55 protein-coding genes and 1 riboswitch (2 of these 56 only partly in view) are annotated in these 57,362 nt (G+C 62.1%); of the genes, 23 read left to right on the top strand and 32 right to left on the bottom strand.

What is annotated here, in order from left to right; all coding sequences use genetic code 11:
* The 7 genes from Q1A85_RS16945 to Q1A85_RS16915 form a co-directional block, all read right to left on the bottom strand.
* A protein-coding gene (locus Q1A85_RS16945) for a bifunctional protein tyrosine phosphatase family protein/NAD(P)/FAD-dependent oxidoreductase (protein ID WP_299692088.1) crosses the window boundary here: on the bottom strand, positions 1-1,264 show its 5' portion. Its footprint begins 410 nt before the window's first position; 1,264 of the gene's 1,674 nt are visible here — the first part of the coding sequence; the start codon lies at positions 1,262-1,264; its stop codon lies beyond the left edge, outside the window.
* Positions 1,265-1,300: 36 nt separating this feature from the next.
* Entirely contained in the window at positions 1,301-2,185 is an 885-nt protein-coding gene (locus Q1A85_RS16940; RefSeq protein WP_299692085.1) for an MBL fold metallo-hydrolase, read from the bottom strand.
* A gap of 127 nt (positions 2,186-2,312) precedes the next feature.
* Positions 2,313-3,155, bottom strand: coding sequence for a DUF6544 family protein (locus tag Q1A85_RS16935; RefSeq protein WP_299692082.1), 843 nt, complete (start codon positions 3,153-3,155; stop codon positions 2,313-2,315).
* 359 nt (positions 3,156-3,514) lie between these two features.
* Positions 3,515-4,705: an amino acid permease gene (locus tag Q1A85_RS16930; protein WP_299692079.1), complete on the bottom strand. Its 1,191-nt coding sequence runs from the start codon at positions 4,703-4,705 to the stop codon at positions 3,515-3,517.
* A 533-nt stretch (positions 4,706-5,238) separates the two neighbouring features.
* Positions 5,239-7,110 carry a serine hydrolase gene (locus Q1A85_RS16925; RefSeq protein WP_299692076.1) on the bottom strand — a complete coding sequence of 624 codons (1,872 nt, stop codon included), beginning with the start codon at positions 7,108-7,110 and terminating at the stop codon, positions 5,239-5,241.
* A 249-nt stretch (positions 7,111-7,359) separates the two neighbouring features.
* Entirely contained in the window at positions 7,360-7,983 is a 624-nt protein-coding gene (locus Q1A85_RS16920) for an isochorismatase family cysteine hydrolase (RefSeq protein ID WP_299692073.1), read from the bottom strand.
* Positions 7,980-8,414, bottom strand: a complete 435-nt coding sequence (locus tag Q1A85_RS16915; RefSeq protein ID WP_299692070.1) for a MarR family transcriptional regulator — start codon at positions 8,412-8,414, stop codon at positions 7,980-7,982. Before Q1A85_RS16915 ends, Q1A85_RS16920 begins: the two co-directional genes overlap by 4 nt.
* Before the next feature lie 208 nt (positions 8,415-8,622).
* On the opposite strand from Q1A85_RS16915, the gene Q1A85_RS16910 reads away from it, so the two are divergent.
* Together Q1A85_RS16910 and Q1A85_RS16905 are read left to right on the top strand one after the other, a co-directional pair.
* Positions 8,623-9,837, top strand: coding sequence for an AraC family transcriptional regulator (locus Q1A85_RS16910; RefSeq protein WP_299692067.1), 1,215 nt, complete (start codon positions 8,623-8,625; stop codon positions 9,835-9,837).
* A 50-nt stretch (positions 9,838-9,887) separates the two neighbouring features.
* A complete protein-coding gene (locus Q1A85_RS16905) occupies positions 9,888-10,733 on the top strand; it encodes a penicillin-binding transpeptidase domain-containing protein (protein WP_299692064.1) in 846 nt (281 codons plus the stop codon).
* Between the two features lie 59 nt (positions 10,734-10,792).
* Here Q1A85_RS16905 and Q1A85_RS16900 read toward each other — a convergent pair whose 3' ends face one another.
* From Q1A85_RS16900 to Q1A85_RS16845, 12 genes are read right to left on the bottom strand one after another with little or no spacing between them, the layout of a single operon-like run.
* Positions 10,793-12,559 (bottom strand): FAD-dependent monooxygenase, encoded by a 1,767-nt coding sequence (locus Q1A85_RS16900; protein WP_299692061.1) that lies wholly within the window; start codon positions 12,557-12,559, stop codon positions 10,793-10,795.
* 24 nt (positions 12,560-12,583) lie between these two features.
* Positions 12,584-14,197, bottom strand: coding sequence for an alkaline phosphatase family protein (locus tag Q1A85_RS16895; protein WP_299692058.1), 1,614 nt, complete (start codon positions 14,195-14,197; stop codon positions 12,584-12,586).
* Between the two features lie 2 nt (positions 14,198-14,199).
* On the bottom strand, positions 14,200-15,132 hold the full coding sequence (locus Q1A85_RS16890; RefSeq protein ID WP_299692054.1) for a 3-keto-5-aminohexanoate cleavage protein: 933 nt from the start codon (positions 15,130-15,132) through the stop codon (positions 14,200-14,202).
* A gap of 1 nt (position 15,133) precedes the next feature.
* A complete protein-coding gene (locus Q1A85_RS16885; RefSeq protein WP_299692051.1) occupies positions 15,134-16,144 on the bottom strand; it encodes a branched-chain amino acid ABC transporter permease in 1,011 nt (336 codons plus the stop codon).
* On the bottom strand, positions 16,141-17,007 hold the full coding sequence (locus Q1A85_RS16880) for a branched-chain amino acid ABC transporter permease (protein ID WP_299692048.1): 867 nt from the start codon (positions 17,005-17,007) through the stop codon (positions 16,141-16,143). The genes Q1A85_RS16885 and Q1A85_RS16880 overlap by 4 nt, the downstream gene beginning before the upstream one ends.
* Positions 17,004-17,711, bottom strand: coding sequence for an ABC transporter ATP-binding protein (locus tag Q1A85_RS16875; protein WP_299692045.1), 708 nt, complete (start codon positions 17,709-17,711; stop codon positions 17,004-17,006). The genes Q1A85_RS16880 and Q1A85_RS16875 overlap by 4 nt, the downstream gene beginning before the upstream one ends.
* Complete coding sequence (locus tag Q1A85_RS16870) at positions 17,704-18,432, bottom strand: ATP-binding cassette domain-containing protein (RefSeq protein WP_299692041.1); 729 nt, start codon at positions 18,430-18,432, stop codon at positions 17,704-17,706. The genes Q1A85_RS16875 and Q1A85_RS16870 overlap by 8 nt, the downstream gene beginning before the upstream one ends.
* Positions 18,433-18,438: 6 nt before the next feature.
* On the bottom strand, positions 18,439-19,707 hold the full coding sequence (locus tag Q1A85_RS16865; RefSeq protein WP_299692038.1) for an ABC transporter substrate-binding protein: 1,269 nt from the start codon (positions 19,705-19,707) through the stop codon (positions 18,439-18,441).
* 25 nt (positions 19,708-19,732) lie between these two features.
* Positions 19,733-20,650, bottom strand: a complete 918-nt coding sequence (locus Q1A85_RS16860) for a 3-hydroxyacyl-CoA dehydrogenase family protein (protein ID WP_299692035.1) — start codon at positions 20,648-20,650, stop codon at positions 19,733-19,735.
* Positions 20,647-21,432 carry an SDR family oxidoreductase gene (locus Q1A85_RS16855; RefSeq protein WP_299692032.1) on the bottom strand — a complete coding sequence of 262 codons (786 nt, stop codon included), beginning with the start codon at positions 21,430-21,432 and terminating at the stop codon, positions 20,647-20,649. Before Q1A85_RS16855 ends, Q1A85_RS16860 begins: the two co-directional genes overlap by 4 nt.
* Positions 21,429-21,782 carry a cupin domain-containing protein gene (locus tag Q1A85_RS16850; protein WP_299692029.1) on the bottom strand — a complete coding sequence of 118 codons (354 nt, stop codon included), beginning with the start codon at positions 21,780-21,782 and terminating at the stop codon, positions 21,429-21,431. The genes Q1A85_RS16855 and Q1A85_RS16850 overlap by 4 nt, the downstream gene beginning before the upstream one ends.
* A gap of 4 nt (positions 21,783-21,786) precedes the next feature.
* On the bottom strand, positions 21,787-22,626 hold the full coding sequence (locus Q1A85_RS16845) for a cyclase family protein (protein ID WP_299692026.1): 840 nt from the start codon (positions 22,624-22,626) through the stop codon (positions 21,787-21,789).
* Positions 22,627-22,767: 141 nt separating this feature from the next.
* Here Q1A85_RS16845 and Q1A85_RS16840 point away from each other — a divergent pair, with 141 nt between their 5' ends.
* Positions 22,768-23,544, top strand: a complete 777-nt coding sequence (locus Q1A85_RS16840; RefSeq protein ID WP_299692024.1) for an IclR family transcriptional regulator — start codon at positions 22,768-22,770, stop codon at positions 23,542-23,544.
* Between the two features lie 3 nt (positions 23,545-23,547).
* Here the strand turns inward: Q1A85_RS16840 and Q1A85_RS16835 are convergent, their stop codons facing one another.
* Entirely contained in the window at positions 23,548-24,429 is an 882-nt protein-coding gene (locus tag Q1A85_RS16835; RefSeq protein ID WP_299692021.1) for a bile acid:sodium symporter, read from the bottom strand.
* A gap of 6 nt (positions 24,430-24,435) precedes the next feature.
* The gene (locus Q1A85_RS16830; RefSeq protein ID WP_299692018.1) at positions 24,436-26,160 is read right to left on the bottom strand and encodes an AMP-binding protein; all 1,725 of its coding nucleotides are present in this window, start codon (positions 26,158-26,160) and stop codon (positions 24,436-24,438) included.
* Positions 26,161-26,355: 195 nt separating this feature from the next.
* On the opposite strand from Q1A85_RS16830, the gene Q1A85_RS16825 reads away from it, so the two are divergent.
* From Q1A85_RS16825 to Q1A85_RS16750, 16 genes are all read left to right on the top strand, one after another.
* Entirely contained in the window at positions 26,356-27,468 is a 1,113-nt protein-coding gene (locus tag Q1A85_RS16825; protein WP_299692015.1) for a mandelate racemase/muconate lactonizing enzyme family protein, read from the top strand.
* The gene (locus tag Q1A85_RS16820) at positions 27,461-28,498 is read left to right on the top strand and encodes an alcohol dehydrogenase catalytic domain-containing protein (protein WP_299692012.1); all 1,038 of its coding nucleotides are present in this window, start codon (positions 27,461-27,463) and stop codon (positions 28,496-28,498) included. The genes Q1A85_RS16825 and Q1A85_RS16820 overlap by 8 nt, the downstream gene beginning before the upstream one ends.
* The gene (locus Q1A85_RS16815) at positions 28,495-29,247 is read left to right on the top strand and encodes an SDR family oxidoreductase (RefSeq protein ID WP_299692009.1); all 753 of its coding nucleotides are present in this window, start codon (positions 28,495-28,497) and stop codon (positions 29,245-29,247) included. Before Q1A85_RS16820 ends, Q1A85_RS16815 begins: the two co-directional genes overlap by 4 nt.
* 55 nt (positions 29,248-29,302) lie before the next feature.
* A riboswitch (cobalamin riboswitch) is annotated at positions 29,303-29,490 on the top strand.
* Positions 29,491-29,539: 49 nt separating this feature from the next.
* Positions 29,540-30,217: an energy-coupling factor ABC transporter permease gene (locus Q1A85_RS16810; protein WP_299692007.1), complete on the top strand. Its 678-nt coding sequence runs from the start codon at positions 29,540-29,542 to the stop codon at positions 30,215-30,217.
* A 61-nt stretch (positions 30,218-30,278) separates the two neighbouring features.
* The gene (gene cobF / locus Q1A85_RS16805) at positions 30,279-31,028 is read left to right on the top strand and encodes a precorrin-6A synthase (deacetylating) (RefSeq protein ID WP_299692004.1); all 750 of its coding nucleotides are present in this window, start codon (positions 30,279-30,281) and stop codon (positions 31,026-31,028) included.
* 26 nt (positions 31,029-31,054) lie between these two features.
* Positions 31,055-31,936: an urease accessory protein UreD gene (locus Q1A85_RS16800; protein ID WP_299692002.1), complete on the top strand. Its 882-nt coding sequence runs from the start codon at positions 31,055-31,057 to the stop codon at positions 31,934-31,936.
* A 3-nt stretch (positions 31,937-31,939) separates the two neighbouring features.
* Positions 31,940-32,242 carry an urease subunit gamma gene (locus tag Q1A85_RS16795; RefSeq protein ID WP_299692000.1) on the top strand — a complete coding sequence of 101 codons (303 nt, stop codon included), beginning with the start codon at positions 31,940-31,942 and terminating at the stop codon, positions 32,240-32,242.
* Between the two features lie 29 nt (positions 32,243-32,271).
* A complete protein-coding gene (locus Q1A85_RS16790; RefSeq protein WP_299691998.1) occupies positions 32,272-32,577 on the top strand; it encodes an urease subunit beta in 306 nt (101 codons plus the stop codon).
* Positions 32,578-32,607: 30 nt separating this feature from the next.
* Positions 32,608-33,429, top strand: coding sequence for a cyclase family protein (locus tag Q1A85_RS16785; RefSeq protein WP_299691996.1), 822 nt, complete (start codon positions 32,608-32,610; stop codon positions 33,427-33,429).
* On the top strand, positions 33,429-33,824 hold the full coding sequence (locus tag Q1A85_RS16780) for a carboxymuconolactone decarboxylase family protein (protein WP_299691994.1): 396 nt from the start codon (positions 33,429-33,431) through the stop codon (positions 33,822-33,824). Before Q1A85_RS16785 ends, Q1A85_RS16780 begins: the two co-directional genes overlap by 1 nt.
* 150 nt (positions 33,825-33,974) lie before the next feature.
* Positions 33,975-34,109 carry a hypothetical protein gene (locus Q1A85_RS16775; protein WP_299691992.1) on the top strand — a complete coding sequence of 45 codons (135 nt, stop codon included), beginning with the start codon at positions 33,975-33,977 and terminating at the stop codon, positions 34,107-34,109.
* Positions 34,110-34,118: 9 nt separating this feature from the next.
* The gene (ureC, locus tag Q1A85_RS16770; RefSeq protein WP_299691990.1) at positions 34,119-35,879 is read left to right on the top strand and encodes an urease subunit alpha; all 1,761 of its coding nucleotides are present in this window, start codon (positions 34,119-34,121) and stop codon (positions 35,877-35,879) included.
* Between the two features lie 225 nt (positions 35,880-36,104).
* A complete protein-coding gene (ureE, locus tag Q1A85_RS16765; protein WP_299691987.1) occupies positions 36,105-36,560 on the top strand; it encodes an urease accessory protein UreE in 456 nt (151 codons plus the stop codon).
* On the top strand, positions 36,557-37,186 hold the full coding sequence (locus Q1A85_RS16760) for an urease accessory UreF family protein (RefSeq protein WP_299691984.1): 630 nt from the start codon (positions 36,557-36,559) through the stop codon (positions 37,184-37,186). Before ureE ends, Q1A85_RS16760 begins: the two co-directional genes overlap by 4 nt.
* Complete coding sequence (gene ureG, locus Q1A85_RS16755) at positions 37,183-37,809, top strand: urease accessory protein UreG (RefSeq protein ID WP_299691981.1); 627 nt, start codon at positions 37,183-37,185, stop codon at positions 37,807-37,809. The genes Q1A85_RS16760 and ureG overlap by 4 nt, the downstream gene beginning before the upstream one ends.
* A gap of 87 nt (positions 37,810-37,896) precedes the next feature.
* Complete coding sequence (locus tag Q1A85_RS16750) at positions 37,897-39,441, top strand: trimethylamine methyltransferase family protein (protein ID WP_299691978.1); 1,545 nt, start codon at positions 37,897-37,899, stop codon at positions 39,439-39,441.
* 120 nt (positions 39,442-39,561) lie between these two features.
* Here the strand turns inward: Q1A85_RS16750 and Q1A85_RS16745 are convergent, their stop codons facing one another.
* The 8 genes from Q1A85_RS16745 to Q1A85_RS16710 form a co-directional block, all read right to left on the bottom strand.
* Positions 39,562-40,896: an FAD-binding oxidoreductase gene (locus Q1A85_RS16745; protein WP_299691975.1), complete on the bottom strand. Its 1,335-nt coding sequence runs from the start codon at positions 40,894-40,896 to the stop codon at positions 39,562-39,564.
* Complete coding sequence (locus Q1A85_RS16740) at positions 40,893-42,380, bottom strand: aldehyde dehydrogenase (protein ID WP_299691972.1); 1,488 nt, start codon at positions 42,378-42,380, stop codon at positions 40,893-40,895. The genes Q1A85_RS16745 and Q1A85_RS16740 overlap by 4 nt, the downstream gene beginning before the upstream one ends.
* 4 nt (positions 42,381-42,384) lie before the next feature.
* Complete coding sequence (locus tag Q1A85_RS16735) at positions 42,385-43,302, bottom strand: dihydrodipicolinate synthase family protein (protein WP_299691969.1); 918 nt, start codon at positions 43,300-43,302, stop codon at positions 42,385-42,387.
* On the bottom strand, positions 43,299-44,003 hold the full coding sequence (locus tag Q1A85_RS16730) for a GntR family transcriptional regulator (RefSeq protein ID WP_299691967.1): 705 nt from the start codon (positions 44,001-44,003) through the stop codon (positions 43,299-43,301). Before Q1A85_RS16730 ends, Q1A85_RS16735 begins: the two co-directional genes overlap by 4 nt.
* Before the next feature lie 87 nt (positions 44,004-44,090).
* On the bottom strand, positions 44,091-46,334 hold the full coding sequence (locus Q1A85_RS16725; protein ID WP_299691964.1) for a molybdopterin cofactor-binding domain-containing protein: 2,244 nt from the start codon (positions 46,332-46,334) through the stop codon (positions 44,091-44,093).
* A 3-nt stretch (positions 46,335-46,337) separates the two neighbouring features.
* Positions 46,338-46,796, bottom strand: coding sequence for a (2Fe-2S)-binding protein (locus Q1A85_RS16720; RefSeq protein WP_299691961.1), 459 nt, complete (start codon positions 46,794-46,796; stop codon positions 46,338-46,340).
* Positions 46,797-46,973: 177 nt separating this feature from the next.
* Positions 46,974-48,086 (bottom strand): S-(hydroxymethyl)glutathione dehydrogenase/class III alcohol dehydrogenase, encoded by a 1,113-nt coding sequence (locus Q1A85_RS16715; protein ID WP_299692296.1) that lies wholly within the window; start codon positions 48,084-48,086, stop codon positions 46,974-46,976.
* A gap of 138 nt (positions 48,087-48,224) precedes the next feature.
* Positions 48,225-48,605: a DUF3307 domain-containing protein gene (locus Q1A85_RS16710; protein WP_299691958.1), complete on the bottom strand. Its 381-nt coding sequence runs from the start codon at positions 48,603-48,605 to the stop codon at positions 48,225-48,227.
* Between the two features lie 223 nt (positions 48,606-48,828).
* On the opposite strand from Q1A85_RS16710, the gene Q1A85_RS16705 reads away from it, so the two are divergent.
* On the top strand, positions 48,829-51,771 hold the full coding sequence (locus tag Q1A85_RS16705; RefSeq protein WP_299691956.1) for an ABC transporter transmembrane domain-containing protein: 2,943 nt from the start codon (positions 48,829-48,831) through the stop codon (positions 51,769-51,771).
* Here the strand turns inward: Q1A85_RS16705 and tcuA are convergent.
* Positions 51,768-53,237 carry an FAD-dependent tricarballylate dehydrogenase TcuA gene (gene tcuA, locus Q1A85_RS16700; protein ID WP_299691953.1) on the bottom strand — a complete coding sequence of 490 codons (1,470 nt, stop codon included), beginning with the start codon at positions 53,235-53,237 and terminating at the stop codon, positions 51,768-51,770. The genes Q1A85_RS16705 and tcuA overlap by 4 nt on opposite strands.
* Positions 53,238-53,314: 77 nt before the next feature.
* On the opposite strand from tcuA, the gene Q1A85_RS16695 reads away from it, so the two are divergent.
* Both Q1A85_RS16695 and Q1A85_RS16690 read left to right on the top strand, forming a co-directional pair.
* Entirely contained in the window at positions 53,315-53,935 is a 621-nt protein-coding gene (locus Q1A85_RS16695) for a GntR family transcriptional regulator (protein WP_299691950.1), read from the top strand.
* Complete coding sequence (locus Q1A85_RS16690) at positions 53,932-54,957, top strand: AbrB family transcriptional regulator (protein WP_299691947.1); 1,026 nt, start codon at positions 53,932-53,934, stop codon at positions 54,955-54,957. The genes Q1A85_RS16695 and Q1A85_RS16690 overlap by 4 nt, the downstream gene beginning before the upstream one ends.
* On the opposite strand, the gene Q1A85_RS16685 is transcribed toward Q1A85_RS16690, so the two are convergent.
* Both Q1A85_RS16685 and Q1A85_RS16680 read right to left on the bottom strand, forming a co-directional pair.
* Positions 54,938-55,903, bottom strand: coding sequence for a D-2-hydroxyacid dehydrogenase family protein (locus Q1A85_RS16685; protein WP_299691945.1), 966 nt, complete (start codon positions 55,901-55,903; stop codon positions 54,938-54,940). The two genes, Q1A85_RS16690 and Q1A85_RS16685, sit on opposite strands and share 20 nt — an antisense overlap.
* Positions 55,900-56,139, bottom strand: a complete 240-nt coding sequence (locus Q1A85_RS16680) for a hypothetical protein (protein WP_299691944.1) — start codon at positions 56,137-56,139, stop codon at positions 55,900-55,902. The genes Q1A85_RS16685 and Q1A85_RS16680 overlap by 4 nt, the downstream gene beginning before the upstream one ends.
* A gap of 178 nt (positions 56,140-56,317) precedes the next feature.
* Between Q1A85_RS16680 and Q1A85_RS16675 the strand changes: the two genes are divergently transcribed.
* On the top strand, positions 56,318-57,362 hold the 5' portion of the coding sequence (locus Q1A85_RS16675) for an ABC transporter substrate-binding protein (protein ID WP_299691942.1). Its footprint extends 533 nt past the window's final position; only the first 1,045 of its 1,578 coding nucleotides appear in the window; its start codon is at positions 56,318-56,320; the stop codon falls past the right edge of the window.

The raw sequence follows: 57,362 nt of genomic DNA, 5'->3' as shown, positions 1-57,362 counted from the left end.
CCGTGGCGTCGGCAAGCGGAGAGACCGCGATAAAATCCGGTGCGCATTGTGGCGGTGTGACGTGGATCATGTCGAAATCGACTTCGACCCGTTCAATTTGCGTATCCGGTTTGGAAACGTCGAACCAAGCCTTTCTGGCGGGGCCATCAATCGCGACAAGGTTGTGAAAAAAGTTCAGACCGATCCGATACTTATCCACGTAGCTTTGCAGCGCAGGCACGTAATCTTTCACACCGAACAGCACGCCGCCCGCGTTGTGAAACCTGATGTCGATGTCCTTGATCACACCCTTGCGGGTCCAATGGTCAGCCGACAGGTAAATCGCCTTTTGCGGCGCGCCGGCGCATTTGATCGGCATAGGTGGCTGCGTAAAGATCGCGCGCCCGGACGTCATGCCCGACACCAGATCCCATGTGTAGGGGGCCAAGTCGTAACGGTAATTCGACGTCACACCATTGCGCCCGAGCGTTTCGACAAGCCCTTCGACGCGATGCCAGTCGAGTTTGAGGCCCGGACAGACCACCAGCCGCCCATATTTCACCACCCGGCACCCATCAAGGATCACGGCGTCCTTGTCAGGTTCAAATGCGGCCACGGCAGATTTCAGCCAATGCACCCCCTTCGGGATCAGTGATCCCATGGTGCGAACCGTGTCCTCGGCGTTGAATACGCCGCCGCCCACCATGGTCCATCCGGGCTGGTAGTAATGCGCGTCGGCGGGATCAATCACAGCGATCTCAAGGCCCGGTTTGCGTGCCATCAGCCCCGCCGCGACCGCAATACCAGAGGCCCCTCCCCCCACAATCACCACATCATACGTGGCATCCGCCTGATCCGCCGGGGTCTTGCCGCCATTTGCAATGCGCCGCACGACGCCTTTCATGTCGTACCCGGCGGCTTTGGTCGCGCTCAGGATGTCGGTCAGCGGCATGTCCTTGGATTGCGCCAAGGACCAAAGCGTGGCGGAACGCGTTCCGGTACGGCAGTAGGCGAGGACCGGTTTGGGCAACGCGTTGAATTCGGATGCGAAATTGTGCGCATCTGCGTCGTGAACCAAACCGCCGGAAACCGGGATGTATCGCATCTCCAAGCCCAGCTTGCCCGCGGTCTGGGCCAGCTCTTCGAACACCGGTTGGTCCGCACCTTCGCCGTCAGGACGGTTGCAGATGACGGATTTGATGCCCCGTTCCTTGATTGCCGCCAAATCCGTTTCCGAGATCTGCGGGGCAACAAAAAACTGGTCCGATATTTTGCGAATGTCCATGTCGTGTCTCCTGAATGCGATCTGGATCGGTCCGTCTCAGATTGCGTTGACCGGCACCTTGAGCATCGGCTTGCCGTCTTCGGTCGTGGGCACGTCACCTGCACGCATGTTGACCTGCAACGACGGCAGGATCAGCTTTGGCACATCAAGCGTTGCGTCCCGCGCCTCCCGGAACTGGATGAACGCCTCGCGGCTCTTGCCCTTGCCGACATGGATGTTTTCGGCCTTTTCCTCAGCCACCGTGGTTTCCCACATAATGTCGCGCCCATCGGGGCCATAGTCATGGCACATGAACAGGCGCATATCGTCCGGCAGCGCGAGCACCTTCTGGATAGAATCGTAAAGCTCGCCCGCATCACCACCGGGAAAGTCGGCACGCGCTGATCCGCCATCGGGCATGAACAGCGTGTCCCCGACAAAGGCCGCGTCGCCAATCACATGCACCATACAGGCCGGCGTATGTCCCGGCGTGTGCATCGCAAAGGCGGTCATGCCCCCGATTTGATAGGTATCGCCATCCTTGAACAATCTGTCGAACTGTGAGCCGTCCCGTTGAAATTCCGTCCCTTCGTTAAAGACCTTGCCAAAGGTTTCCTGCACGGTCGTAATCTGGTCACCGATGCCGATTTTGCCGCCAAGTTTGCTTTGGATATACGGGGCCGCAGACAGGTGGTCCGCGTGGACATGCGTCTCGATCAGCCATTCCAGATTGAGATCGTGCTTTTTGATATATGCGATGATCTCGTCGGCGTGCTCGTAGGTGATACGCCCTGCGGCATAGTCGATGTCCATCACGGAATCGATCACGGCGCAGGACGCCGTATCTGGATCCGTCACGACATAACTGATCGTGTTGGTCTCCAGATCGAGGAAGGGCTCGATAACCGGTTGGACGTGCATGTTAATCGGATACTGCGCCATGTGTGTCTCCATTCTCAGCTTGGTTAGAAGTGTGTCGCGGAAAACTGCGGGCTTCAGTGACAAGGTCACATTTGCCAGCTCATGCTGGTGAAGCGTTGAGACAGATCAAAACTCAGCGCGCGTTGCCTTAGCGGTCTGGCGTCGGAAAAGAGATCGCAGTGACATCCACGCGGTAGAACGGAAAATACGCGTCTGTGCCAAAGTGATTGCCCGCCTCGACACGTGTGGGCAGGCGATACCCCTGCACATCCTGAAAATCCGACAGATACCCGCCAAAGGGCTGCAATCGGAACACCTTGTCAGCGTTCGCGTCGCTCCACCTTTGGAACACCACTTCGGTCGGCTGCCCGTTTGCCGCAACGGTCAAATCGATACTCTGGACCAGCCCTTCATGCGAAACGGTCACACGCGCAGTGTCCTGATCCACATGTTCCCAAACGACATTGGCCGATGGCAAGACAGCCGCAGGTGACCAGAATACCGCCTCTGCCACACTGCGCCCAAAGGCGGAACGCGCATGATCGGGATCACCCCCCGCACGGACCACGGGCAGCAACCCACCCATCCAAAACCGTGTCCACCTGCCGCTGTCTGAACCCGAAAGCCGCAGATGACCGGACTGGGCACGCATTTTCCAGACGAACCCGTAGGGTGCGGCCAACACTTGCGTGGCGTGCATGGCCATGTCTCTTGGATCCTTCTTGTCCCCCAGACTGAACTGGCCGGCCATCTGGATGTCCACCACGGGTCGCAGCGTCGTGCCTTCGGCAATAGAAAATCTGAAAAACCGTTGGGCCGGGTCCGGCAAGCCCGAGATCATGTCGTACCCAAAGCGCTGCGGGCTTTCCGGCTGTAAATGCCGCAATCGCACCATTTCCGCGCGATCCGCCACGTGGTCAAAAATGCGCCAGCCGACCAGAGCCAACAGAATTACGCCAATCGCGATACCGATCACCAAAAACCGCGTCATTTGCGCCGTATTCCATATCTCATCCGATCAAGCCCGGAGAACACCGCCGCTAGATCGGAAAATTCCCTTCGTCCAAGGGATCAGGTTCTGGGTCGGCATCGGAGTCTTGCGTCTCCGGCACTTCTGGCCAAGCTGGATCAGGCATGGGATCGACGGGTTGCGGGGCCTCTTCCGGGGTGGGTCCCGGTTTCGGATCAACTGGCATCGGCGCTTCTTGAGGCGGCCGGTCGGGAATGTCTGATGCAGGCATGTTCTTGTCCGTTGCTCATTCGAACAGCAGGCTAACGCATCACACGCAGCGGGGATTGATCAGCGTCAATGGCAGGCCAGTCGGCTGGCGTTCCACCTGCGCGCATCTTTCACAAGAACGACGTGCCAAGCAGCAGAAGGCTGGTGATCACGCCCAAAACGGGCACAATCATGGGCACATGAAAATGAGCGCTTGCGGTCTGCTGTGCCAACTTGAGTTTGATGAGCGCCACATTCACAACAACGAAAACAAGCAAAACGATCTGAGACGTATGCTCGGCCAAATCCGTGATGGGCAGCGAGAGGGCCAGCACACCAATGATCGCCACAACCGCGAGCGTTGCGACGACCGGTGTCCGCGTACGATGCGACACCTTTGCGAAGGCCACAGGCAAATGGCCCCGATCAGCCAGCCCATAGATCACCCGTGATGCCATGATGGTTTGGATCAGAACGCCGTTCAGCGTTGCAACAATAGCAACAAAGGAAAACGCAGCCTTGACGGTCGCCGGGGCCATTTCAAAGACCAAGGCAAGCGGCGCCGAAGACCGCGCCAGTTTTTCTATGGGAACCGCGAACAGCACCGCAGATGTGGTGCATACATAGAGGATCGTGGCCAGCGCGAGCGTCCACAGAATGGCTTTGGGCATTGTCCGGACCGGATCTTTCACCTCTTCCGCGACATTTGCCATGTCTTCGAACCCGACAAAGGCAAAGAACGCCAAAAGCGACGCCGCGCCGATACCGACCCAATGGGGTCCTGATGGCGCCGGGACCATATTCGAAAGCGGAACACCATTTGGGTCAGCGACAAAGAACCCCCAAACAATGACGAAAACCAACCCGGAGATTTCGATGACAGTGATGATCGCGGCCACCGTCACGGACTGCGCAATGCCCCACAACGCAACAAGCCCCACAACCACCACAATGGCTGCAATCAGCACCTCGGGTGGCGTCAGCGTCAGTACACTCAGATAGGAGGCCGCTCCAATCGCAACCGCCGCAGCGGAAACCATCCCGGACAAGGCCACGGCCAACCCAGTCAACGTCGCCGCACTGCCAGAGCGGAACCCCGCTTCGGCATAGGCGGCCTCGCCCGCGCTGACCGGATACCGGGTGGACAGTTCGGCGTAGGAAAAGGCCGTGAATGCCACAACGATTGCAGCGATCAAAAAGGAGAAGGGTGCAAACGGCCCGGCTTCTGCTGCGGTCGCGCCGACCAAGACATAAATCCCGGCCCCGACCGTCACCCCAAGACCGTAAAGTGTCAAAAGCGGCGTCGTGAGAACACGTCGCAATCGTTCGGGATTTTGCAATTCTTGGTTCAACGAATGTCGCCTGCGATTTGGTCTTTCGATCTTGTAGTGCGCATTGGCAAAAGGGATGTGATATGGGTCAATTTGATCGGTTCAGATTACATCTGGCATGCGCCTTTCGTCGAATACGATTGCTTTGGACGCCTTTGGTTCGGTTGCGCCAGATAGGTGACCGAACCGGCTCAGCAAGTTAGCAAAGACGATCCGCGCCGCTCACAAGCGCGGCGCTCCTAACCTATTGGATCGGCGGCCCGTACGCGCTGGTGTTCTGCCGAAAGCCCCAATGTTGACGCCGTTAAATCTGGTAAACCGGCCACTCGGGCAATGCATCCTGACGGTGTGTCCCTCCACTTGCGGGTGTGCGGCGCGCGTTGATCCCTACGATTGCCAAAACAAGTGAACTGCACCCCAAACGGCTGCTGGTAAATCGGTCGCGGCGGCTTGATGTCGGCGGCCCTCCTCGTTCACGTCATGTGGGGCGCACGCTCACAACGCCTGCGCCCCCGGTTCGATTTCTAAAACACAAAGTTTTCAGTCGTCAGAAGCTCGGGCAAGTCACCGAAAACCCAGACATCCAAATCGCCGCAGATGATTGACGCATACCCATCGCCTGCGATGATCTGCAAATCGTCAAAACTGTCGACCAATTGAGAAAAATCCAACACATCCTCTTTGATGTTGAAATCGTGGATGCGATCCCGACCGGCCATGACGTCGAACACAAAGGTGTCCGCACCAGCGCCGCCCCAGAGGTGGTCGTGCCCCGCGCCGCCTGCAAGCGTGTCGTCCCCGGCACCGGCGCGCAGTACATCCGCACCACTGCCACCCGACAGCATGTCATCACCGTTGCCCCCCAGCAGGCGGTCACGCCCGGCACCGCCGTTCAACGCATCGTCGCCGTGATCCCCGCGCAAGGTGTCCCGCCCTTGCCCACCGTCGAGACGGTCATCCCCCGCGCGCCCGACAAGGTGATCCCGCCCCGCGCCCCCCACAAGCCGGTCATCGCCATGCCCGCCGCGCAGCAGATCGTTGCCGTCGAGGCCAATCAATTGGTTGTCGCTGTGCGCGGCATCCGGGGTCCGGCGCAAAACGTCGAACCGGTCGGCACCCGCCGAACCGACCCAGAGGACAGAGCCATCGGAAAAGCTGAAACGCCCGGTATCGAGATCACCAAGCCGCCCGCCGAAACTCAGGCTGACATCATCCACCTCCAGCACGGTCTTGCACCCTCCGACCGTATCCACACCCTCGGACACATCAATGTCGGCCGCCGTTCCTGCGATAGAAATGTTGTCCGCAGTGGGATCGAAACTGGCCCATGCATCGTCCCCCGTTACGGCAGCGATTGCACGGACCAAAAGGTCAATCGGCTCCGCCCCCGAATGCGTGGCGGCGATGCTGAAAATCGTGCCAGACTCCACGTGCAGGAACGTCGCGGTGTTGGTCCCCAGCGTACCACCCGCAAAGCCGATGACTTGCTGGCCAGATATCACGCCCGATGACAGGCCAAGGCTCTCTCCGTTAAGTCCGGAGGTGCCATCCGGCGCACGGAAATCCAACATGTCGGTCAGTTGGTCGGCAGACAGCAACGTTCGCGACACCAGCAACGCGTCAAAAAAGCGGATCATGTCGGCAGTGGTCGACAGCACACCACCCGCTGCGCCCAAATCCAGTGGCGCATCGGTCACATCAACCAATTGTCCAGGGATCAACGCGCTGTAAGAGCGGAGCAGCGGACCCGTCGCACCGTCCGCCCGCAATCCACTGTCGCCCATCCCGATGGCATCGAAAATCCGGTCCGACAAGACATCGGCAAACCTGTCGCCGGTCACCTGTTCGATCAGTTTCTGCAAGAGAAGAAAGTTGGTGTTCGAGTACGCATAAGCCGTGCCGGGCGCAAAGGCGGCGGGTTCGCCAGAGGCGAAGGCCAACAGGTCGTCAGGCCCAAGCGGTTGATCCGGGTTGGACACCAGATGCTCAATATACGCCGGCAGACCGGTCTCACCGGGCACCGCATCGAAATCCGGGATGCCTGACCGGTTGGCCAGCAATTCCCGCACAGTGACAGTGTCGATGTTGGCGATACCTTCCAACTCCGTCAGATCCATCTGACCGGATAGCGGGGCGTCAAAGTCGATCATGCCCTCGCCCGCCAGTTGCTGCACGATGACCGACGTCATCATCTTGGTCTGTGATCCGATCTCGAACGGGTTATCTGTACTGGCGGCTTGACCGCCACCGGATTCGACTGTGCCCCACGCATTGCGGACAGACAGTCCCCCGCGGGCAATTTCAATCAGGACTGCGGGTGCGGGACCGCCATCGGCAAAGTCCTGCAACGCGCCAGCGGGCGCTTCTTTCAGGGCGGTTGGATCAAAGACGGACATGGTTGGGTTCCTTCAAAATGAGCAAAACGGGACGGCGTTACGCGCCCGTCAGGTTGCATGTGGCATCTGAAGGTCTGCGGCACGTCCGCGTCAGTCGGGGCGGACAGCCCGGCGCGGCGGATTGGTTTCGCCCTATAGGCGGCGGGTCAAAAGACCGACGTCTCATCGCGCGACAGAGGTTGGGTCGACATGGTTCGACGACAGGAGATCACAGAGATTGGCCGCAGCCGGACGCGCAGGCGTCGCCTGTCACCTCAGAACCACGCCCGCATCCGCGATCTTTTGCAGCGTTGCCAGTGGGCCGACGGGATCTGCGGACAATACGCCGCCGGTCACCACCTCAACCGCATAGCCGCGTCGTCGCGCCGCTTTGGTCGTTGTGGCAACGCAGTACCTTGCATCCAGTCCCACGATGCGGAGCGTGCCAACGTCCAGCTTGGCCAAAAGAGCATCCAGAGCGCCCGTCTCGAACGCGTCTTGCACCCGTTTGACCAGAACGTGATCGGGCAGGTCCGCAAAAGGTGCGGCCAATTCAGTGCCGGGCGTCCCGGCAATGGCCCGCCCACCCATTGTCAGGCGCGCAAGGCATCTGGTTGCGGGAATGGACCATTCCTGCCGCACTGCGATGATCGCGATGCCCTCTTGTCGTGCGCGTGCTGCCTCTGCGGCAATTGCTGCTTCTGCGGTGGATCGGTCGTGGGCGCGATATGGCCCGTCGTCCCAGAACACGGACTGCAAGTCGATCATCAGCAGCGCCGTGTTGCCGCGTGCGCCGACGGGACGCCCCCGGCTTACGGCGCCGATTTGCCTGATCCCATTGCCCAGCCACAGCAAAACAGCAAGGACCGGAACCAGCAGAACCAGGTAGATCATGGATCAGGCCTTTGGACCTGCGATTTGAGCCCCCGCAGGAGCCGTGTCACCACGCGGTGCGCCGTCTCAACCTCGTCTGTGGTCAGATCATCGCCAAGTGCGTGGACCAGTTCCATTTCTCGCCGCACAACCCCTTCGATCAGCGCGCGGCCCCGTTCCGTCAACGAGATCAAAGTCGACCTTTTGTGCCGTGGGTTTGCGATCTTGCGCACCAGACCGTCGGCCAGCGTGTCGTTCACCATAAGTTGCACATATTGCCGCTTGATCTCGAGCGCGTGGGCGATCTCTGGCACTGTGGCATCGCCCTGCGCATGAAGAATTTCCAGAACGGCGCGCATACGAACCGTCACCCCCGTGCCTCGCAAACCCTGTTCAACATTGGCTTCGGCCGCCTGCATCAAAGGGCGGGACATCCAGATCAATTCGTACATTTTCGCGGATTTCAACATGACATTTACGATGTCATTATGACAATTAGATTGTCAATATGGCATACTGCCCACCGCCCGCCGATAGCACCGAAGAAACTGTCCGACCCGAACGGGCCGGACAGACAATTTCGGGCGACGCGTTGAGATGCAGCCGACTTCGCGATACGCACGTGGTCATATTCGCCCCCTAGCGCAGGCCGAAACCATTATGTCTTTTGACCCCTTAAACCTTTTGATTGCGTCGGTGGTCGCAACCTTTGCGGTTGCCAGTCTCGCCGCGATGGTGTGCTGGTCGCAAAGGCGCAGCATTCCGTCGAGAACCACGCTCGCCCTGTTCTTTGCCGCATTCGCGCTGAGCGAGGTCGACAGCCTCGCCTTTGTTCTGACCGCCCAGATGCCGCAGGGGCTGCGCGATGGAACAGGTTTTCTGAACCTCGTCGTCAACTTCTGCATTATGCCGCTGTTCCTTCTTTATGTTCGTGAATTGCTGGACGCGCGTGGAACATCGGACAGCGGCCCTGCCTCTGCGTTCCACGTTGCCCTTCCTGCAACGGCCGCCTTTGTATCGGTTATTGGCATGGCAATGCCTGCCGCAACGCGCGAGGCGTGGTACACCGGTGCCACCACAGATACGCCAGGCCTGGTGTTCCTGCAGGTCAGCCTCACGCTGTTGACCATCGCATTGGTTTTGCAGTGGGCGGTCTACGTGATCTGGATTGCACAGACGCAGTCCCGGCACATTGCACGTCTCAAGCAGCATTTCGCCAGCACCGAAGGGATGGAGCAGCGATGGATTGCCGTGCTGGCCTTTGCGATGGGCTTTTACATCTTACAGACGATGGCCGGGGAAACGCTGGTTCTGTTGGGTGGGCAAGACCCTGTAGGCCCATTGCTGGACAGTTTTCTGGTCTTGGTGGTGGTTGTGGTGGTGGCCCTCTGGGGTCTGCGCCCCTCACCCGAGCTGGATCATGCCACGCAAACCCTCGATGCGGCGGAACCGCATTGCGACAAGAAGTACGAAAAAAGTGCGCTTGGAGCGGACCAAGCAGGCCGCATCGCGCGCAAGTTGATCCGCGCGATGCAACAGGACCAGTTATACCGTGATCCCAACCTGACACTCAGCACGCTGTCGTCCCATGTCGGCGTGTCGCTCAACTATGTTTCGCAGACCCTGAACCAACATCTGCACCAGTCGTTCTTTGAGTTTGTGAACGATTGGCGGGTCAAGGAAGCCATCCCGATGGTCAAGGCAGGCGAGACCACTGTTCTGGCCATCGCCTATGAGGTTGGGTTCAACTCGCGGTCATCGTTTTATTCCGCCTTCAAACGGGTCACCGGGGTGACACCCACCGCTTACAAAAACGCGCGGCACGATCCCGCACGGTTTCCTAGGGCACACCCAGTTGCCGCGGATGCGGAATGACCGTTGGCACAACCGGCATTGACCAGCAACCGAATGACAGGACACGTTCCATGGCTCACCTGACAGCACCACAATTGATGCGGCGCGCGTGTCTGGCCCTGTGCTTGGCTTTCCCGTTAGCCGGTGCATCTGTCGCGGATACAGTTCTTGATCGTGCAGTCTTTGCCGATCAGATCGGCCAGAGGCAGTCCAGCTTTCTCGCGCGTGACCTCACCACCGGGGCGCAATGCATCTTGGCCGACAGTGATCTTGAGACGCGCCACGCGCCTTGGTCGACATTCAAAATCCCCAACACGCTTATCGCGCTCGAAACCGGAGTGGCGGGTGGCCTTGAGGCGTGGCGTGACTGGGATCGCGCCCGGCGCCCTGCCGCAGCCTATTGGCCGCGCGAATGGCGGCAGGGGCAGACGCTGCAATCTGCATTCCGCCGCTCGGCCCTGTGGTACTATCAGGATATTGCAATCGAGGTGGGTGCGCAGACCTATCGCGATATTCTGTCGAATTGGGACTACGGCAACGCCGACGCTCCGGATGGCTCCGACGGCTTTTGGTTGGGTGGGCCATTGGCCCTGTCGATCACCGAACAGGTGCGTTTTCTTGAGCGCCTTCTGACCGGGCAACTGGCGGTCAGCGACAGCGCACTGTCCGGGTTGATCCGTGCGGCAGAAACAGGACGCTTCGGCACCCAAACCCTCTATGGCAAGACCGGCGCGGGACGGGTGCAAAGCGTCCAGTACACCGCAGAATTCGAAGGATGGTATGTCGGCTGGCTGGGATCAGACGATGCGGCCCGCGTCGTTTTTGCCCACCATTCCAAAGGCCCCAACTTTTCCGCCATTCGCACCTTCCGTCAGGACTTTGCCACGGTGCTGCTGCGGGCCTGCGGATACAACTGAAGTCCATTGGCACAACTGCGGCACAGTCCTGCACACACACCCCGCGCAGGTCAGCGCAATCACCCCGCGCCGCGCGCCAACACCTGATCCATCACCTGCCTCAATGCCGCAGCGGGATCGTCCGCCATGTTGTGCGCACGCCAAACAACGTGGTGATCGGGGCGGACCAGAACGCAGCCCGTATCCGACACCTCTGACACCTGCGCCCAGTCGCCGCCATGATCCACGTAGGCCTTGCGCGGACCGATCACGTGGCATCGCAGCGCGACCCCGATCTCATCTGCCAAGTCGGTTGCCGCGGTGCACCACGCCTCTCCGCCGATACCGGTCAGCAATGCAAAAGCCCCGCGTCCACACAGGTCCAGCGTCGACACCTGCGCGCCCGTGTCCCGGTCAAACACCCACGCATGAGGCAAACGCGCGCCGGGCGACGTTGTAGGCTGATAGAACAGCTCGACATCGCGATCAAAGGTCGGCACAGGCTGGCCGTCCGCCACCACGGCCCCGGACACGTAACGCTGGTTCATCTCAACCCCGTGGGCGTCGAATTCGTACTTTTTGAATGCAATCGCAGCACGCAAGGCGGCGCGCTGCGCCTCTCCTTCTGGTGACGCATCACAGCGGGCATCCATGTTGGCCTGAATCTTGTCGATATCCGTACCCCCGGTCATGCCAAGCGCTTCGAAGATCGGACCGAATTCACCGATGGACTGGTTGGCGCGGGTGACGATCTGTTTGGCAATGGGCGCGCGTTCGGCAGTGTAGCTGTCAAGAAGGGCCGCCCCCGCGTGCCCCTTGATCACCGCCGCCAGTTTCCACGCGAGATTAAAGCCGTCCTGAATAGACGTGTTCGACCCCAGCCCATTCGACGGCGGGTGCCGGTGGGCGGCGTCGCCCATGATGAACACGCGGTCCTTTTGCAGATAGGTGGCGTAGGCGTCGTTGACCGTCCACGTATTGGCCGAAATCAGCTCGATCTCAAGCTCGGGATCGCCCACCAGTTGCCGTGCAACACCGGTGGCAAAGGCTTCGTCCACCTGCGGCGCTGGTTCGGTGATGTCATAGCCCCAAACGATCAGCCATTCGTTCCAAGGCCGGATCATGCGGACAAGGCCCATGCCGATTCCGCCCACATCCGCGCCCGGTTGCATCACCCAATAAAGGACCGAGGGGCGGTGCGCGACGTATTTGCTAAGATCGGCGCGAAACAAGATGTTCATGGACCCGCCCACACCCATCTTGCCCTCAATGGGCGTATCGATGTGTTCGGCCACCAGCGAATTGCCCCCGTCCGCGCCGACGAGGTACTTGGACCGCACTTCGAATTCGCGCCCTGACAAACGGTCCAGCAGCGTTGTTGTCACGCCGTCTTCGTCCTGCACATGCGACAGGTATTCGGTCGACAGGCGTCCCTGCGCGCCGCGTTTGCAGGCGGTGGAGAACAGGATCGGCTCCATAAAGGTTTGGGGCAGATCGTTCATGTGGCAGGGACTGGCGAGTTGATGGGCAGCACGCGACATGGGGTGTTTGCCCCAGCTTTTCATCCGCCCAATTTCTTCACCGGCAAGGCTCTCGCAAAAGACATTCTCGCCCATCAGGTCCTGTTCGGTTGCGTGCATATACGCCTCTGCCTCGACCTCAGGTCCCAGATCGCGCAGCACCTCCATAGTGCGCTGGTTGGTGATGTGCGCGCGCGGTGTGTTGGCCAGCCAGCGATAGCGGTTCACGACCATCGTTTCGATCCCGTAGCTGGCCAGCAGGGCCGCCGTGGACGCGCCTGCCGGTCCGGTGCCGATGATCAGCACGTCCGTCGTGATTTCTGCCATGGTCTTCTCCTCCCCAAAAAGTCGCTAGGCATCCCTGATATGCGCGGGCATCGGCCTGCCGTCGCGGGCCAGATCGTCCTCATCCCAGTACGCGATGATGATGCCCGGCGGTTCGCGATTGTCTGTCATCCGCTCGATTGTTGCGGCGTCGCGTGTGGTGCGGTTGTGGTGTTGCCGCGCCCAGTCGAAATGCAGATCGCGCAGGCGCGCGACATGATCCGCATGGTCGGGGTCGGCGCCCAGATCGTGCAACTCGTCCGGGTCCGTTTCGAGGTCGAACAGCATGGGGCGCATCGTCTCGACGTGCACATATTTCCATCGTCCGTCAAAGACCATCACCATGCGCGCGTCGTTCTGATCCACGCCGACTGCACGGCGGGCGTCGCGGGTGGCATAGTCGTATTCCGAGATGCAGTGATCGCGCCATTCGACATCCTGCCCGTGCAGGAGTGGTGTCAGCTCACGGCCTTCCATGACATGCGGCTGCGCCGTGCCACCAAAGAAATCAACAAAGGTCGGGGCGAGGTCGATCCCTTCGACCAATGCATCACTGACAGTGCCGCGCGTCGCGTCCGCCTGCGCCCGCGGGTCGTAGACAATCAGCGGAATGCGGGCGGAACAATCGTAGAAGAGGTCCTTTTCACCCAGATCATGGTCCCCCATGTTGTCGCCGTGATCCGAGCAGAATACGACCATCGTGTCGTCCATCCGCCCGCTGGTTTCGAGGTAATCAAACAGCCGCCCGAGGTTGTCGTCCAGTTCCTTGATCAGCCCCATGTAAACAGGTGCAACGACGTCGCGCACGTCCTTGCGGGCAAAACTGCGGCAGATGCGCGTGTCGGCCCAAGCCTGCATCAAGGGGTGTTTATGTTCGCCATCGCGCCGGTTCACCGGCGGCAAGTCCCCGGCGCTGTACATGTCGTTGTAGGGCGCGGGGGCGAGGTAGGGCCAATGCGGCTTGATATAGCTGAGGTGGCACAGCCACGGCGCATCGCCTTGCGCCTCGATATACTCGATGCCACGCGTGGTGAGCCATGCAGTTTCTGAGTGTTCCTTTGGCACCCGCGCGGGCAATGGTGCCGTTTCCAGCAGCCACCCGGATTTCAGCGACCCATCAGGAGCTTCCGCCGTGTTCGCCCACTCTTCCCACGGGTTGTCCCCATCCATGCCGTGCGATCGCAGATAGGCATCGTAGTCCGCGCCGTGCCGGTTGGGATAGTCGGAGTGGTTGGTGCCATCGTCCCGCACAAACACATCGAACCCGCATTCCGCGACACGCGCGCCAATCTCGGTGTCGGGTGACAGGCCCAGCCGGGCCATCCCCTCGCGATCCGGGGTCATGTGCGTCTTGCCCACCAGCCCACAGGTGACGCCCAGTGGACGCAGGTGATCGCCCAGCGTCGCTTCGCCCACGCGCAAGGGAAAGCCGTTCCACGTCGCGCCATGGCTGCGCACGTAGCGCCCGGTGTAAAAACTCATCCGGCTGGGCCCGCAAATGGGCGACTGCACGTAGGTCTTGTTGAACCGCACGCCACGGGCGGCCAGCCGGTCGAGGTTGGGCGTGTCGATGTGGCTTGCACCGTAACAGCTCAGGTAATCCCAGCGCAGCTGGTCGGCCATGATCCACAGAACGTTCATCGTCAGAAGTTGACCCGGTCACCGCCCTTGAGGTCAAGGATTTCCCGCGCCTCATCCGGGGTGGCGACCTGAGACCCGAGGTCTTCGACGATGCGCTTGATCTTGGCCACCTGCTGGGCGTTGGACGTCGCCAGTTCTCCGCGCCGGATGAACAGGCTGTCTTCCATACCGACGCGTACGTTGCCGCCCATCTGGCTCGCTGTTGTGGCCAGCGGCATTTGTGCATTGCCTGCCCCCAGCACGGACCAGCGGTAATCGTCGCCAAAGAGCCGGTCTGCCGTGCGCTTCATGAAGATGAGGTTGTCGATGTCCGCCCCAATCCCGCCAAGGATACCGAACACGAATTGCAGGAACACCGGTGCCTTGAACATGCCCGCATCCATGCAGAATTTCAGATTGTAGAGATGGCCGACATCGTAGCATTCATGCTCGAACTTGATACCCAGCGGCCCCAGCGTTTCCGCCGCCTGCCGGATATCGGCAAAGGTGTTGCGAAAGATGTTGGCCTCGGACCCTTCGATGTAAGCCTTTTCCCAGTCATGTTTGAAACTGTCATAGCGCCCCGCCAGCGGGTGAAAGGCAAAGTTGAGCGACCCCATGTTCAGCGAACACATCTCGGGCGCGAACCGTTCAGCGGCCTTGATCCGGTCGGCGATCAGCATAGTGGGCGCGCCGCCCGTGGTGATGTTGATCACGGCGTCGGTGGATTGCTTCACCCGGCCCAAGATCGGCGTGTAGTGATCGGGATCGACCGAAGGGCGTCCATCCTCAGGATCGCGCGTATGGATATGCAGGATCGACGCGCCCGCCTCTGCCGCCTCGATGGATTGGCGCGCAATCTCGTCCTGCGTGACCGGCAGGTGATCGGACATCGTGGGCGTGTGGATCGACCCGGTGACGGCGCAGGTGATAATCGTTTTGTTCTGTTTGGCCATGTCAGTCGTCCTTTGTGCGTACACGGTAGCTGAGGGGGAACAGTTCCAGATCAAAGCGTTCGCGGATCAGCCCCCAGACGCCCTTGGGCGCCTTGAGCATCACGACGATGGCCACAGCACCCAGCACCATCAGGTAGATCGTTCCGAAATCCGCCAGCACTTCGCGCAGGGCAAAGAAGAGCAGCGTGCCGATGATAGGCCCTTCGAGCGTGCCAATGCCGCCGATCACCACGATAAAGATCACAAAAGCCGTCCAATCGTTGACGGAAAAGGCGGCGTCGGGTGAGATGCGCAGCTTTTGCAGAAAGATCAGTCCGCCGATGATCGCGGTAAAGGCGGAGGTGACCACGTAAACTTCCAGCTTGGTCCGCCAGATGTCGATGCCAAGCCCGGAGGCGGCGACCTCGCTGTCCCGGATCGCGGTCAGGGCAAGCCCACGGCGCGAGCGGAGCAGCAGGTAGACCGCCAGCAGCACAGCCACCGCCGCACCCAGCGCCAGCCAATAGCTGGTCGCCTCGCGCGCGGCTTTCTTGGCACCCAGTTCCTTGACGATGGCGACAGGCAGCGATGTGCCCGACCCGCCACCAAGCGGCTGGATTTGCGCGAAACTCAGGCGGAACACCTCGGCCATGACCCAGGTGCCAATGGCGAAATAGGCCCCTTTGAGGCGGAACATCAGGGCGGCGACGGGGACCGAGATGATCGCGGCAAGCACCCCGCCCAGCAAGATGGCGACCACCGGGTTGAGCCCGCCAAAGATGCTGAGCGCAAAGAGCATGTAGCCGCCAAAGCCCACATAGGCCTGTTGGCCCACCGACACGAGGCCAGCGTAACCCGCCATCAGGTTCCACAGGCACGCGAGAGAGAGATACAGGTAGATCTCGCCCATCAGGCGCAGATCGGCACGGCCCGCCCACCACGGTGCTGCGATCAACACAATCAGACCCACAAAGCCAATGATCATGGCCACGCGGCTGGCGCGGGTAGAGCGGCTGACGGTCGGCCCGCTCAATGCGCGACCCTCGGGAACAGGCCATTGGGACGCACGGCCAGAACGACGAGAAAGGCAATATGCCCGGCGAGGATCTGGAACCCCGGGTCGATCTTGGCCCCGATGGTCTGCGCGACCCCGAGGATCACACCCCCCGCAAGCGTGCCCCAAAGGTTGCCAAGCCCTCCGATGATCACCGCCTCGAACCCAAAGATCAAACGTCCCCCACCGATGGCGGGATCAAAGCTGGTCCGCATCCCCAAGAGCACCCCGGCAATGGCCACAACCGCCAGCGCCAGCGCCATGGCGACGCCAAAGACATGCGCCTTGTTCAGTCCCATCAGTTGCGCGATGTCCTGATTGTCGCTCACCGCGCGGAACCCGCGGCCCAGCGCCGTGCGGTAGAACACGAACTGCAAGCCAGCAATCACAGCCACTGCGATGCCAAAGGTCACCAGCGGCAGCACACCAACCGTGATGCCCCCCAGATCAAGGCTCGCTGTATCAATCGCCCCGCCCGACAGCTTGCGCGGATCGGCGGTGTAGGTCTCCAAAAGAGCGTTCTGAATGATGACGGACAAGCCAAAGGTGACCAGAAGCGGCGGCAGAATGTCCGGCCCAAGCGTTCGGTTCAGCACACCCCGTTGCAGCACATAGCCAATGCCAGCCATCACCGGCATGACGATCAGCAGCGCCACAAACGGATGCACACCCAGCATCACCGTGGTGCTGAGGCCCAGATAGGCGGCAAGGATGATCAGGTCGCCATGGGCAATGTTGACCAGACGCATCACGCCAAAGATCAGCGACAGACCGGCGGCAAAAAGCGCGTAGAGCCCGCCCAGCAGCACGCCTTGGACGATGGCTCCGCTCCACTCGATCATGCTTCCACCCCGAAATAGGCGGCCGTGATCTGGTCGTGTGTCACGTCGTCCGTGCGCCCCTCCAGCGCCACGCGCCCTTCCTGCAAACAGTAGACGCGCGACGAGACCGACAGCGCCTTGGTGATGTCCTGTTCCACGATCATCGCCGTCATCCCCTGCCCCACGATCCCCGGCAACGCCTCGTAAATCTGGCGGATGATCACCGGGGCGAGACCAAGGCTGATTTCGTCAAACAGGATCAGGTCCGGGTTCGCCATGAGCGCCCGGCCAATCGCCACCATCTGCTGTTGCCCGCCCGACAGCGAGGTCGAGGCCTGCGTGCGACGTTCCTGCAATATCGGGAACAGGTCATAGACCGCGCCCAGCGACCACGGCCCCTTTCGCCCCGTTTTGCCTCCGATCAGCAGGTTTTCCTCGACCGACAGCGACGGGAACAGTTGCCGCCCCTCGGGCACCAGCGCGATGCCAAGGGCTGCGACCTGATCCGCGCGCATCGCACCAATGGGCTGGCCGCGATAGTGCACCGCCTCCGCACGGTTCTTCAGCAGGCCAGAGATTGAGCGCATCAATGTCGTCTTGCCCGCTCCGTTTGCCCCGATGATAGCGATCACCTCGCCCTCGGACACCGACAGATCAAGGCCGTAAAGCGCTTGAAAGTCGCCGTAATGCGCATCCAGAGACGTAAGCGTCAGCAGGTCAGACATCCGGGTCCACCCCCAGGTAGATCTCCTTGACCTCGGCGCTTTCCATGATCGGCTTCGGCGCGCCTTCGGCGATCTTTTTGCCAAAGTCGATAACGATCAGCCGTTCCACCACCGCCATCAGCGCATGAACGACATGTTCGATCCAGATGATCGTAGTGCCGCCCGCGTGGATGTCCTTGATCGTTGCGATCAGGGATTGGCATTCGGCCTCGGTCAAGCCACCGGCGATCTCATCGAGCAGCAGCAGCTTGGGTTTGGCAGCCAGCGCGCGGGTCAGTTCCAGCCGCTTGCGCTCCAGCAGGGTCAGCGTGCCCGCCCGTGTGTTGGCGCGGGCCAAAAGACCCGTCTGATCCAGCACGTCCATGGCGTATTGCTCCGCCTCGTGCCCCGACAGCCCTGCCCCTTGTGTCGCCCCCACCAGTGCGTTTTCAAACACGGTCATCCCGCCAAAGGGTTGCGGAATCTGGAACGACCGCGCGATGCCCATCTTGCACCGCGCAGCCGCAGAGCTTGCCGTGATGTCCGCCCCGTCAAAGGTGATCCGCCCGCCCGAAGGCTTCAGCGCGCCGGTGATCAGGTTGAACAGTGACGTCTTGCCCGCCCCGTTGGGGCCGAGGATGCCCACGGCCTCACCCGACGCGACATCAAATGACGTCGCATCGGCCACGACCACGGCCCCAAAGGACTTTTGCAGCCCCGAAACGGACAAGAGTGCCGACATCCGTGCTTAGCCAAGCAACTGCAATTCGCCGCCGACCGGAATCTCCGGCGCGTGCGCGTTGTTGGTGATCACGAGTTCAACCCCGTCACCCGCCTTCTGCCATTGGCCCGAGACCAGCGGCGTCTTGGACACGTTGGGCACCGGTCCATTGGACCAGTTCACGCCGCCCACAATGGTGGAGATGTTCGTGCCCCCGATGGCTGCCGCAATTGCGTCGGCATCGTCGAGGTCCTCGGCACGGGCAATGACATCCGCGACCACTTCGAACAGTGCGTGCTTGAACCCAATGGGTTGCGTCCACGGACGGCCCGTTGCGGTGGAATACCCGCCAGCCAGATCGCCCGCCGATGTGCCCGTCAGGGACGAGCTGAACGGATGGTTCGGCGACCACCAGATTTCGGAGGTGAGGCCGATGCCACGATCCCCAAGTGCTTCGATGGCCGACGGGAACAGCAGCGCTTTGCCAATGGTTGCAACCTTGGGATTGAACCCCTGTTGCGCGGCCTGCGCCCAAAAGGTGCCAAAGTCGGGCGGGATCATCACACCGGTCACAATCTCGCAGCCTGCGTCCTTGAACGCACTGATATAGTTCGAAAAATCATCTGACAGCGGTTGGTAGCGCCCCGGATCGGTCAGCTCAAACCCTTGGGCGGCAAGCGCGGGCGGCAGTCCCAGCTTCGCATCCCCCCATGCGTTGCCATCGGCGTCGTTCGGGAACAGCCCGCCGACCTTCTTGGCCACGCCGCTGCCGTTCCAGAGACCGGTGAAGTTCGCGATCACGTCCTCTAGGCCCCAGAAGAAGTGGTAGGTATAGGCGAAGCCTTCGGCCGGATTGCCGCCACGACCAAAGAAATAGGGCTGCCATGGCGCGTCCGTGGTGATGCAGGGGATCTCGTTGATCTCGGCCTGATCGGCCACCGGGTTCGTGGTGTCGGGCGTTGCGGCGGCGGTGATGATATCCACCTCGTCCGAAAGGATCAGTTCGGCGGCCACCTCGGCGGCACGGTTGGGGTTGGACTGGCTGTCCTTCTTGATGATTTCGATGTTGTAGGACTTGCCGTTGTTGGTCACGCCACCCGCGAAATGCGCGCGCAACCCTTCGAGGATGTAGTCATCGGCCTCGGCAAAGCCCGCCAGCGGCCCGGTCGACGGCGTAACAAACCCCACCCGGATCGTCGGCGACTGCGCATAGGCGCGGGTCGATCGAAGAATGGCCGGTGCGGCCACGCCGGCGGCCAAGGCCCCCATGAACTGGCGTCTGGACGTGTTTTTCATGTTTTTTCCTCCCAATATGTCCGGATCAGTCGGGCAGTATCGCCTCTAGTTTCCTCAGATGATCCGCGACTTTCTGTTTTGTGGCGTCGAGATCGCCACGCTCCCACTCCCTAAACCCTGCGCCTGCGGCCATGCCGGTGCGCCCCGCATCTCGCAACTGCTGCAACAACGGGGACGGCGACGGGCTGGCCTCAAGGTCAAACAATACCTGCGCATGGATGTCCTGTGTCAACTCCAGCCCCACGAGGTCCGCATTTTCGAGCGGACCAAGCACCGCAAGACGGCGGCCAAAGCTGGTCTTGACCACGTCATCCACGGCCTGTGCCGTGCAGATGCCGTTCTCCACCAGACTGATCGCCTCGCGCCAGAGCGCGTGTTGCAACCGGTTGCCGATAAACCCCGGCACGTCCTTTTCGACCATCACGGGCGTTTTGCCCGCACCAGCGAGCAAGTCGTGCATGGTTTCGGCATGGGACGGGTTGGTCCACTCGGTCTTGACCACCTCGACCAGCGGGATCATGTGCGGCGGGTTCCACCAATGGGTGCCCAGCGCGCGGTGACGTGTGTTCAATCCGCCCATGATCTGCGTGATCGGGATAACAGATGTGTTGGAGGCGAGAATTGCCGTATCCGGCGCGTGCGCCTCGACTTCGGCAAAGATGGCCTGTTTCAACGTGAGTTTCTCGGGTGCGGCCTCGAACACCACATCGGCGTCCACTACGGCTTCTGCCAGCGACGGCGTCACCGTGACGTTGGCACAGGCAGCCGCAATCTCGGGCGGTGCCGCACCCAACAGCGCAAGGCTTTGCGCGATGCGGTCCAGCGCCGTGGCGCGCATGTCGTCGACCGGGTCACTGATGATCACCGCATGGCCCGCCCGCGCAAAGGTCAGTGCGATGCCGTGACCCATCAGTCCCGCGCCTATGACAGCAACGCGGCTCATCCGGCGGTGTATCCGCCATCGGCATAGAGGATGTGACCGGTGTAAAAATCGCTGGCCCGCGACGACAGGAACAACAGAGGCCCGGCAAGGTCTTCGGGTTCACCCAGACGACCTTTGGGCACGCGGGTCAGGAACCCGCCACGCACCGCCTTGGCCTCCTGCGTATCCTCGAACATCCACGCGGTCAGGGGCGAGCGAAACACCGTGGGCGCAATCGCGTTCACGGTGATCCCCGTCGGCCCCAACTCGCAGCCCAACGCTTTGGTGATCCCGTCCACGGCGGCCTTGGACGCGCAATAGGCGGTGTAGCCCGCCGGGTGGCCCAGCAAACCGCGGGCCGAGGACATGAGGACAATCTTGCCACCCTCCCCCTGCGCCTGCATCTGTGTGGTCGCGGCACGCGCCATCAGCCAGCTTTGTGTGACATTGGCATCCATGACGTCGGTGAATGTCTCGGGCTCCATCGCGTCGATCTTGGCCACCTTGTTCATACCTGAGGCCACCACAAGGATATCAAGCCGGCCAAATGCCGCGACGGCCTGCGCGACCATCTCCGCGCACGCGGCTTCGCTGTCGGGGCGGGCGTTGATCTGATGCGTTTCGCCTTTGCATCTGTTGGCGACCTCGGCCAAAGCAGTCGCGTTTCCTGCCGCCAACACGACCTTGCACCCGGCCCCCGACAGGCATTCTGCGGCCACTGCGCCAAATGCGCCGGACGCGCCGGTGATCAGCGCCACCTTGCCTGTCACATCAAAGAAAGAAAGCGGATCAGACAGGCTCATGTCGGGCGCCCTCCTTCTGGGTATGGGATCACGACCAGCATCTTGCAGACGTGGTTGCTGCGGTTCTCGATGCGGCGCACCTGCCCCGGCGGCACGGTGCAACTGTCCATGGCGCGCAATACGTCCGTCTGCCCATCCCATTCGATCGTCATCTCGCCGTCGAGCACCACATAGACTTTTTCAAAGGGCGTGCTGTCCGGCCCCGCCCCGCCGCCGGGCAGAAACTGGCTGAACCCGACCCACTGGTTTTCCGGGCCGCCGTCCTCGAACCCCTGCAACCGCAGCCCCGTGACACCCCAATGGTTCGGGGCCTCGTAGGTTTCAGCATCTTCGAACCGCTTGATCCGCATCGGCTCAGAAATCCGCGCCGGGTTCGATGCGGTACTGCTGGCCCTTGTCCATCATCGCTACCAGCCGGATGATGCAGCCATCCCCCCGGTCCCAGTTCCATGGGAAAAAGGCAAAGGTCACACGTTTGCCCGTGACCCGGTCCAGATCACCGCCCACATTCTCGATCCCCAAAATGCCGTTCTTGAACAGCGTCTGGTGTACGGGTTCCCATTCGGGAAAATCCACCTCCCATGGGGTGCCGCCGGACCATTCCAGATATTCCGCCTCCAGATGCGGCAGGATCGGGCCGTTGCGCTGCGGGCCGATGGCAGTGGCCAGCGGGTGGTCATTGGCCTGCGTATCGTGGCCCACCACCTTGATCCCCTTTTCCACCATCCAGTCCGCCGCCGACCGGACCAGCCCCGGACAATAGGCAAAGTAATCGCCGTCTTCATATTGTTTGTGCCAGCCGGTGTTGATGATCAGCACATCGTTCTTGCGGATCGCATGACCGCAGGCCTTTTCCAGATCGTCCGCCGTGATCTGCTCCCACTTCTTCTTGGGGATGCTGACCACGAGGCCCGAGCCAAAGAAATGCGGCAGCGGCACCTCGTCGATAAAGGGCGTGCCCTGCACCACATGGGCCGGGGCGTCGATGTGAGTGGTGACGTGCATCGTCGTGGTGATCGTCTGGGACAGCACACCCGACTTGGCCATGTAGTGCTTGCGATCAATCTGGACGTCCTTGAAGTACGGCCAGTTCGGGCATTGAAACCCGTAGCGGTGGCTGAGGTTTACAAACTCCAGCCCCATGTCGTTGTTGTCGTTTTCCTGAAATTCGATCCCACGCACCGTGATGGCCATCGTGTCCTCCCACAGACTCAGTCAGATGTTTTGCATCATGGTGCAACTGTATCATATTACGGTCAACTCTTGATTTGCACCGCATCGTGGTCTAGCGTAAACGCCCTGAACCACTGGACATCTGCTGGAACGCGCTGCCGCATGACACCCGAGAACGATCAGAAAGTTACTGGAATTCAAGTGATTGCGCGCGCCGCCGACATTCTGCGCGCTTTGGGCAAGGAAACGCAGGGCCTGAGCCTTGGGCAGATTGCGCGCAAGGTCGGCTTGCCCCGCTCTACGGTACAGCGGATCGTGGGCGCGCTGGCGTCCGAGGGATTCATCTCGACCGAAGACGGCAGTGGCGGCATCCGGCTTGGCCCCGAAATCCAGATGCTCGCACAGGCCTCGGTGCGCGATACCAAGGACCTGCTGCGGCCCACGATGCAGCGTATCGCGGACGAAACCGGCGAGACCGTCGACCTCGCCGTCATGGAGGGCACCCGGATGCTCTTTGTCGACCAGATCGTCGGGCGGCACCGGTTGCGCACGGTCTCAAGCATCGGCGAACGCTTTCCGCTCACCACCACCGCCAACGGCAAGGCCGCCCTTGCCTGTCTCGACGAAGGTGACGCCGCGCGGCTCGCGCTGGCCGAAAGCGAAAGCGAACCCGGTGCGATGGGCCGCCTGCCCCTGTTGTTACAGGAAATCCAGACCATCCGGGACGGCGCGCTCGCCCGCGACGAAGACAATCACACCGAAGGCGTGTCCGCGCTTGGCTTTGCCATGCAGGACCCGGTCGGGCGCATCTATGCGATTTCGGTTCCGGTGCCCAGTTCCCGCTACGAGCGGCTCAAGACACAGCTGGCGGACGTGCTGGACCTGCACCGGCGTGACATCCACGACCGGCTACAAGCCCCGGCACGTCCGCGCGCCTGACCGTCAGAGCAGCCCGTCAGGCAGTTTCTGTTCTGCCGCCGTGTTGGCGCGCCGGAACACAAATGTCACCAGCGTCGACGTCATCACAATGAACAGCGAATAGAGTGCGGGCACCGCCATGATTGCCTGTTGTTGCTCGGGCGGGAAAGTGAACACCACGATGGCAATTGCCAGCGGCCCGTTCTGAATGCCCGTCTCCAGCGCCACGGTGCGCGCGTTGCGCGGATGCAGCTTGAGCGAGGTGGCAAAGAAATACCCGATGGTGATGCCCACAACGCCCAGACCGATCGCCGCCACATAGGTCGCAGCCGTGGTGTTCAGCAGGAACTGCCAGTTCTGCGGGACCCACGTCACCGCGATGAACACAATGAAGAACGCGCCAAGGATCGAGCCCAGGAACTCCATCACCGCGCCAGCATTCGGGTTCAATTTGCGCAGCGTCATGCCGATGGCCACGGGCACCAGCAGGACGATCAGCACTTTGATGATGTCTTCGCGCGGGATTTCCAGATCGAGCGCGGCGGCATAGAGCAGCAGGATCAGCGGGATCAAAATGACGCCAAACACGGTCGAGGTGACCGTCATCAGCACTGACAGCGCCAGATTGCCCTTGGAAAAGTAGGTAAAGATGTTGGACGTTGTCCCACCGGGCATACAAGCCATAATCAGGATGCCGACAGCGATGGTTTCCGGCACCGACAGCATCAGCGCCAACAGAAAGCCCAAGAGCGGCATGATGCCATATTGGCTGACCACCCCGATGGCGAGACCGTAGGGACGGCGCAGCGCCAGATAGAAATCGCGCGGCGTCAGGGACGCGCCCATGCCCAGCATGATGACCGCAACCATGATGCCCAGCAGCGTTTGTGTGAACTCATCAACCATCTCGGCTTACTCCGCTGCAATCTGCGCTGTTTGCTCGGCGCGCAGGTCTTTTCTGAGGATTTTGCCGACATTGGATTTCGGCAGTTCGTCGCGGAATTCGACCTGTTTGGGCACCTTGTAATTGGTCAGATGCTCTTTGCAGTAGGCGCGGACCTGTTCAACCGTCAGGCTGTCGTCGCCCTTGACGATGAACGCCTTGACCGCCTCACCGCTGGCCGCGTCCGGCACGCCGATCACGGCGGCCTCGGTGATGCCGGGATGGGCAGCCAGCACGTCTTCGACCTCGTTGGGGTAGACGTTAAAGCCGGACACAACCACCATGTCCTTCTTGCGATCCACGATGCGGATATAGCCGTCTGAATCCATGTACCCGATGTCACCCGTCAGGAAATAATCGCCGTTCATGACCTTTTCGGTCTCGTCCGGTTTTTTCCAGTAGCCCTTCATAATCTGGGGGCCGCGTGCGCCAATCTCTCCGGTCTCGCCTATAGCCAGCTTGGTGCCGTCTTCGGCGAAACAGGCCACATCCGTGGACGGGACAGGAATACCGATTGTACCCTCGCGCGCCTTGCCATGCGGCTCAAATGTCAGCACGGGCGAGGTTTCCGTGAGGCCATAGCCCTGCACCACCTCGGTCCCGGTCACCTCGCGCCAACGCTCCGCCACCGATGATTGCAGCGCCATTCCACCGGCACCTGCAAATTTCAGGTGTTTGGGCGGCGAGTCGGTGAACCACACTTCGTTGCACAGCGCGTTAAACAGCGTGTTCACACCACTCATCCACGTGATCTTGTAGTTTTCGAACGCGCGTTTGACATTCGACAGGGGCCGCGGGTTTGGGATCAGAATGTTACGCGCACCCAGCCAGTAAAAGGCCAACATGTTCACCGTAAACGCAAAAATGTGGTAGAGGGGCAGCGCGGTCAGAACGACCTCTCCCCCCTTTTCCAGATCACCGGCAAGCAGTTCCATCGCCTGTTCCATGTTCAGGATCAGGTTCCCGTGGGTCAGCATCGCGCCTTTGGCCACGCCGGTTGTCCCGCCGGTGTACTGCAACACGGCCAGATCGTCGTGACCGATGGATTGGTGATAGGCGCCGACCTCCACGTGGTCGGATGCAATGCGGTTGCGCCCCGCCTTCAGCGCCTCGGGCAGGCGCACATGTGCCGTTTCGACCGGTTTCACGGACCGATCCCAGTATTTCTGCACCAACCCGACGATGCCGCGCGGCAGGACCGGCAGGAATTCCGCCACACGTGTGACGATGACGTTCGGTATAGGGTGGCCGCGGGTTGCCGCTGGCACCTTGTCGGCGAACATGTCCGCGATAATCAGCGCGTGCGGTTCGGCATCCTCGAACTGCTTGGCCATCTCATCCGCAGTATAGAGCGGATTGACATTGACCAGCACGCACCCGGCCTTGAACACGCCAAAGGCAGCGACGGGAAAACTCAGGGAATTCGGCATCTGAACCGCCACGTGGTCCCCTGCGGACAGACCCGCCACCTCGCGCAGGTACACGGCCAGCGCGTCCGACATCTCGTCCACTTGGGCAAAGGTCAGCGTGCCGTTCATTCCGTTGGGCAGACAGCAGGTGAACGCCTTGCCCGACTTGTAGGTCTCTGCGACCGACCGAATAAGCTCAGGCAGGTTCCTGTAGGACGATGTCCCGATGTCCGGGCGTACATTTGGCCCATAAAACGCCTGCCATGGCCGATCTGCGTGCACCATACAAAGCCCTCCCTGTCCTCTTTGGTGATCCTGCACTGTAGGCGAGGACCGGGCGGGGTTAAATGACCCGCAGAATTTACGCTGCGGAAAATCTGTGCGGCTCGGTCAGTCGGGTCCCGTCGTTGACGTATCTGGATGCCTGCGGCTACGGTGCCTGCGTTGCGTCAGGAGACGCACGCGGGAGGATATTTTCAGATGACAGGCAGTCGCAGCATCGCGCGCGTTGAAACGCGCCGGTTCAATTTGCCCTTGGCCGAGGTGCTCAGCGATGCCAAGCACGGCGACCACACTCATTTTGAACTGATCACCGCGACCGTGACCCTGGCCGATGGCAGCAGCGGCACAGGCTACACCTATACCGGCGGCAAAGGAGGACATGCGATCAAGGCGATGATCGATCACGACCTTGCGCCGTTTTTGCGGGGCCGTGACGCGGACGCGGTGGAAACGCTCTATGACGCGATGCAGTGGCATGTGCATTACGTGGCGCGGGGCGGTGTCGCAAGTTTTGCCATTTCGGCGGTGGATATCGCGCTGTGGGATTTGCGTGGACACGCGCGGGAACAGTCGCTGGTGCGGATGGCTGGCGGCGCTTCCGACCGGTGCAAGGCCTATGCGGGCGGGATCGACCTCAACTTTCCGCTGCCCAAACTGCTCGCGTCGATCCAAGGCTACCTTGACCGGGGCCATAACGGGGTCAAGATCAAGATCGGCCAACCCACATTGGCCGAAGATGTCGCCCGCATCGCCGCGATTCGCGAGATGATCGGCCCTGACGTCGCCTTTATGGTCGACGCAAACTACGGCATGAGCGTCGAACAAGCGATTGCGGCGGCGAACGCCTTTGAGCCCTATGATCTGCTTTGGTTCGAGGAACCGACGATCCCCGACGACTACAAAGGCTACGGTCAGATCGCCGAACAGACGGGAATGCCGCTGGCCATGGGGGAAAACCTGCATACGATCCACGAGTTTGAATACGCCTTTGCCGACGCAAAGCTCAGCTTTGTTCAACCCGATGCATCCAATTGCGGTGGCATTACCGGATGGTTGCAGGTGGCGAAACTGTCGAAACAACACGGCATTCCCGTCTGCTCGCACGGGATGCAGGAACTCCACGTGAGCCTGATGGCGTCGCAGGCGCATTCGGGCTGGCTGGAGGTGCATTCCTTTCCCATCGACACTTACACTACCCGGCCCCTCGTGATCGAGAACCACATGGCCGTGGCCCCTGACACCCCCGGCACTGGCGTGGTCTTTGACTGGGACAAACTGAACGCAGAACATGACGAGAGTGCCCATGGCTGACACCATTACCGCCGCTCACTACCGCGGCAACAAGAGCTTTACCGTGGACAGCGCCCCTGCCCCGACACCGGGACCGGGCGAGGTCGCGGTCCGGGTCGCCTTTTGCGGCATCTGCGGAACCGACATGCATGTGTTTCACGGGAACATGGATGCGCGTGTTGGGTTCGAGCGCGTCATTGGGCATGAAATGTCCGGCATCGTTGACGCTGTGGGGGACGGCGTGGATGGGTTTGGCGCGGGCCAAAAAGTCGTCGTGCGGCCCTTGGACCAGTGCGGCGATTGCCCGGCATGTGCGGCGGGTCATCAGCATATCTGCCACCGGCTGAAATTTCTCGGCCTCGACACCGATGGCGCCATGCAAGAGGTGTGGGTTGTCCCGGCCCACACCTTGCACACGCTCCCGGATGATCTGCGCCTCGATCATGCGGCCCTGATCGAACCGGTTGCCGTGGCGTGCCATGATGTGCGTCTGTCCGCCCTGCAACCGGGCGAAGACGTGGTCGTGATCGGCGGCGGTCCCATCGGTATTCTTGTTGCGATGGTGGCGCGCGACGCAGGTGGCAATGTGGTCGTGTCGGAAGTAAACGAAAACCGCCTCGCCATTGCGCAAAAGCTGGGCTTTGCCACGGTAAACCCGGCGCAGGCCGATCTCGCGTCCGAGCTCAACACGCGCACCGGCGGCAAGGGTGCGGACGTCGTATTCGAAGTGTCGGGCACGCAGCCCGGCGTCGATGCCATGACTGCGGTTGCCGCGACCCGTGCCCGCATCGTCATGGTCGCGATCCACGCGCAGAAACCGCAGATCGACCTGTTCCAGTTTTTCTGGCGCGAGCTGAAGCTGATCGGCGCGCGGGTCTACGAGCCCGAGGATTACGAAAAGGCCATCGGCATCATCACCTCCGGCGGCGTGGACGCAGATACGGTCATCACCGACGTGGCCCCGCTGGCGGACATCCAAAAAGCGTTCGAAGACCTCGACCGCAGCCCCACAGCGCTTAAAAGTCTGATCAAGGTGGGGGACCTGACATGAACATGTTTGACCTCACCGGCAAGACCGCCCTTGTCACCGGTGCCAAACGCGGCATCGGGCGCGGCATGGCCGAAGCGCTGGCTGCTGCCGGGGCCGACATCATCGGCGTCAGCGCAACGCTCGGCCCCGGATCGGAGGTGGAGCAGGCCGTGACGGATATGGGCCGCAGCTTTGCCGCGCACGCCGTGGACTTTTCCGACCGCGCGGCGGTGCGCACCTTTGCCGACGAAATGGCCGAGGCCGCGCCGGATATCCTCATCAACAACGCGGGCACTATCAAACGCGCGCCTGCCGCCGAACACCCGGACGACTGGTGGGACGAAGTCATCGAGGTCAACCTGTCAGCGCAGTTCATCCTGTCCAAGGCGGTGGGTGCCAAGATGGCCGCGCGCGGGTCGGGCAAGATCATTTTCACCGCCTCCCTCCTGACGTTTCAGGGCGGCATCACGGTGCCGGGATACGCCGCCTCCAAGGGCGGTATCGGCCAGTTGACCAAAGCGCTTGCCAATGAATGGGCGGGCAAGGGCGTGAACGTGAACGCCATCGCTCCGGGCTACATCGCCACCGATAACACGCAAGCCTTGCAGGACGATCCGGCCCGGTCCAAGGCAATCCTCGAACGCATCCCGGCGGGCCGCTGGGGCGAGCCTGCGGATTTCGGCGGGCCCGCTGTTTTCCTTGCCTCGGACGCGGCACGCTATGTGCACGGTGAAATCCTGACCGTCGACGGCGGGTGGATGGGCCGGTAGCGCCTCAAGCCGCCGCCAAATGCCGCTTCCTGACTTGTGAGCCTGTGGAATCGGTGTACACCTGAACGTCGATGGTGATGCGGCGACGCGTCTGAAAAGGGAACCGGGTGAAGATCCCGGACTGCCCCCGCAACTGTGACCGGCGAGCGGCCCGGCATGTACCACTGGCGCACCAGCGCCGGGAAGGTCCGGCCCCGCAGCGACCCGCAAGTCAGGAGACCTGCCATCGGGAACGCAACATGGCCGACGCATCGGCCCCTATAGCTGCCGGGCGGGTGGCGAGGAGAAAGACATGCATATCGAACCGGGCGTCGTGGACGGCGCAAAAATGGTGTTTGCCTACGGCACCGCGGCCGCAGCAGCGGGCTATGCGCTGAAACTGATGACAGATGATCTCAAGGTGCACTCGATACCTTCATTCGTGCTGCGCACGGTGATCGCGACGCTGGGCGTGTTCGTCTTTTTCGAATTGCTGCCACATTTCGCCGTCGGCATTTCTGAGGTGCACTTTATCCTTGGTACGACACTCTTTCTGCTTATGGGCCCTGCCGCCGCGGCCTTTGGCCTTGCGCTTGGGCTCTTGATCCAAGGGACTGCCTTTGCGCCGTCCGACCTGTCGATGTTCTGCGTTAACGTCACGACGCTTCTGGTTCCGCTCTTTGCCGTAAATGCAGCGGCCAAGGCGATTGTGCCAAGGGCAACGGCTTATGTTGATCTGGGCTATGTGCAGGTGCTGAAAATGTCCGCGATCTACCAAGGCGGCATCGTTGCTTGGGTCGCCTTCTGGGCGATCTACGGTCAGGGCATCGGCGCAGACAACATGCAGTCCATCCTGAGCTTTGGGGCCGCGTACATGCTGGTCATCCTGATCGAACCCATCGCCGACCTTGCCGTTCTGGCATGTGCCAAGGCGGCGCGCGGCTGGAACAACAGCGGTGTTTTCACCCAACGCCTGCACACTGCCGCGTAACCGTCTGAAAACGCAAAGATAGGGGCTGCACGTCACGCGCCGCCCCTATCCGCCCATCACCATGACCCAGCTTTTTCTTATCGGCATCGGCACCGGCAACTCGGATCACCTGACAGGCGAGGCGCGGCGCGCCATTGCCGAAGCGGACCTGTTCCTGATCCCGCGCAAGGCCGAGAAATCCGACCTTGCCGACCTGCGCACGCAGATCATCGGCGCGGTGCGCAGCGACGCGCGCATTGCGACCTTTGACATGCCCACGCGCGACGACAACTTGCCTTATCTGAACCGGGTCGAGGCGTGGCATGACGAGATTGCGCGCATCTGGACCGAGACGATGGCAGACACCCCGGACGCGCAATCCGTGGCGCTGCTGGTCTGGGGGGATCCGTCGCTCTATGACAGCACCTTGCGTATCGCGGCCCGACTGCACCCGGCCCCGCGCGTTCGGGTGATTGCAGGCATCACGTCGGTGCAGGCGCTCACGGCGGCCCACGCCATCCCGCTCAACACGGTCAACGCGCCCGTCACCATTTCCACCGGCAGACGGCTGCGCGACCACGGCTGGCCCGCAGGATGCGAAACGTTGGTGGTGATGCTGGACGGCGCGTGCGCATTTCAGGACCTCGACGGGGATGCTTTTGACATCTGGTGGGGGGCCTATCTGGGGATGCCGGAACAGATCCTTGCCCATGGCCGCCTGTCCGACGTCTGCGATGACATTGTCGCCCGGCGCGCTGCCGCGCGCGCCGCCCATGGGTGGATCATGGACACCTATTTGCTGCGCCCCGTTCGCCCAGTGCCTGCGAATTAGGCAAACAGGGAAAATTTTGCGCGCAGATGGGCGAAGATTCTGGTGAGCCATCGCGCCACTGTGTTCAATCGGGCGATATGACTGCCCACCTGCCCATCACCCGTGACCTGTCCGACCCGCCCCGCGCCCGCGGAACGGTGCGCGTGACGACCAAGCCCGGCGTGCGCGGGACGGTGATCGACAACCTGTACCAAAAGGGTGCGGCCAAGGTTGTGTTTCCGCGTGCCACAATCGGCATGACGGCGGTGATGCTGAACACGTCCGGTGGCGTGACGGGCGGCGACCGATTTGACTATACCGCCACAGCCGGACCTGACACGCACCTGACCGTGACCACGCAAGCCTGTGAGCGCGCTTACCGGGCGCTGCCCGGAGAGGCGGGGCGGATCGACACCACGTTGACCGTGGCCGAGAATGCAACGCTGTGGTGGCTGCCACAGGAAACGCTGCTGTTTGACGGCTGCAACCTTGTCCGGCGCCTGACCTGCACATTGGCCGCGAGTGCCCGCGCACTGATCGTCGAACCCGTCTGCTTTGGTCGTCTCGCCATGGGCGAGGCCAGCATCCACGGCGCGATGTCCGATCGGATTGAGCTGACCCGCGCCGGAGCGCCTCTGGTGTTGGACGCGTGGCGGTTGGCGGGCGATATGGGTGCGGCACTGGCCCACAGCGCGACAGGTGGCGGAGCCCGCGCAATGGTCAGCCTTACCTATGTGGCCCCCGATGCCGAGGGGCAGCTTGAGACCTTGCGCGACCGCCTTGGGGACGCAGGTGGCGCAAGCCTGCTGGCCGCAGACGTGCTGGTGATGCGGCTGTTGGCGCCGTCTGGCTACGCGCTGCGTCAGCGCCTGCTTCCTGTTCTTGATCATCTGACGGGCGGCGCGCTGCCCTTGTGCTGGAGACTTTGACCCATGCAGCTCACCCCGCGTGAAAAGGATAAACTGTTGGTGGCGATGGCCGCAGAGGTGGCGCGCAAGCGCCTTGCCCGGGGCGTCAAACTGAACCACCCCGAAGCGATCGCGCTGATCACCGACGCGGTGGTCGAAGGCGCACGTGATGGGCGGTCCGTTGCCGACATGATGGAGGCCGGTGCGCAGGTGATCACCCGTGCGCAATGCATGGAAGGCGTGCCCGAAATGATCCACGACGTGCAGGTCGAAGCGACCTTTCCCGATGGCACCAAACTGGTGACGGTGCACAATCCGATCCGTTGAATTTGAGTATTTGGAAAGAGAAGAAGACCATGATTCCAGGAGAGATTTTCCCAGCGGACGGCGACATCCAACTGAACACGACATCGACCGCTGTCACCTTGCACGTGGCAAACACGGGCGACCGGCCTGTTCAGGTGGGCAGTCATTATCATTTTGGCGAGGCGAATGCGGCACTCGACTTTGACCGCGATGCGGCGCGTGGAATGCGGTTGGATATCGCGGCGGGGACCGCCGTGCGGTTCGAACCGGGTCAGGCGCGCGATGTTCAGTTGATCCCTATGGGCGGGGCGCGCAAGATCTACGGGTTTAATCAGCAGGTGATGGGCGACCTTTGAGCAGGGCAAATCCCAAGGGAGGAATATTCGATGTGTGATGTATGCGTGATGAACACAGTCAAAGAGCGGATGCTGTCGCGGCGCGATCTGTTCAGGGCAAGTGCCGCTGTGGCGGCGGGTGCCGCGGTGGGTGGTGTGGTGTCCGCGCCGCCTGCGCTTGCGGGTGGGCATGGCGGGGTTGTTGATATGACCCATGTCTATGACGATGCGTTTCCAACCTATTTCGGCGCGCCCGGAATCACCACGGAACAGCCGTTCAACTTTGCCGAACATGGGTTCAACCTGTTGCAGCTATCAGTCAACGAACATACGGGCACGCATATTGACGCCCCGTTGCATTTTTCGGCAGATGGTCAGTCGGTCGATGAGCTGCCGGTCGACAACCTTGTCGTACCGCTCTGTGTTGTGGATATCGCCGCACGGGCCGAGGCGGATGCCGACGCACAGGTGACGCCGGATGACCTGCGTGCCTGGATCGCCACGCATGGTGACATCCCGGACAAGGCCTGCGTGGCGATGCATTCGGGCTGGGCGGGCAAGACCGGCGGTGACGGCTACCGTAATGTCGGCGCGGACGAGGCAATGCACTTTCCCGGCTTTCATATCGAGGCTGCGCAAATGCTGATCGAAGAGACGGGCGCCGTGGCAATGGCCGTCGACACGCTGTCGCTGGATCACGGGCCATCCGCGGATTTCGCCACCCACTATGCGTGGCTGCCCTCGGGCCGCTACGGGATCGAGAACCTGAAAGGGTTGGATCAAGTGCCCGCAGCCGGCGCAACGCTGGTTGTCGGTGCGCCTACCCACCGCGGCGGCACCGGCGGTCCTGCCCGCATCTTCGCAATGATCTGATGGCGACGGTTCCGCTCATATCGGATGACCAGGCCAGCACCGAGGTGCTGGCCGTCTTTGACGACATTCGCGCGGTGCGGGGGACGGATGAGGTCAACAATTTCTGGCGTGCGCTGGCCAACGATCCGGCGCTGCTGTCAGCCACATGGAGCCGGTTGAAAGAGGTGATGGGGCCGGGGGCGCTCGATCCTCTGGTCAAGGAAATGCTCTACATCGCCGTGTCGGTGGCCAACGGGTGTGAATACTGCATCCACTCCCACACAGCCGCCGCGAAGACCAAAGGGATGAGCCCCGCCCAGCACGGAGAGCTTCTGAGCGTCATCGGCATGGCCATGCAGACCAACGGGCTGGTGACCGCGATGCAGGTGCCGGTGGACGGGGTGTTTGAGGTTTGACGTACGACACCCAGTCAATGGCTCGTTGGCACGCCAGACAGGAAGCTGTTCGCAAGCTTCTGTGGGAGACGTGGGACCCAATCGGCGGGCGCACTGGGCGGACCATCCGATGAATATGACAAATCCGCCGATCACGCGTGTTCAATGGTTGTGTCCGGAACATCGCAAGACGACGTCGCCAATTATCTGGCCAGCGTCGCAGAGGTGCACATGGGTCTGGGACCGGCGCGCAACCAAACCCGGAAAAACGAGATTGCTGCCAAGATTGCCGCGCCACTGAACTGAGGTACAGACATGCCCACATCCATCTCCCGTCGCGATTATGCCGCCATGTTCGGCCCCACCGTGGGCGACAAAGTGCGGCTCGCCGACACTGACCTGATCATTGAGGTTGAGCGCGATCTGATCGCTGAGGCCGCAGGGCGCGCGTCCACCGGGGGCAGTGGTGACAACGCACTGCTCTACGGCGAAGAGGTCAAGTTTGGCGGCGGCAAGGTCATCCGGGACGGCATGGGCCAGTCCCAGGTCACGCGCGCGGATGGGGCCGTGGATACCGTCATCACCAACGCGCTGATCGTGGACTGGACCGGGATCTACAAGGCGGATGTGGGCCTGAAGGACGGGCGCATTGCCGGGATCGGCAAAGCAGGGAACCCCGACACGCAACCCGGCGTCGACATCATCGTGGGTCCCGGCACCGAGGTCATTGCGGGCGAAGGACGGATTTTGACCGCAGGCGGATTTGACAGCCACATCCACTTCATCTGCCCCCAGCAAATCGAGGACGCGCTGCATTCCGGCCTCACCACCATGTTGGGCGGTGGCACCGGCCCGGCGCATGGCACACTCGCCACAACTGTGACCCCCGGCCCGTGGCATCTGGGTCGTATGTTGCAAGCGGCGGATGCCTTCCCGATGAACCTCGCCTTTGCGGGCAAAGGCAACGCGTCGCTCCCCGCCGCGCTGGAAGAGCAAATCAAAGGCGGGGCCTGCGCGCTGAAACTGCACGAGGATTGGGGCACCACGCCCGCTGCCATTGACTGCTGTCTGTCTGTGGCCGACGCCATGGACGTACAGGTGATGATCCACACCGACACGCTGAACGAAAGCGGATTTGTGGAAAACACCGTGGCCGCCATGAAAGGCCGGACGATCCACGCCTTCCACACCGAAGGCGCCGGCGGTGGCCATGCCCCGGATATCATCAAAATCTGCGGCGAAGAGCACGTCCTGCCCTCCTCGACCAACCCGACGCGCCCCTTCACCGTGAACACGCTCGAAGAGCATCTCGACATGCTCATGGTCTGCCACCACCTCGACAAATCGATCCCCGAGGATGTGGCTTTCGCCGAAAGCCGCATCCGGCGCGAGACCATCGCCGCCGAGGACATCCTGCACGACATGGGCGCGTTTTCGATCATCGCATCCGACAGTCAGGCCATGGGCCGCGTGGGTGAGGTGCTGATCCGCACCTGGCAAACGGCCGACAAGATGAAGAAACAGCGCGGGGCGCTGCCGGAAGAAACCGGTGACAACGACAATATGCGCGTGCGCCGCTATATCGCGAAATACACGATCAACCCGGCCATTGCCCACGGGATCGCACATGAGATCGGCAGCATCGAGGTTGGCAAACGCGCCGACCTTTGCCTGTGGAGCACGGCGTTCTTCGGGGTGAAGCCCGAGATGGTGCTGCTGGGCGGCTCCATCGCCTGCGCGCAGATGGGTGACCCGAACGCGTCAATTCCGACGCCGCAGCCGGTCTACACCCGACCCATGTTCGGCGCTTACGGTCGATCTGTGGAACGCTCTGCGGTGACCTTTGTGTCCGCAGCGGCGCAGGCCGAAGGGATTGGCGCGTCCCTTGGTCTCGCCAAGGATACGGTCGCCGTGCAGAACACGCGGACCATCGGCAAAAAGGACCTCAAGCTCAACGACGCGACCCCCAAGGTCGAGGTGCATCCCGAAACCTACGAGGTGCGCGCCGATGGAGAATTGCTGACCTGTCAGCCCGCCGAGGTGCTGCCAATGGCACAGCGGTATTTTCTGTTTTGAGAGCCGCTCCGGTATGTGCTCTGACCAAGTCGATCGCGGGTGGCGCGGTACACGCCGCACATCGGGGCGGTCGGCGCGTGGCCTTTCTGCGAAAGGCTGGGGCACAGTGATTGTCCACGATTTTCCATGCGCCCGGCGGAACGCCGGGCAACCCCCGACCGCCCCCCCGGGCGGGGGCTTCTCCCCCACCCGGCGGCCGGGGTCCGCCCTTGGTTCTGAAAACACATGCTGACCACGCAAACCTACCACAGCCATACGCACGGCTCTCCCGCTGACCATCTTCTGCTGACCTATGAGGACCGGTTCCTGCGGCGCAAAGTGCTGACCCTCGCCTCGGGCGCGCAACTGCTCGTGGACCTGCCACAGACCACCTCGCTCGAACACGGTGGAGCGCTCATCACGACCGACAGCCAAGAGATCGAGGTGCAGGCCGCCCCTGAACCCCTGCTCGAAGTGACGGGCGGCAGCCTGCACCGCATCGCTTGGCACATCGGCAACCGCCACACGCCCTGCCAGATCGAGGAGACCCGCCTGCTGATCCAGCGGGACCATGTCATGGCCGACATGCTGGGCAAGATCGGCGCGACTGTGCGCGAGGTGACAGAACCCTTTACACCCGAAGGCGGCGCTTACGGACATGGCCGCACGCACGGGCACGACCATTCCCACAGCCACACATGAACCACGCCCTCACGCTCATGCAATGGCTGTCGCCCGCCTTTCCGGTGGGTGCCTTTGCCTATTCGCATGGGCTGGAACAGGTGATTGCGGATGGCACGGTGTCGGAGGCCCGCTCCCTTCAGGACTGGCTGTCGGCCCTGCTTGCACATGGCTCGGGTCGAGCCGACGCAGTGCTGCTGGCTGCGGCTTATCAGGCGGATGACACGGCGCAGGTCGACGCAACTGCGCGCGCCTTTGCCGCCGGTGCGGAGCGCTTGCAGGAAACCGACCTGCAAGGGGCCGCGTTCTGCGACACGGCGCGGGCAGTGTGGGGGCTGGACCTGACAGGTCTCACCTACCCTGTTGCCGTCGGTGCCGCCGCGCGCGCCATGGACATCCCGCTGACCGACACGCTGCCGCTATATCTGCACGCCTTTGTGTCGAACCTTGTCTCGGTCGCGCAGCGGGCCATGCCGCTGGGGCAAACCGACGGGCAACGGGTGCTGTCGGCGCTGGCTCCGGTGATCGACGCCACGGCCCACGCCGCGTCGACCGCCACCCTCGACGACCTCGCCTCCTCCTGCTTTGCCGCCGACATCGCGGCCATGCGCCACGAAACCCTGCAACCAAGGATATTTCGCACATGACAACGCTCAACGGTCCTCTGCGCATCGGGATCGGCGGCCCCGTTGGCGCGGGTAAGACGACGCTTACTGCCGCCCTCGCCGCCGCGCTCAAGGATCAACATTCCATCGGTGTGATCACAAACGACATTTACACCCGCGAAGATGCGGAGGAGTTGATGCGGCGGCAGATCCTGCCGCAAGATCGCATCATCGGCGTGGAAACCGGCGGCTGCCCGCATACCGCCATTCGCGAGGACGCCTCCATCAACCTCGCCGCCGTGGCCGAGATGCGCGCGCGCCATCCGGAGGTCGAGGCGATCCTGATCGAAAGCGGCGGGGACAACCTGTCAGCCACCTTCTCACCCGAACTGGCCGATATCACCCTTTATGTCATCGACGTGGCCGCGGGCGAAGAAATCCCGCGCAAAGGCGGCCCGGCGATCACGAAATCCGACCTGCTCATTATCAACAAGACCGACCTCGCTCCGCATGTGGGCGCATCGCTCGACGTGATGGAGCGCGACGCGACCCGGATGCGTGCGGGCCGACCCTTTGTGTTTACGGCGCTGCGCCATGGCACCGGCGTGAAGGAGGTGATTGACCAGATCCGCGCCCTGTCCGGCCTTGGTCTCACCCACGCGTAATGGTCTGAAACCGACACGGGCGTTCGCCCTTGGGCGGGTTATCTTGCAATTGCCGCGGTTCACTGTCGGGGCAACAGGAGAGCCGCCATGACCATGACCCGCACCCGATCCGGGGGCCGCGCCAGCCGCCGGGCCGCGCGCCGCACGCCCGACGTCGCCATGCTGCCGGGTCTGAAAAACACCTTGCCGTGGTGTGAAATCATGGACGGCAGTCAGGTCGAACGGATCGACACCGCCTCGATGGACATCCTCGAAAATGTAGGGGTGGTGTTTCGCGATGACATTGCACTGGCCGATTGGCGCAACGCCGGTGCTAAGGTCGATGGCGACACGGTTTACCTCGACCGTGGCCTCGTTCGTGAGTTGATCACAACAATCCCCGAAACCTTTACCTACCACGCCCGCGATCCGCGCAAAAACGTGGCCTTGGGGGGGCGCAACAGCATCTTTGTGCCGATGACCGGCGCGCCGTTCCTGCGCGATCTGGATGATGTCCGCCGCAATCCCACGCTCGACGATCTGGCGATGTTCCACAAGCTCAGCCATATGATGCCCGCGCTGCATTCATCCGCGCATCACATCGTCGAGCCGTACGACCATCCGATCAGCCACCGGCATCTCGCGATCACCTATTCATCCATGCGTCATTCGGACAAAACCTTTATGGGCATGACCACGTCGCCCAAGAACGCCGAAGACGTCATTGAAATGTGCGCGATCCTCTTTGGTGATGATTTCATTGACAAAAACCCGGTCACCACTGGCAATTGCAACGGCAATTCACCACTGGTCTGGGACGAGACGATGCTGGGCGCGATGCGCGCCTTTTGCCGCCGCAATCAACCAGTCCTGTGCTCGCCCTTTGTGCTGGGCGGGGCCAATACGCCCGCGTCCGTGGCCGCATCCGTGGCACAACTCAACGCCGAGGCGCTGTCGGCCCTGGCCTACACGCAGGTGATCCGTCGCGGCGCGCCCGCGATTTACGGGCACTACCTGTCCACCGTGTCGATGAAATCCGGCGCCCCCATGGCGGGCACGCCCGAGATTTCCATGATGAACTTTATGATCGGGCAGATGGCGCGCCACTACGGCGTGCCATGGCGCACCTCGAACACATTGGGCGGCGCCAAGACGTTCGACGCCCAAGCAGGTTATGAAAGCGCCACAACCCTGTCGGCTGTCATGCATTCCGGGGCCAATTACATCTGGCATTCAGCCGGGTGGAACGAGGCGGGTATGCACTGTTCCACGGCCAAATTCATCGTGGACGCCGAACAATGCGCCATGGCCTATCGCATGGCCGAAGGTCTGCAATGGGATGACTTTGACACAGCCCTTGATGCAGTCCGCGACATCGGCCCCGGTGGCCACTACCTTGGCCATTCGCATACCCAAGAGACGTTTCAGACCGCGTTCTTCATGCCCGAACTGTTCGACAACAATTCGATCGAACAATGGCAGGCGGAGGGCAGCAAGGAGATCACGGAACGCGCGCTCGCCCATGCGCGCAACTTGCTGGACCACTACGAGGAACCCACGCTGGACCCCGGCGTGAATGAGGCGCTGCTTGACTATATCGCCCGGCGCGAGCGAGAAATTCCCGCCGCGGATGCCCTCAATCAAGACCATTGAAGGGTGATTGTGGACATAAGTGAGCCCGCTCTGGGGATTACCGTGCCGCCTGTCGGTTTTATGCAATTCAGCACAGTGAGGGGTGGGCAACAATGTCCACTTCATTGCATTTAGGCAAGATCATTCAACCCCGGCGCGCCATTCTTTCCAACGCAGATAAGCGTTAGCACCGAAGGTGGAGAATGGCTTGGGCGGCAGCGGCTTCAAATCGCTTTCGGCATCAAAATATGACGTTATTTCAGAGACCTGTCCGCAACACCTGTCAGCGGCGGCAATCCCGGTCAACGTCCCCCGCGTCGTTCCAAGGCCGTTTTGGACACATGCGCTGAACACACCCTCTTCGATCTCTCGTGAGTGCGCCACACCGTTCAATGACAGGCACAGGTGCCCACCCCAGACCTGCGCCTGCCGCATCCCGGTCAGTTGCGGGAACCGCCGCGCAAAAGCGCGCGCATGTGACCGCGCCGCACGGACCATGTCCCGGTCAGTCGGCTGCAATCCCGGGCGCACCACCGCGCAGTTTCGCGTGACAATCCGGTGCCCGCCCTGCCCGGCATCGATGCGCCGCACCGTGGTGCCCATCGGGTCAGAAGGTGTCACCCCCCAGCGCGGTGCGCCACCCAGTGCGGTGCGCGCCTCCGGGCTCAATTCCTCGCTCATTGAGGCAAAGAGGAACAGTTGCACCAGACGTCCCTTGGCCACGCCAAAGCTTTCGAGATGGCCGTTCACCCCAAGGATCACGCGGTTGGCCGTGACCTGCCCCTTGGGGGTCCGCAGCATCCAGTCCCCCCCGACGCGCCGAAAATTCAGCACCGGGCTGTGCTCAAAAATGTCTGCCTGCACGGCCAATCCCGCGGCAAGCCCACGGATGTATCCCGCAGGCTGCAACATCACGGTGCCAGGCGTGTACAGACCGGACAGGTAATGGCGCGACCCGGTCAATTCTGTCATGGCCTGCGCGTCCAACCATTCCGACGGCTCACCCAGATTGCCCAAGTGTCTGGAATAGCTGCGATTGTGACCATCACCCGCCTCGGTCGCGGCTCCGTTCACCTTGCCCGCAGGATCAAAGTAATCGGGCGCGATCCCGTAGTCCGCCGCGGCAGCACCGGCAAATGCGATGGCCTGTCTGTTCAATCGCGTCAGCCTTTGATCATCCCCGGCCCCTGCATAATCCTCGGACGCCAGATCATGCGGCAGATCGATCATAAAGCCCGAGTTTCGCCCCGCTGCTCCGTCAGCAACGCGCCATGCCTCCAGCACCACAACCCGCGCCTGCGGCCAGATTTGCAGGACACGGCGGGTCGCCGACAATCCGGCAAAGCCCGCGCCGACAATCGCAACGTCCGCCGCGATGTTACTGTCGATCCGTGGAAATGCGGGCCCCGGCCCAAGGATGTCAGCCCAAGCCGCGGGCCCACGGTGCCGGGGCAGACGCCGCGCGGTGTAGATCACTCCATCGCCTCATCCGCGTCGTCGGTGAGGTCCAGCCAGATCGTCTTGAGCTGCGTGTACTGATCATGCGCGTGCAATCCATTGTCGCGCCCGCCAAAGCCTGACATTTTCATACCTCCGAACGGCGTGGCGATATCCCCTTCGCCATAGCTGTTCACCGTCACAGTGCCCGCCCGCAGCATCCGCGCACCGCGCAGCGCGCGCTTGCCGTTCGCCGTGAACAGCGACGCGCACAGGCCATAGTCGGTGTCATTGGCCACCGATATCGCTTCGTCCAAGGACCGGACCGTGATGACGGTCAGCACAGGTCCAAAAATCTCGTCCCGTGCCAACGGGTTATCGGGCGTTGCTGCCACAACGGTCGGAGAGACATAGGGTTTGTCCACAGTCCCGCCCACAAGAATATCCCCAGCCTTCTCCACATATTCACAGACCTTGTCGACGTGCGCCGCACTCACCAGCGCGCCTTGCCGCGTCTCCGGGTCCAGCGGATCACCCACGGGCAGCTGCCGCAGGTGCACCTCAATCCGGGGCACAAGCGCATCCCGCACATCCTCGTGCACAATCAGTCGAGAGATGGCCGAGCAGTTTTCGCCCATGTTCCAGAACGCCCCGTTCACCACATGCTGCGCCACGCGGTCGAGGTTTTCGGCGTCGTCCATGACGATGCACGGGTTCTTGCCGCCCATCTCCAACACGACCTCTTTGGCATTGGACTCAGCGGCATAGGTCAGGAACTTCATCCCCGTCTCGGTGGAGCCGGTGAAGCTGACCATGTCAATGTCCATGTGCCGCCCGATAGGCTCGCCCACATCCGGGCCCAGACCCGGCACCACGTTCAGCACACCACGCGGCACGCCCGCCTCCATCGCCAGTTCCGCCATCCGCAGCGCCGTGAGCGACGTTTCCTCCGCCGGTTTCAGCACCACAGAACAGCCCGCCGCCAGCGCCGGACCAATCTTCCACGCCATCATCAGCAGGGGAAAATTCCACGGCAGCACAAGGCCCACAACCCCCACCGGTTCGCGCACCACCAGCGCGATATGGTCATCTGACGCAGGCGCCACCTGATCGTAGATCTTGTCGATCGCCTCTGCGTGCCACTTAATGCAGTGGATCGCCTCGGGGATGTCGACCGTCTCGCAATCGAAGATCGTCTTGCCGCTGTCGAGGCTCTCCAGCACCGCCAGTTCGCGCGCGTTGCGCGTCATCAATTTGCACAGGCGGATCAACACGTCCTTGCGCGCGGCAGGGTGCAGCCGCGACCAGCGGCCATCGTCGAACGCCTCTCGGCTTTTTGCGACGGCAATCTCCACATCTTCGGGGCCACAGGCGGCCACATCCGCCAGAGGCGCGCCGGTCGCGGGGTTCACGCTGGCAAAAGTCTTGCCCGAGATCGCCGGGCGAAAGCCGCCGTCGATAAACGCGGTCGTGGCCGGGGTCAGGCTGTCGGCCAAGGCGCGGTATTCCTCATGGGTCAGCATGGTCTCAGCCCTCCTGTTCAATGCGTGCGATGGTGGTTTGCAGCACCCGGATCACCTGTTCGAGGCTGCGCTTGTCGTCCTTGTTCAGGGATTTGAGCGGTGGGCGGATCGCACCGGTGTCGATCCCCTGAACGGTCACACCGTACTTGATGCACTGCACAAACTTGCCGCCCTGCTCCAGCACGCGCATCAGCGGCATCATCGCTGACATGATCCGCCGCCCCTTGTCGAAATTGCCCTCGACCACGCAAGCGCGCCAGAGGGCGATATGTTCCTCGGGCAGAAAGTTCGAGCCGCCACAGACCCAGCTGCGCGCGCCCCACGCAAAGAATTCCAGCGCCTGATCGTCCATGCCGCAAGACATCTGGATATGCGGATAGTCGCGCGCCAGCAGGTGTACGCGGTTGATATCGCCCGAACTTTCCTTGATCGCGCAGAAATTGCGGGACCGGCCCACGCGGTCTAGGAACGCTTCGCCCATGTTCACGCCCATCCGCCCCGGATAGTTGTAAAGCATGATGGGCAGGTCCACGGCGGCGTCTATGGCCAGCGCGTTCAGCGCGTTTTCCCGTTCGGTCGGCACGGCATAGGGGGGCGTGGCGACCAAAAGCGCGTCGGCGCCCATCGTCTTGCCCCCATGCGCCAGCGCCAGCATATCGGCAGGCAACATCGCGCCCGTGCCCATGATCACCGGCACACGGCCCGCGACAACGCGCACCGTTTCGCGCGCCACGGACAGGCGCTCCTCCACCGTCATGGCATAGTTTTCGCCGGTCGAACCGCCCGAGATCACGCCATGCACCCCGGCGCTGATCAGACGCTCCAAGACCAGCTCCAAAGCCTTGAAATTTGGGGAGTAATCGGCGTTGAACGGCGTGACGACAGGCGTATAGATGCCGTTGAATTCCATGGCGGGCGTCATGCGCGGGCCTCCTGCGGTGGGGTGCCAAGCGGCAGGTCCAGCCCGCCGGGCATCACAAATTGTGAAATCCGGTCCCGCGACAGCCGCCAATGGGCGTCGGCCAGTAGCACGGCCTTGGTCGTGTCGCGGGCGGTGATGGCGGCGATGATCTGGTCATGCTGGCGGCAGGCTAGGTCGACGTTGCGTTGTTCGGCAGAATCGCGGGGATCGTAGAAGGTCATCGAGATGCGGGCATGATCCAGCAGCAGCCGGTTAAAGCTGGGGGCGAGGAACGGGTTGTCCGCCATTTCGCCTGTGATCTCGTGAAAGCGATTGTTGGCCAGCGCGCGCGCAGCCGTCGTCCCGCTGGTCAGTGCGGCGCGAAACGCCTCTTGTGCCGTGCGCAGGTCAGCAATCTGCGGCTCCGTACGGTGCGTGGCCGCCAGTTGCAGGATCGCGCCATAGATCATGGGCGCCGCGATAAAGAAAGCGCGCAGGCTGCGATGCGACATTTCCGACACCTGCGCCCCACGGTTCTGGCGCAGGGTGACGTAGCCCTCACCTGCCAGTTGCCGCAGCACTTCGCGCATCGGCGTGCGCGACAGATCGTATTGCGCGCACAGCCCCGCCTCGTCCAGATCCGAGCCGGGCGCAAGGTCGAGCGTCAGGATCGCGTTCTTGAGGCTGTCGAGGGCGGTCTGTTTCTTTTCGGCAGGCTGCATTCACATTGTATACACTTCGTATACATTTTGGTGCAAACAAAAAAACGGGCACGTTTTCAGCGCCCGTTTTAGCGGCGATGCTCCGAGTCAGGCGAAGTCGACGACCTTCGCCATCGGCATCTCGCGCACCCGCGTGCCCGTCGCGGCAAAGATCGCGTTGGACAGCGCCGCGGCGGCGGGGGGCACCATCGGCTCACCCATGCCGCGCACGTCGCGGCCATTCTCCAGCCCGCGCACCTCGATCTGCGGCGACTGGTAGAGGCGCATCCCCGGTGCGTCGTAATAGTTGCGCTGTTCGACCATGCCGTCCGAATAGGTAATCTCGGAGTTCATCGCGTGGCCCAGCGCCCAGACGATGCCCCCCTGCACCATATTCTCGAACATGATCGGGTCGATCACCTGCCCAACTTCGGCAGCGCACCAAACCTTGTCGATCATGATACCCGCATCCGTCGAAGACACTTCGATCACCTGCGCGGTGGGCACACCAAAGGACATGCAGAACGCCACGCCGCGCCCGGTGTTCGGCGCAAGCGGGCTGCCCCAGTTCGACATCTCGGCCACCGCCTCAAGCGTCTTGCGGGACGGGTCATGCCACATCAGGCGCAGCCGTTCTTCCATCGGGTCAGCGCCCGCGGCGTCGATCAGCTCATCGAGAAAGACGTCGTGAAAAAACCCGTTTGTCGATGCCCCGACAGACCGCCAGGACGAGATCGGCCCAAGTTCGGGCGCGCGGTAGCCCGACACGCGATAGTGCGGGATATCAAACGGTTGCTCCCACGCGCCGGCCACAATCTGCAAGTCGGGTCCCGGCGTCGGGAAGCCTTGCCGCCCCATCTGGCTGGCAATCACCGACGGCATGGCAATGCCCAGATCATAGGCCTCGACCTTGCCATCGCGCACCGTGCCGCGCCCACGGGCCATAGCGATCTGACGGGTGTCGTTCTGGGCAAAGTCTTCTTCCCGACTATAGGTCAACTTGACCGGCGTGCCGGGGCGGGTCATCGCGATTTCGGCGGCCTGACGCACCACGCGGTCCTCAAGCCGGTGGCCAAAGCTGCCGCCCATCATCAGCACATGCACGTGGACCTGATCGGTGTCTTTGCCTGTGATCTTGGCCACGTTGGTCTGGACAAAGCGCGGAATCTGCGTGCCGGTCCACACATCCACGCGGTTGTCTTGTACGAGAACGGTGGCGTTGATCGGCTCAAGCGGTTGGTGCGCGAGGTAAGGTGCGCGGTACTCGGCTTCGATCACCTCCGCCGCCGCATCCAGCGTAGCGGACACATCTCCGTCATCACGGAATTGGCTGTCCAGTTGATCGTCATTGAAGCTGTCGGACAAGGCTTGCCAGTGGCCATCCATCTTGGGTGGATAGGGGGCCGGACCCCATTCCACGTCGATGGCACCCGCCGCCTGAATGGCGCGCCACGTATTGTCGGCGATCACGGCAACCCCACCCGTCACGGGCACCACGTCGAGCACGCCGCGCATCGCGCGCGCGGCGCTGTCGTCAAAGCGGATCACCTCGCCGTAACGGCGCGGGTTGGTGAGGACGGTGGCGTGCACCATGCCGTCAATCTCAAAGTCGATACCGTAGTCTTGGGTTCCGGTGGACTTGGCCACGATATCCACGCGTTCCATCGGTTTGCCGATCAGCCGCCATGTGGACGGGTCGCGCAGCGTGACGTCATTGACCGGATCGAGCGTGGCGGCGGTGGCGGCCAGTTCGGTGTAGGGGATCATGCCACCGCCGGGCAGTTCAACCGCCCCGTTGGCGGTTTTGAGGTCGGCCACCTGTGCACCGGTCTGCTGTGCGGCCGCAGCCTTGAGCGTTTCGCGCGCAACGGCCCCCGCCAGCCGCAGCTTTTCAAAGCTGTCGGGCACCGTGGTCGAGCCGCCGGTGATCTGCATCCCCATGAACTTCATCATCGCGTCCATGACACCGCGGGTCGAATTGGCGGCAAAGCTGTCATCGGTGGACCGGAAAGGCGCAGCCTCGGCGCTGAGCGCGGTGTTGTAATAGGCCGGATCCGGCAGGCCGGGATCGACAGTGACCTGATCCAGTTCCACGTCCAGTTCCTCGGCGATCAGGGCGGCCTGCACCGAATAGGCCCCCTGCCCGCTGTCGGCGCGCGGGGTGATCAGGGTGATGCCGTGCGCGTCGATCTTGACGTAGGGCGTCAACGCCGCCTCCCCTTCGGAGAGGTCATCCAGCAGCGGGTTCGCAACCGGGCGCTTGTAGGCGTAGTAGCCAAAGGCGACGCCCCCTACAATCGCGGCAGAGGTGACAAGGAAGGTGCGGCGGGCAATCTTTCCGATGCGGCTCATGGCTCAGGCCTCCTGCAACTTGGCGGCGGCGGTTTTCACCGCGGCGCGGATGCGCGGATAGGTGCCGCACCGGCAGAGGTTCCCGCTCATCGCGGTGTCGATTTCGTCGTCGGTGGGTGCGGGGTTTTCCGCCACGAGGGCGGCAGCCTGCATCATTTGCCCGGCCTGACAGTAGCCGCATTGCGCCACCTGATGCTCCAGCCATGCGGTTTGCACGGCGTGCATGGCGTCCGGGGAGCCCAAGCCCTCGATTGTTGTCACCGCGCCCCAAACATCCGCCGCTGCGGTCTGGCACGAGCGCACCGCTTCGCCGTCGATGTGCACGGTGCAGGCCCCGCATTGCGACACGCCACAGCCGTACTTGACGCCCTTGATGTTCAACTCGTCCCGCAGGACCCACAGCAGGGGCATGTCGTCCTCGACATCCACCTCGTGTTCGGTGCCGTTCACAGTCAGTTTCATCGCGCGCTCCTGAGCTACAGATCGGTTCGGGAAACAGGATAGGGCATCTGGCGACCCACGAAACCTGCAGATCGCGCCAAATGACGTGACGAAACGCGCCAAGGCCCGAAAATGCAAACGACCCGGCCCACAGGTGCGTGTGGACCGGGTCGCGTTACTGCGTGACGGCGCGCTGGATCAGAACTCGACCACCGCGCGGATCGACTTGCCTTCGTGCATCAGATCAAAGCCGTGGTTGATCTCGTCGAGGCTGAGCTTGTGAGTGATCATCGGGTCGATCTCGATCTTGCCGTCCATGTACCAATCCACGATCTTGGGCACGTCCGTGCGCCCCTTGGCCCCGCCAAAGGCGGTGCCGCGCCAGACGCGACCGGTGACCAATTGGAACGGACGAGTGGAGATTTCGGCACCTGCGGGTGCGACGCCGATGATGATCGATTCCCCCCAACCCTTGTGGGCGCATTCCAGCGCGTCGCGCATCACCTTGGTGTTGCCCGTGGCGTCGAAGGAATAATCCGCCCCGCCCCCGGTCAGTTCCACCAGATGCGCGACCAGATCGCCGTCGACTTCGGTGGGGTTCACAAAGTCGGTCATCCCGAAATATGTGCCGGTTTCGGCCTTGTCGTTATTGAGATCCACCCCAACGATCTGATCCGCGCCCGCGAGGCGCAGGCCCTGAATGACGTTGAGGCCAATGCCCCCCAACCCAAAGACCACGCAGCGCGCGCCGATCTCGACTTTGGCGGTGTTGATGACAGCGCCAATGCCCGTGGTCACACCGCAGCCGATATAGCAAATCTTGTCAAAGGGCGCGTCCTTGCGCACCTTGGCCAGCGCAATCTCGGGCACCACGGTGTGGTTCGCAAAGGTCGAGCAGCCCATGTAGTGGTGAATGGGCGTGCCATCGAGCATGGAGAACCGGGTGGTGCCATCAGGCAGCAAACCCTGTCCTTGGGTGACGCGGATCGCCTGACACAGATTTGTCTTGCCCGACAGGCAATATTCGCAATTTCGGCATTCGGGCGTGTAAAGCGGGATGACGTGATCGCCGACTTCCAGCGTGGTCACGCCCTCGCCCACCTCGATCACGACTCCTGCACCCTCGTGGCCCAGAATGGCAGGGAAGATGCCCTCGGGATCATCGCCGGAGCGGGTGAATTCGTCGGTATGGCAGAGGCCTGTGGCCTTGATTTCGACCAGAACCTCGCCCCGCTTGGGACCGTCGAGGTTCACCTCCATGATTTCGAGGGGTTTGCCAGCCTCAACGGCAACAGCGGCGCGGGTTTTCATCATGGGTCTGTCCTTGCGTTGGTCTTTGGCCCATCAAGGGCAAGCACGGCCTGTCCTGTCAATGAAAAGCGTTCGGGATATTGGCAACCCGACCCTCCGGGGGGGATTTTTTGGGGACAGAGACGGGTGCGTCCGTGCCTAGGCTAAAGCGGCCCAAGCCATGATCAGGTACGTCCACTGGTGCAACGCCTGATCGACCCCGAAAGCGCGCCAGTAGCCTGCCTGATCCGGGCCGTGCCCGGTGTGATCGGACCAGCGCCCCTTGCCCCAGTCGATGTGAAAATGGACCGCCCATTCGATGAGCGCGATGGTCAGTGCCGTGACAATCGGCACCCCGACCAGCACAAACGCCACCAGCGAGCCCACGGCGTGCAGCCCCGCATGTTGCAATCGGCCCAGATGCAGATAGACCCCGCGGTCGCGCAACATGCGGGGGGTTTGCAAGTAAAAATCCGCAAACAGGTGCTTGGCCTGCAGCAGGAACAGCAGAACGAGGAAGAACGTCACAGGATCGGCCACGCGCGGTCCTTTGGTTGCGGATGGCGGTATCCTAGGGCGCATCGCCGCGCCCTGCAACGCATGTGCTGTCGCCGCACATGTCGTACATTGATTTTCGGCCCGACCCGCGCGTAGTGTCGCGTCCAGACCACAGCCGCCACGCATTCAGGATCGGACACGTCTCATAGAACGCTCACTTTTTGCCTTTATCTGGAAGTTTTCAAAGCGCGATCAGCTGATCCTATTGTGTGTGACGCTGACGTTATTCCCGCTGCTGTATCTGACGCTGGAGCTGCCCAAGCGCATCATCAACGAGGCGATCGGCGCAGGATCGAGCACGATCGAAGTCTACGGCTATCAGTTCGACCAGATCACCTACCTGATGATCCTGTGCGGCCTGTTCCTGCTGGCGGTGCTGTGCCACGGTCTGCTGAAAATGCGGATCAATACGATGAAGGGCGTGCTGGCCGAACGGCTCTTGCGCCGGTTCCGCTATACGCTGATCGCGCGCATCCTGCGGTTTCCCCAGCCCTATTTCGAGCGCACCAGCCAAGGCGAGCTTGTCAGCATGGTCACAGCCGAGAGCGAGCCGATGGGCGGGCTGATGGGCGATGCGGTGGCACAGCCCGTGTTGCAAGCGGGGCAAATGCTGACGATCCTCGGGTTTTTGTTTTTCCAGTCGGTGGCGTTTGGGTTGGCGGCGATTGCGCTGATCCCCCTACAGGCATGGCTGATTCCCAAGCTGCAACGCCAGATCAACCAGTTGAACAAAAAGCGCGTCATTCAGGTGCGCGCGCTGGCGGCAGAGATCGGCGAGGCCGCAGCGGGCGCGGGCACGCTGCGCAAGCATGGCGGCTGGCGGCACCGGATGGCGATGGTCGGGGACCGGCTGGGGCGGCTTTTCAAGATACGCTTCGATATCTATCAGAAGAAATTCTTTATGAAGTTCCTCAACAACTTCATCACGCAACTGACGCCGTTCTTTTTCTTTTCCATCGGCGGCTATCTGGTGATCCGGGGCGACGTGACGCTGGGTGCGCTGGTGGCCGCGCTTGCCGCCTACAAGGACCTGTCGTCACCGTGGAAGGAGCTGCTGGCCTATTACAACCAGAGCGCCGACATGTCGCTGCGCTGGGACACAATCACCGAGCGTTTCGCGCCCTCGGGCATGGTCGATGAAAAGCTGTTCTACGAAGATCCGACCGACATCCCGCATCTGCATGGCGACATCGTTCTGGATCAGGTGACGGTGCGGGATGGCGACGGCAACCCGGTGCTTGAAGACATCTCCCTGACAATCAAAGGGGGCAGCGCGGTCGGCATTACCGCGCCCAATGACGAGGATCGCCGCGCCTTTGGCGAGGTCATCACCCGCGAAAGCATGGCCGCAAGCGGGACGGTCACGATCTCGGGCCACGATGTGCGGGCTCTGCATCAGGCAGTGATCGCCCAGCGCATGGGTGAGGCCAGTTCGCGCCCGATCATGTTTCAGGGCAGTTTTGGCGACAACGTTCTGATGCCCATGCGCTTTTGCCCGCAAGCCGATACCGAACTGACAGAGGCGATGCGCGAAGCGGCCCGTGTCGGCAACAGCCCGGACGATCTGCACGCCAGTTGGCTGGACCCGATGCGCGGCGCCTTTTCGGATCAGGGCGACATCCGCCGGTTCTGGTATCAGCTGGTGCAGGGCATGGGCAGCAGTGACGCGCTTGTGCGCCGCGCGCTGGACCAGAGCTTTGACCCAGACGAGCATCCGACGCTGCGGGACGCGCTGATCCGGTTGCGGCCCAAAGTGGCCGAAGCGCTCAAGACCGCCGGTCTGGACCGCTATGTCTTTCGCTTTGACCCGGACAAATACAACCCCGCCCTGCCCTTGTCCGAAAACCTGCTGTTCGCCGCACCGATTGTCGAGATCACGCCCGAAGTGCTGGGCGAACGAATGGATTTTCTGCGCACCCTGCACGAGATGGAACTGGGCACGCAGCTTGAGACGATGTCGCGCGACATCATCGAAATGCTACGCCAGATTTTTGGCCAGACGGGCACGGACCATCCGCTGTTTCGCCGGGTCGGCCTTGAGGCGTCGGTCTACGAGGATGTGCTGGACCTTGTGACACGCAAACCGCAAGGCGCCGATATGGAGGACCGCGAACTGGCGCTGCTGTTCTCGATCCCTGCCAAGATCACTGCGGAACAGATTGGACCATCCTTTCCCAACAACGTGGCGTGGCAGATCCTTGAGATGCGCCGCCTGCATTCCGAGACCCTGCGCGAACAGATGAAGGACCTGTTTGTGCCGATCCGGGCAGACAGCCACGTGGCCGGTCTGAGCGTTCTGGAAAATGCCCTTTTCGGCAAGATTTCGGACACGGCGGGCGCGCGGGCGGATGACATGCGCAAGCTGGTGGGGGACGTGTTGGCGGAGGCGGATGTGACGCCGCTGGTGATTGAGCTGATCTTTGAGGTGCCAATTGCGCTGGGGGGCGCCAACCTGCCTGCGATGTATGCGGAGCCTTTGTCCGTGGGCCGTGCGGCGATCAAACGGCCTGACATCTTGATCCTCGACAAGGTGCTGGCGTCCTACGATGCGGAGGCGCAACAGGGGCTGTTCGAGAACCTGCGGACATTGCTGCCCGAGACGACAATCATCTACCTCAACGACGCGTTCGAGGATGACAGCATCTTTGACCAGCATTTCGAGATTGTGCAGGGGCGGCTTGTCGGGGCCGAAGGGGCGCGGGCCGAGGCGGACAGTGAAGTGGGCGCGGATCTGGCGCGCAAGGTCGACGCGCTGAGCAGAACGCCGATGTTTTCGGGTCTCAAGCGCAAACAGTTGCGTCTGCTGGCCTTTGGTGCGCGCTGGTACGACGCGCAGCCCGGCGACTACGTGTTTCACAAGAACGACGACCCGACCGATGGCGCCTACATGGTTATCGAAGGCGAGGCGGACCTTGTTCTGCCCGCCGAAGATGATGGCGAAGAGCGTCTGATTGCGACTGTCGGTGCCGGTGCATTGGTCGGTGAATTGGGTCTGATCCGGGGCGAGGCACGCGCACTTGATATGCGGGCGCGGTCAGCACTGACCTGCCTGCGCATCGGCGAAGAAGAGTTCATGGCCGTGGTCGAGAATGACGCCGCCACGGCGTTCCGGCTGCTTCAGGTGGTGGCGGGCTACGTCAACACCTAGGCGCGTGCAGCACCATAGCCCGCCTGCCGTCCGAACACCGCACCGGAGGTGAGGCCGGAGCCGCCCGGATACCCGTTGTAGAATACGCCCCCCACAAGCTCGCCACAGGCGTAGAGGCCCGGAATGGGCGCGTCCGCCCGGTCCATCACCGCGCCCGCATCATCCACCTTGAGCCCGCCATAGGTAAAGGTGATCCCCCCGGTCACGGGGTAGGCGCGGAACGGGCCCTGATCCAGCCGCTGTGCCCAGTTGGATTTTGCAAGCGGCAGCCCAATGGTCCCTTTGCCGTCCAAGATCGTCGGGTCGAATTCGGTCTGGTCATCAACGGCTGCGTTGAACGCCTCCAGCGTCCGGCGGGCGGCGACGGCGTCCACCCCGTCCAGCATCGGGATCAGCGCCTCAAGCGTATCCGCCTCGACGAAATGCGCGTCGTGAAAGTGGTATTCGCCGTAGAGCAGATCGAACACCTTGGCGTCGAACACCTGCCATGCGAAATGCCCCGGCTGTTCCAGTACCGCGCGACCAAACTGCGCGTAGGTGTAGTTGCGAAAGTTGATGCCCTCGTCCACAAACCGCGCGCCGCGGGCGTTCAGCATCAGCCCAAGGAAATAGCAGATTTTGCGGTAGTTTTTGCGGTCCCCATGCGGCAGATCGAGGTTGCCGTAATTGGCCATGTGAAGGTCCATCGGCGTCGCGTGACACCCACCATAAAGCCCGTATTCCTGCGCGCCGGCCTCGACCGCCATGACCAACCCGTCGCCGGTGTTCATCGGCGTGCCGCGCACCTTGGCCTCTGCCCAGTCGGGACCAATATGTTTGACGCGCATGTCCGCGCTGGCCTCGAACCCGCCGGAGGCAAGAATGACCGCATCGGCGGCGATTTCCGTGTCACCCACACGGACGCCGGTGATCTTGCCATTGTCCTGCACCAGACCCGTCACGGCACTGTCAAAGCGGACCGTGCCGCCCAGACGCCGGAACGCGGCCATCTCCATATCAAAGAGACCGACGCCTTCGTTGTCGGCAGCCAGCGTCAAACCGCCCCAGAAGACGAACCGCCCGTCTTTTTCAAAACTCTGGCGGCTGTAGATCGGCTCAAACGTCACGTCGTGCTGTGCCAGCCATTGCATCGTCTCACCAGATCGGCGGATCAGCTTGTCCTGCTCTGGCGACAGGGGGCGGCCATCGTTGAACCCCAGAAGGTCCGCGCCAAACTTGTCCTGCGTGTAGCTGCCGAATTCCGTGCGCAGCAGGCGCGGGTCATCCGGGTCGCGCAACAGCGGTTTCAGGTCCGCGCCACTGTCATAGGCGAACCGCATCGCACCTGCGGTGTATTTTGTGTTGCCGCCCGCCAGATCAGGCCCGGCCTTTTCCAGCATCAGCACCTGCGCGCCCGCCTCAAGTGCCGCGATACCCGCACAAAGCGCGGCATTGCCCGATCCCACGACGATAACCTGTTTTGACATCCGCATTCTCCCTCGCTACGTTCATCCTGTATCCAAGTGTATACAGATTTGAAAGCGTCGATTTGTCAGAGCCCGACATGAATCAGGGCGAGGCCGCCTATGCCCGCCTGTTAAAAGAAATCCGCTGTGGCGCGTTTCAGCCCGGTGACCGGCTGCGCGAGGTCGAGGTGGCAGAGCGGCTGTCGCTGTCGCGCACGCCTGTGCGCGAGGCCTTGCGGCGGCTTGAGGCAGACGGGATCGTGGAACACCGTCCCCGTCTGGGCGCCGTGATCCGGCAACTGAGCCATGCCGAACTGGTCGAGCTTTATGAGATGCGGATCGTGCTGGAACGCACCGCTGCCGAAATGGCGGCCAAACACGCCGCTGCCGCCGAAATCGACGCCTTGCGCGACATCAACGCAGCCATCGCGGCAAGCGCCCCGGACGAGGCCCCTGCCCTTAACCAAGATTTTCACCGGGGCATCTATCACGCCACGCGGAACCGATTTTTGCTGGAGGCGGCGCGCAGTCTCAACAACGCGCTCTTGCTGCTGCGCCCCACAACGCTCGCAGACCCTGAACGCATCCGCATTGTCGCAGACCAGCACGAAGAGATGCTGCACGCCATCGCCATCGGCGACGTGGCCGCGGCTGGAGAAGCGGCAGAAGTGCACCTGCAAACCTCGCTGCGTTACCGGCTGAAAGTGCTCAACGCGTGATCCACATTGCCGCCACCTTTGCCATCGCTCTTGTCGGGGTCGCCCTGTTCCATTTGGCTAACCTGCCCTTGCCGTGGTTGCTTGGCCCTCTCACCGGCTGCCTGATCGCGTCGCTCGCCGGTGCGCGCCTGCGGGGCATCGCGGTGGTGAATGAGGGGATGCGCACCGTACTTGGGGTGGCCGTGGGGGCGACGTTTACACCGGTGCTGCTGATGAGCATGGCGAGCATGTGGCCGACGCTGTTGCTGATCCCTGTGATGATCGCCGCCATTGGCCTCGTCGGTGTGCCGTATTTCCAGCGCCTTTGGGGCTATGATTTCGCCACAAGCTACTACAGCGCCATGCCCGGCGGCCTTCAGGATATGTTGGTCTTTGGCGAAGAGGCGGGCGGCAACCCGCGCAGCCTGTCGCTGATCCATGCGACACGGGTGATGGTCATTGTGGCGGCTCTGCCGTTTTTGTTGCAAGGCATCTGGGGCGCGGATCTGAGCAACGCACCCGGCGCGCCCGTAACCAGCATCGCACCTGCGCAACTGCTGCTGATGGTCGCCTGTGCGCTCATCGGCTGGCAGGGCGCCAAAAAGCTGGGCATGTTCGGGGCCTCAATCCTTGGGCCTTTGATCGTGGCGGCGGTCGCCGCGCTGGCCGGTTTGCTGCACCACCGCCCCCCAGCAGAGGCGATCTGGGCCGCGCAGTTCTTTATCGGCCTAACGGTCGGCACCAAATACAGCGGCATCACAATGGCCGAAGTGCGCCGCGACCTCGCGGCGAGCTTTGGGTTCTGCGTGATCCTGATGGTGCTGACGGTGATCTTTGTCGAGTTTGTCTATGGCTTGGGCCTTGCCCCCGGAATGGAGGCGCTGCTGGCCTTTGCGCCCGGCGGTCAGGCGGAACTGACGGTGTTGGCGCTGATCGTCGGGGCCGATGTGGCCTTTGTCATTGCGCACCACGTCTTGCGTATTTTTGTGGTAATCCTTGGTGCGCCGCTTTTTGCGCGGCTGTTCAAAGCGCCGACGGGTTGATCACATGGATGGGCGCACCATCGGAAAATGCGTTGACCTGATCAAAGATGTCACTGAATTGCAGGTCAAATTCGTCTTCGGTCACATAGCCGATATGCGGGGTGGCCAGCACATTCGGATGGGTGGCAAGGATGTTGGCCGTGTCGGTCATGGGTTCGTGGTCGAACACATCGACCGCCGCGCATATCCGGTTCTGCGCGATCTCGGCCTCCAGCACGCCGGGCGCAATCAGACCTGACCGTGACGTGTTGACCAGCAGGCTGCGCGGCTGCATCGCGGCCAGATCATCTGCCGTGATGAGGCCGCGCGTTTCGGGTTTCAGCCGCACGTGCAGGCTGACGATATCGGAGGTGGCAAAGAACGCCGCGCGGCTGTCGGCCACCCGCAGCCCATCCGCCGCGGCCCGTGCCCGTCCGTCGTCGGACGCCCACCACTGCACATTCATCCCCAGCGCCTGCGCGTATTCCGCGACGGCGCCCGCAATCCGCCCATAGCTATAAAGGCCCAGCGTCCGCCCCCGCAACGTGCGTCCCACACCCATCTGCCAGGTCCCGGCCCGCAGCGATGCGGCCTGTTGCGGGATCTGACGATAGTGCCCCAGCATCAGCGCCAGCGTCATCTCCGCCGCCGCGTAAGACGGCGTGTCGGAGTGCATGTTCGAACACAGCACAACGCCATTACGGGTGCAGGCTTCGACGTCAATATGGGGGTACACACTGCGCTGTGAGATCAGCCGAAGGTTTGGCAGGCGGTCCAGCAGGTCGGCGGTGATCTTTGTCCGTTCACGAAACAGCACGAGGCCTTCGGCGTTCTGCACCCGTTTGGCCAGCGCCGCCGGGTCCGGCTCGTGATCGGTCCAGACGGTTACGTTGTGTCCCGCCAGTTTGGCGAAACAGGGCAGCCCGCGCAGCGTGTCGAACCAGTCGTCGAGAATATGAACTTTCACCGGCTTTCAACACCGCTTGATGCCGTGGGTGTGCGCGGCGTGGGCACGAACACCGCCGCGTCCAGTTCGGCCAACGCGCCCGCAACGCGCGCCCGTTCCGCCAGCAGATGGTTGAACTGTGCGTCGCAGCCCGAGATGGGTGTCGGGTAATCGCGGATTTCAGCGCTCAGCAAACGCCGCGCCGTCGACAACTCGGCCCGCGCCACGTGCAAACACTCGGAATAGGTCTCAATCATGGCTCCCTCCTATCTGTATACGATTGTATACCGTTTGTGTCGCAGGACAAGCCCGCGCAGCCCACGCCGCCAAAAAATGTGCGGCGCATCCTAGCGAATTCGCAAGCCGTACCTAACTGGTGGACAAACGCGCGCGGGTGGCAAACACTCTCGCCAAACAACCAAAGGGGAGACTTCCATGAGATTCACCACATTGCTTTCGACTGCGCTGCTGCTGGGATCCACCGGCCTTGTCAGCGCCGAGACGCTCAAGTGGGCGCGCGCGGGCGACGCCCTGACGCTGGACCCCCACGCCCAGAACGAAGGGCCGACGCACACGATCCGCCACCAGATGTACGAACCGCTGATCATCCGTGATGTCACCGGCGCGTTTGAACCCGCGCTGGCGACCGAATGGGCGCCCAAGACCGACGATCCGAACGTCTGGGTGTTCAAGCTGCGTGAGGGCGTCAAGTTCCATGGCGGCGAAGATTTCAACGCCGAGGACGTCGTATTCAGCTTTGAGCGGGCCAAGCAGCCAAACTCGGACATGAAAGAACTGATCGGTTCGATCACCGAAGTGCGCGCCGTTGACGACTATACCGTCGAGATCGTGACAGACGGGCCGAACCCGATCCTGCCCTCGAACCTGACCAACCTGTTCATCATGGACAAGGGCTGGACCGAGGCGAACAACACCGTGAACGTGCAGGATTTCGAGGGCGGCGAGATCACTTATGCCACCACGAACGCCAACGGCACGGGTCCCTACACCCTGACCAGCCGCGAGCCTGACGTTAAAACCGTCATGACCCGCAACGAGGCCTATTGGGGTCGCGACCAGTTCCCGATGGAAGTGTCCGAAATTGTCTACACTCCCATCCAAAACGCCGCGACCCGCGTGGCCGCGATGCTGTCCGGCGAAGTGAACTTCCTTCAGGACATGCCGGTGCAGGACCTCGAACGTGTGAACGCAGCCGAGGGTCTGACCGTCAAGCAGGCGCCGCAGAACCGCGTGATCTTCTTTGGTATGAACCAGGGCGCGGATGATCTGGAGGCCGACAACGTCGATGGCAAGAACCCCCTCGCCGACGTGCGCGTGCGCAAGGCGATGTCCATGGCCATCAACCGTAACGCCATCCGTCAGGTTGTCATGCGCGGCCAATCCGAGCCTGCGGGCATGATTGCGCCGCCGTTTGTCAATGGCTGGACGGCCGAGATGGATGGTGAGTCGAGCACCGATA

Source organism: uncultured Tateyamaria sp., assembly GCF_947503385.1.
Classification (GTDB): domain Bacteria; phylum Pseudomonadota; class Alphaproteobacteria; order Rhodobacterales; family Rhodobacteraceae; genus Tateyamaria.
The sequence above is the reverse complement of the archived record's forward strand: the minus strand, read 5'-3'. Positions and strand labels throughout refer to the sequence as shown.

Bases quoted from the DNA above. Each gene is read 5' to 3' on its own strand.
- Q1A85_RS16940 (WP_299692085.1), bottom strand. From the start codon at position 2,185: ATGGCGCAGTATCCGATTAACATGCACGTCCAACCGGTTATCGAGCCC.
- Q1A85_RS16935 (WP_299692082.1), bottom strand. From the start codon at position 3,155: ATGACGCGGTTTTTGGTGATCGGTATCGCGATTGGCGTAATTCTGTTG.
- Q1A85_RS16925 (WP_299692076.1), bottom strand. From the start codon at position 7,110: ATGTCCGTCTTTGATCCAACCGCCCTGAAAGAAGCGCCCGCTGGCGCG.
- Q1A85_RS16920 (WP_299692073.1), bottom strand. From the start codon at position 7,983: ATGATCTACCTGGTTCTGCTGGTTCCGGTCCTTGCTGTTTTGCTGTGG.
- Q1A85_RS16915 (WP_299692070.1), bottom strand. From the start codon at position 8,414: ATGTACGAATTGATCTGGATGTCCCGCCCTTTGATGCAGGCGGCCGAA.
- Q1A85_RS16910 (WP_299692067.1), top strand. From the start codon at position 8,623: ATGTCTTTTGACCCCTTAAACCTTTTGATTGCGTCGGTGGTCGCAACC.
- Q1A85_RS16905 (WP_299692064.1), top strand. From the start codon at position 9,888: ATGGCTCACCTGACAGCACCACAATTGATGCGGCGCGCGTGTCTGGCC.
- Q1A85_RS16900 (WP_299692061.1), bottom strand. From the start codon at position 12,559: ATGGCAGAAATCACGACGGACGTGCTGATCATCGGCACCGGACCGGCA.
- Q1A85_RS16895 (WP_299692058.1), bottom strand. From the start codon at position 14,197: ATGAACGTTCTGTGGATCATGGCCGACCAGCTGCGCTGGGATTACCTG.
- Q1A85_RS16890 (WP_299692054.1), bottom strand. From the start codon at position 15,132: ATGGCCAAACAGAACAAAACGATTATCACCTGCGCCGTCACCGGGTCG.
- Q1A85_RS16880 (WP_299692048.1), bottom strand. From the start codon at position 17,007: ATGATCGAGTGGAGCGGAGCCATCGTCCAAGGCGTGCTGCTGGGCGGG.
- Q1A85_RS16875 (WP_299692045.1), bottom strand. From the start codon at position 17,711: ATGTCTGACCTGCTGACGCTTACGTCTCTGGATGCGCATTACGGCGAC.
- Q1A85_RS16870 (WP_299692041.1), bottom strand. From the start codon at position 18,432: ATGTCGGCACTCTTGTCCGTTTCGGGGCTGCAAAAGTCCTTTGGGGCC.
- Q1A85_RS16865 (WP_299692038.1), bottom strand. From the start codon at position 19,707: ATGAAAAACACGTCCAGACGCCAGTTCATGGGGGCCTTGGCCGCCGGC.
- Q1A85_RS16860 (WP_299692035.1), bottom strand. From the start codon at position 20,650: ATGAGCCGCGTTGCTGTCATAGGCGCGGGACTGATGGGTCACGGCATC.
- Q1A85_RS16855 (WP_299692032.1), bottom strand. From the start codon at position 21,432: ATGAGCCTGTCTGATCCGCTTTCTTTCTTTGATGTGACAGGCAAGGTG.
- Q1A85_RS16850 (WP_299692029.1), bottom strand. From the start codon at position 21,782: ATGCGGATCAAGCGGTTCGAAGATGCTGAAACCTACGAGGCCCCGAAC.
- Q1A85_RS16845 (WP_299692026.1), bottom strand. From the start codon at position 22,626: ATGGCCATCACGGTGCGTGGGATCGAATTTCAGGAAAACGACAACAAC.
- Q1A85_RS16840 (WP_299692024.1), top strand. From the start codon at position 22,768: ATGACACCCGAGAACGATCAGAAAGTTACTGGAATTCAAGTGATTGCG.
- Q1A85_RS16835 (WP_299692021.1), bottom strand. From the start codon at position 24,429: ATGGTTGATGAGTTCACACAAACGCTGCTGGGCATCATGGTTGCGGTC.
- Q1A85_RS16830 (WP_299692018.1), bottom strand. From the start codon at position 26,160: ATGGTGCACGCAGATCGGCCATGGCAGGCGTTTTATGGGCCAAATGTA.
- Q1A85_RS16825 (WP_299692015.1), top strand. From the start codon at position 26,356: ATGACAGGCAGTCGCAGCATCGCGCGCGTTGAAACGCGCCGGTTCAAT.
- Q1A85_RS16820 (WP_299692012.1), top strand. From the start codon at position 27,461: ATGGCTGACACCATTACCGCCGCTCACTACCGCGGCAACAAGAGCTTT.
- Q1A85_RS16815 (WP_299692009.1), top strand. From the start codon at position 28,495: ATGAACATGTTTGACCTCACCGGCAAGACCGCCCTTGTCACCGGTGCC.
- Q1A85_RS16810 (WP_299692007.1), top strand. From the start codon at position 29,540: ATGCATATCGAACCGGGCGTCGTGGACGGCGCAAAAATGGTGTTTGCC.
- cobF (WP_299692004.1), top strand. From the start codon at position 30,279: ATGACCCAGCTTTTTCTTATCGGCATCGGCACCGGCAACTCGGATCAC.
- Q1A85_RS16800 (WP_299692002.1), top strand. From the start codon at position 31,055: ATGGGCGAAGATTCTGGTGAGCCATCGCGCCACTGTGTTCAATCGGGC.
- Q1A85_RS16795 (WP_299692000.1), top strand. From the start codon at position 31,940: ATGCAGCTCACCCCGCGTGAAAAGGATAAACTGTTGGTGGCGATGGCC.
- Q1A85_RS16790 (WP_299691998.1), top strand. From the start codon at position 32,272: ATGATTCCAGGAGAGATTTTCCCAGCGGACGGCGACATCCAACTGAAC.
- Q1A85_RS16785 (WP_299691996.1), top strand. From the start codon at position 32,608: ATGTGTGATGTATGCGTGATGAACACAGTCAAAGAGCGGATGCTGTCG.
- Q1A85_RS16780 (WP_299691994.1), top strand. From the start codon at position 33,429: ATGGCGACGGTTCCGCTCATATCGGATGACCAGGCCAGCACCGAGGTG.
- ureC (WP_299691990.1), top strand. From the start codon at position 34,119: ATGCCCACATCCATCTCCCGTCGCGATTATGCCGCCATGTTCGGCCCC.
- ureE (WP_299691987.1), top strand. From the start codon at position 36,105: ATGCTGACCACGCAAACCTACCACAGCCATACGCACGGCTCTCCCGCT.
- Q1A85_RS16760 (WP_299691984.1), top strand. From the start codon at position 36,557: ATGAACCACGCCCTCACGCTCATGCAATGGCTGTCGCCCGCCTTTCCG.
- ureG (WP_299691981.1), top strand. From the start codon at position 37,183: ATGACAACGCTCAACGGTCCTCTGCGCATCGGGATCGGCGGCCCCGTT.
- Q1A85_RS16750 (WP_299691978.1), top strand. From the start codon at position 37,897: ATGACCATGACCCGCACCCGATCCGGGGGCCGCGCCAGCCGCCGGGCC.
- Q1A85_RS16740 (WP_299691972.1), bottom strand. From the start codon at position 42,380: ATGCTGACCCATGAGGAATACCGCGCCTTGGCCGACAGCCTGACCCCG.
- Q1A85_RS16735 (WP_299691969.1), bottom strand. From the start codon at position 43,302: ATGACGCCCGCCATGGAATTCAACGGCATCTATACGCCTGTCGTCACG.
- Q1A85_RS16730 (WP_299691967.1), bottom strand. From the start codon at position 44,003: ATGCAGCCTGCCGAAAAGAAACAGACCGCCCTCGACAGCCTCAAGAAC.
- Q1A85_RS16725 (WP_299691964.1), bottom strand. From the start codon at position 46,334: ATGAGCCGCATCGGAAAGATTGCCCGCCGCACCTTCCTTGTCACCTCT.
- Q1A85_RS16720 (WP_299691961.1), bottom strand. From the start codon at position 46,796: ATGAAACTGACTGTGAACGGCACCGAACACGAGGTGGATGTCGAGGAC.
- Q1A85_RS16715 (WP_299692296.1), bottom strand. From the start codon at position 48,086: ATGAAAACCCGCGCCGCTGTTGCCGTTGAGGCTGGCAAACCCCTCGAA.
- tcuA (WP_299691953.1), bottom strand. From the start codon at position 53,237: ATGTCAAAACAGGTTATCGTCGTGGGATCGGGCAATGCCGCGCTTTGT.
- Q1A85_RS16695 (WP_299691950.1), top strand. From the start codon at position 53,315: ATGAATCAGGGCGAGGCCGCCTATGCCCGCCTGTTAAAAGAAATCCGC.
- Q1A85_RS16680 (WP_299691944.1), bottom strand. From the start codon at position 56,139: ATGATTGAGACCTATTCCGAGTGTTTGCACGTGGCGCGGGCCGAGTTG.